This is a genomic window from Streptomyces sp. NPDC024698 (assembly GCF_055559015.1).
Genome location: NZ_JBVHLK010000002.1, coordinates 1 through 57,671, shown reverse-complemented (window position 1 = coordinate 57,671; position 57,671 = coordinate 1). Strand labels below are relative to the sequence as shown.

At 72.1% G+C, this 57,671-nt stretch carries 46 protein-coding genes and 2 pseudogenes (1 of these 48 running past the window's edge); 24 read left to right on the top strand and 24 right to left on the bottom strand.

Annotated elements, in window-relative coordinates:
• A protein-coding gene (locus ACZ4AA_RS04685; RefSeq protein WP_467595314.1) for a Clp protease N-terminal domain-containing protein crosses the window boundary here: on the top strand, nt 1-29 show its 3' portion. It extends 541 nt beyond the left edge of the window; the window shows 29 of its 570 coding nt (coding positions 542-570); its start codon lies beyond the left edge, outside the window; its stop codon occupies nt 27-29.
• Nucleotides 30-237: 208 nt separating this feature from the next.
• On the opposite strand, the gene ACZ4AA_RS04680 is transcribed toward ACZ4AA_RS04685, so the two are convergent.
• Together ACZ4AA_RS04680 and ACZ4AA_RS04675 are read right to left on the bottom strand one after the other, a co-directional pair.
• Nucleotides 238-1,317, bottom strand: a complete 1,080-nt coding sequence (locus tag ACZ4AA_RS04680) for a PadR family transcriptional regulator (protein WP_467595311.1) — start codon at nt 1,315-1,317, stop codon at nt 238-240.
• 1 nt (nt 1,318) lies between these two features.
• Nucleotides 1,319-2,314: a DUF4097 family beta strand repeat-containing protein gene (locus ACZ4AA_RS04675; RefSeq protein WP_467595308.1), complete on the bottom strand. Its 996-nt coding sequence runs from the start codon at nt 2,312-2,314 to the stop codon at nt 1,319-1,321.
• A gap of 163 nt (nt 2,315-2,477) precedes the next feature.
• On the opposite strand from ACZ4AA_RS04675, the gene ACZ4AA_RS04670 reads away from it, so the two are divergent.
• Nucleotides 2,478-3,311 carry a hypothetical protein gene (locus ACZ4AA_RS04670; RefSeq protein ID WP_467595305.1) on the top strand — a complete coding sequence of 278 codons (834 nt, stop codon included), beginning with the start codon at nt 2,478-2,480 and terminating at the stop codon, nt 3,309-3,311.
• A gap of 77 nt (nt 3,312-3,388) precedes the next feature.
• Here the strand turns inward: ACZ4AA_RS04670 and ACZ4AA_RS04665 are convergent, their stop codons facing one another.
• Nucleotides 3,389-3,574, bottom strand: coding sequence for a DUF6104 family protein (locus tag ACZ4AA_RS04665; protein ID WP_007266501.1), 186 nt, complete (start codon nt 3,572-3,574; stop codon nt 3,389-3,391).
• 152 nt (nt 3,575-3,726) lie between these two features.
• Here ACZ4AA_RS04665 and ACZ4AA_RS04660 point away from each other — a divergent pair, with 152 nt between their 5' ends.
• The 8 genes from ACZ4AA_RS04660 (at nt 3,727) to fxsT (ending at nt 17,359) form a co-directional block, all read left to right on the top strand.
• Nucleotides 3,727-4,308 (top strand): CU044_2847 family protein, encoded by a 582-nt coding sequence (locus ACZ4AA_RS04660; protein WP_467595301.1) that lies wholly within the window; start codon nt 3,727-3,729, stop codon nt 4,306-4,308.
• Nucleotides 4,305-6,428: a VMAP-C domain-containing protein gene (locus tag ACZ4AA_RS04655; protein ID WP_467595299.1), complete on the top strand. Its 2,124-nt coding sequence runs from the start codon at nt 4,305-4,307 to the stop codon at nt 6,426-6,428. Before ACZ4AA_RS04660 ends, ACZ4AA_RS04655 begins: the two co-directional genes overlap by 4 nt.
• A 157-nt stretch (nt 6,429-6,585) precedes the next feature.
• The gene (locus tag ACZ4AA_RS04650; RefSeq protein WP_467595296.1) at nt 6,586-7,614 is read left to right on the top strand and encodes an AAA family ATPase; all 1,029 of its coding nucleotides are present in this window, start codon (nt 6,586-6,588) and stop codon (nt 7,612-7,614) included.
• A 7-nt stretch (nt 7,615-7,621) separates the two neighbouring features.
• Entirely contained in the window at nt 7,622-10,933 is a 3,312-nt protein-coding gene (locus ACZ4AA_RS04645; protein ID WP_467595293.1) for an SAV_2336 N-terminal domain-related protein, read from the top strand.
• Between the two features lie 53 nt (nt 10,934-10,986).
• Nucleotides 10,987-11,205 (top strand): FxSxx-COOH cyclophane-containing RiPP peptide, encoded by a 219-nt coding sequence (gene fxsA, locus ACZ4AA_RS04640; protein ID WP_467595288.1) that lies wholly within the window; start codon nt 10,987-10,989, stop codon nt 11,203-11,205.
• A 286-nt stretch (nt 11,206-11,491) separates the two neighbouring features.
• Nucleotides 11,492-12,667 (top strand): FxsB family cyclophane-forming radical SAM/SPASM peptide maturase, encoded by a 1,176-nt coding sequence (locus ACZ4AA_RS04635; RefSeq protein WP_467597028.1) that lies wholly within the window; start codon nt 11,492-11,494, stop codon nt 12,665-12,667.
• Nucleotides 12,667-14,148: an aKG-HExxH-type peptide beta-hydroxylase gene (locus ACZ4AA_RS04630; RefSeq protein WP_467597025.1), complete on the top strand. Its 1,482-nt coding sequence runs from the start codon at nt 12,667-12,669 to the stop codon at nt 14,146-14,148. The genes ACZ4AA_RS04635 and ACZ4AA_RS04630 overlap by 1 nt, the downstream gene beginning before the upstream one ends.
• Nucleotides 14,149-14,347: 199 nt before the next feature.
• On the top strand, nt 14,348-17,359 hold the full coding sequence (gene fxsT, locus ACZ4AA_RS04625) for an FxSxx-COOH system tetratricopeptide repeat protein (RefSeq protein ID WP_467595285.1): 3,012 nt from the start codon (nt 14,348-14,350) through the stop codon (nt 17,357-17,359).
• A 111-nt stretch (nt 17,360-17,470) separates the two neighbouring features.
• Here the strand turns inward: fxsT and ACZ4AA_RS04620 are convergent, their stop codons facing one another.
• The 4 genes from ACZ4AA_RS04620 to ACZ4AA_RS04605 all read right to left on the bottom strand — a co-directional run bounded on the left by ACZ4AA_RS04620 (nt 17,471) and on the right by ACZ4AA_RS04605 (nt 24,300).
• Complete coding sequence (locus ACZ4AA_RS04620) at nt 17,471-21,268, bottom strand: multifunctional oxoglutarate decarboxylase/oxoglutarate dehydrogenase thiamine pyrophosphate-binding subunit/dihydrolipoyllysine-residue succinyltransferase subunit (protein WP_467595282.1); 3,798 nt, start codon at nt 21,266-21,268, stop codon at nt 17,471-17,473.
• Nucleotides 21,269-21,549: 281 nt separating this feature from the next.
• Nucleotides 21,550-22,710, bottom strand: coding sequence for a HAMP domain-containing sensor histidine kinase (locus tag ACZ4AA_RS04615; RefSeq protein ID WP_467595279.1), 1,161 nt, complete (start codon nt 22,708-22,710; stop codon nt 21,550-21,552).
• 61 nt (nt 22,711-22,771) lie between these two features.
• Nucleotides 22,772-23,509 carry a response regulator transcription factor gene (locus ACZ4AA_RS04610; protein ID WP_339131445.1) on the bottom strand — a complete coding sequence of 246 codons (738 nt, stop codon included), beginning with the start codon at nt 23,507-23,509 and terminating at the stop codon, nt 22,772-22,774.
• 113 nt (nt 23,510-23,622) lie between these two features.
• The gene (locus ACZ4AA_RS04605) at nt 23,623-24,300 is read right to left on the bottom strand and encodes a spermine/spermidine synthase domain-containing protein (RefSeq protein ID WP_467597022.1); all 678 of its coding nucleotides are present in this window, start codon (nt 24,298-24,300) and stop codon (nt 23,623-23,625) included.
• A gap of 411 nt (nt 24,301-24,711) precedes the next feature.
• Between ACZ4AA_RS04605 and ACZ4AA_RS04600 the strand changes: the two genes are divergently transcribed.
• Nucleotides 24,712-25,560: a rhomboid-like protein gene (locus tag ACZ4AA_RS04600; RefSeq protein WP_467595276.1), complete on the top strand. Its 849-nt coding sequence runs from the start codon at nt 24,712-24,714 to the stop codon at nt 25,558-25,560.
• Nucleotides 25,561-25,759: 199 nt separating this feature from the next.
• Here ACZ4AA_RS04600 and ACZ4AA_RS04595 read toward each other — a convergent pair whose 3' ends face one another.
• Nucleotides 25,760-26,038, bottom strand: coding sequence for a hypothetical protein (locus ACZ4AA_RS04595; RefSeq protein WP_467595272.1), 279 nt, complete (start codon nt 26,036-26,038; stop codon nt 25,760-25,762).
• 130 nt (nt 26,039-26,168) lie between these two features.
• On the opposite strand from ACZ4AA_RS04595, the gene ACZ4AA_RS04590 reads away from it, so the two are divergent.
• Nucleotides 26,169-26,696 carry a GNAT family N-acetyltransferase gene (locus ACZ4AA_RS04590; protein WP_467595269.1) on the top strand — a complete coding sequence of 176 codons (528 nt, stop codon included), beginning with the start codon at nt 26,169-26,171 and terminating at the stop codon, nt 26,694-26,696.
• Between the two features lie 116 nt (nt 26,697-26,812).
• The gene (gene lon, locus ACZ4AA_RS04585) at nt 26,813-29,248 is read left to right on the top strand and encodes an endopeptidase La (RefSeq protein WP_467595266.1); all 2,436 of its coding nucleotides are present in this window, start codon (nt 26,813-26,815) and stop codon (nt 29,246-29,248) included.
• A 108-nt stretch (nt 29,249-29,356) separates the two neighbouring features.
• On the opposite strand, the gene ACZ4AA_RS04580 is transcribed toward lon, so the two are convergent.
• Complete coding sequence (locus ACZ4AA_RS04580; protein WP_467595263.1) at nt 29,357-30,175, bottom strand: lysozyme; 819 nt, start codon at nt 30,173-30,175, stop codon at nt 29,357-29,359.
• A gap of 298 nt (nt 30,176-30,473) precedes the next feature.
• On the opposite strand from ACZ4AA_RS04580, the gene ACZ4AA_RS04575 reads away from it, so the two are divergent.
• Nucleotides 30,474-30,992 carry a MarR family winged helix-turn-helix transcriptional regulator gene (locus tag ACZ4AA_RS04575; RefSeq protein ID WP_467595259.1) on the top strand — a complete coding sequence of 173 codons (519 nt, stop codon included), beginning with the start codon at nt 30,474-30,476 and terminating at the stop codon, nt 30,990-30,992.
• A 202-nt stretch (nt 30,993-31,194) separates the two neighbouring features.
• Here the strand turns inward: ACZ4AA_RS04575 and ACZ4AA_RS04570 are convergent, their stop codons facing one another.
• On the bottom strand, nt 31,195-31,983 hold the full coding sequence (locus ACZ4AA_RS04570; RefSeq protein WP_467595256.1) for a protein phosphatase 2C domain-containing protein: 789 nt from the start codon (nt 31,981-31,983) through the stop codon (nt 31,195-31,197).
• Nucleotides 31,984-32,352: 369 nt separating this feature from the next.
• Between ACZ4AA_RS04570 and ACZ4AA_RS04565 the strand changes: the two genes are divergently transcribed.
• The 5 genes from ACZ4AA_RS04565 to ACZ4AA_RS04545 are packed head-to-tail and all read left to right on the top strand — an operon-like array spanning nt 32,353 to nt 38,439.
• Complete coding sequence (locus ACZ4AA_RS04565; RefSeq protein WP_467595251.1) at nt 32,353-35,595, top strand: sensor histidine kinase; 3,243 nt, start codon at nt 32,353-32,355, stop codon at nt 35,593-35,595.
• On the top strand, nt 35,592-36,092 hold the full coding sequence (locus ACZ4AA_RS04560; RefSeq protein WP_467595246.1) for a roadblock/LC7 domain-containing protein: 501 nt from the start codon (nt 35,592-35,594) through the stop codon (nt 36,090-36,092). Before ACZ4AA_RS04565 ends, ACZ4AA_RS04560 begins: the two co-directional genes overlap by 4 nt.
• Nucleotides 36,092-36,502: a DUF742 domain-containing protein gene (locus ACZ4AA_RS04555; protein WP_467595244.1), complete on the top strand. Its 411-nt coding sequence runs from the start codon at nt 36,092-36,094 to the stop codon at nt 36,500-36,502. The genes ACZ4AA_RS04560 and ACZ4AA_RS04555 overlap by 1 nt, the downstream gene beginning before the upstream one ends.
• Complete coding sequence (locus tag ACZ4AA_RS04550; protein ID WP_467595241.1) at nt 36,483-37,145, top strand: GTP-binding protein; 663 nt, start codon at nt 36,483-36,485, stop codon at nt 37,143-37,145. The genes ACZ4AA_RS04555 and ACZ4AA_RS04550 overlap by 20 nt, the downstream gene beginning before the upstream one ends.
• 31 nt (nt 37,146-37,176) lie before the next feature.
• Complete coding sequence (locus ACZ4AA_RS04545) at nt 37,177-38,439, top strand: styrene monooxygenase/indole monooxygenase family protein (protein WP_467595238.1); 1,263 nt, start codon at nt 37,177-37,179, stop codon at nt 38,437-38,439.
• Here the strand turns inward: ACZ4AA_RS04545 and ACZ4AA_RS04540 are convergent.
• The 4 genes from ACZ4AA_RS04540 to ACZ4AA_RS04525 all read right to left on the bottom strand — a co-directional run bounded on the left by ACZ4AA_RS04540 (nt 38,403) and on the right by ACZ4AA_RS04525 (nt 41,793).
• The gene (locus tag ACZ4AA_RS04540) at nt 38,403-39,548 is read right to left on the bottom strand and encodes a C40 family peptidase (protein ID WP_467595235.1); all 1,146 of its coding nucleotides are present in this window, start codon (nt 39,546-39,548) and stop codon (nt 38,403-38,405) included. The genes ACZ4AA_RS04545 and ACZ4AA_RS04540 overlap by 37 nt on opposite strands.
• Before the next feature lie 109 nt (nt 39,549-39,657).
• Complete coding sequence (locus ACZ4AA_RS04535; protein ID WP_467595232.1) at nt 39,658-39,978, bottom strand: hypothetical protein; 321 nt, start codon at nt 39,976-39,978, stop codon at nt 39,658-39,660.
• 10 nt (nt 39,979-39,988) lie between these two features.
• A complete protein-coding gene (locus ACZ4AA_RS04530) occupies nt 39,989-40,714 on the bottom strand; it encodes a TetR/AcrR family transcriptional regulator (protein ID WP_467595227.1) in 726 nt (241 codons plus the stop codon).
• Between the two features lie 149 nt (nt 40,715-40,863).
• The gene (locus tag ACZ4AA_RS04525) at nt 40,864-41,793 is read right to left on the bottom strand and encodes an AurF N-oxygenase family protein (protein WP_467595224.1); all 930 of its coding nucleotides are present in this window, start codon (nt 41,791-41,793) and stop codon (nt 40,864-40,866) included.
• A gap of 140 nt (nt 41,794-41,933) precedes the next feature.
• Between ACZ4AA_RS04525 and ACZ4AA_RS04520 the strand changes: the two genes are divergently transcribed.
• Nucleotides 41,934-43,046 carry a ferritin-like domain-containing protein gene (locus tag ACZ4AA_RS04520; protein ID WP_467595220.1) on the top strand — a complete coding sequence of 371 codons (1,113 nt, stop codon included), beginning with the start codon at nt 41,934-41,936 and terminating at the stop codon, nt 43,044-43,046.
• Nucleotides 43,047-43,123: 77 nt separating this feature from the next.
• On the opposite strand, the gene ACZ4AA_RS04515 is transcribed toward ACZ4AA_RS04520, so the two are convergent.
• The 6 genes from ACZ4AA_RS04515 to ACZ4AA_RS04490 form a co-directional block, all read right to left on the bottom strand.
• Nucleotides 43,124-44,581, bottom strand: a complete 1,458-nt coding sequence (locus tag ACZ4AA_RS04515; protein WP_467595217.1) for a penicillin-binding transpeptidase domain-containing protein — start codon at nt 44,579-44,581, stop codon at nt 43,124-43,126.
• A complete protein-coding gene (locus ACZ4AA_RS04510; RefSeq protein WP_467595214.1) occupies nt 44,578-45,954 on the bottom strand; it encodes an FtsW/RodA/SpoVE family cell cycle protein in 1,377 nt (458 codons plus the stop codon). Before ACZ4AA_RS04510 ends, ACZ4AA_RS04515 begins: the two co-directional genes overlap by 4 nt.
• A 58-nt stretch (nt 45,955-46,012) precedes the next feature.
• A complete protein-coding gene (locus ACZ4AA_RS04505) occupies nt 46,013-46,690 on the bottom strand; it encodes an SH3 domain-containing protein (protein ID WP_467595211.1) in 678 nt (225 codons plus the stop codon).
• A 71-nt stretch (nt 46,691-46,761) separates the two neighbouring features.
• Nucleotides 46,762-48,045, bottom strand: a complete 1,284-nt coding sequence (locus ACZ4AA_RS04500) for an ATP-binding protein (RefSeq protein WP_467595207.1) — start codon at nt 48,043-48,045, stop codon at nt 46,762-46,764.
• Nucleotides 48,042-49,061, bottom strand: a complete 1,020-nt coding sequence (locus tag ACZ4AA_RS04495; protein ID WP_467595203.1) for a hypothetical protein — start codon at nt 49,059-49,061, stop codon at nt 48,042-48,044. Before ACZ4AA_RS04495 ends, ACZ4AA_RS04500 begins: the two co-directional genes overlap by 4 nt.
• 289 nt (nt 49,062-49,350) lie before the next feature.
• The gene (locus ACZ4AA_RS04490) at nt 49,351-49,857 is read right to left on the bottom strand and encodes a protein-tyrosine phosphatase family protein (RefSeq protein ID WP_467595200.1); all 507 of its coding nucleotides are present in this window, start codon (nt 49,855-49,857) and stop codon (nt 49,351-49,353) included.
• Between the two features lie 99 nt (nt 49,858-49,956).
• On the opposite strand from ACZ4AA_RS04490, the gene ACZ4AA_RS04485 reads away from it, so the two are divergent.
• On the top strand, nt 49,957-50,760 hold the full coding sequence (locus ACZ4AA_RS04485) for a nuclease-related domain-containing protein (RefSeq protein WP_467595196.1): 804 nt from the start codon (nt 49,957-49,959) through the stop codon (nt 50,758-50,760).
• Between the two features lie 126 nt (nt 50,761-50,886).
• Here ACZ4AA_RS04485 and ligD read toward each other — a convergent pair whose 3' ends face one another.
• Nucleotides 50,887-51,768, bottom strand: a complete 882-nt coding sequence (gene ligD / locus ACZ4AA_RS04480) for a non-homologous end-joining DNA ligase (RefSeq protein ID WP_467595193.1) — start codon at nt 51,766-51,768, stop codon at nt 50,887-50,889.
• Between the two features lie 62 nt (nt 51,769-51,830).
• On the opposite strand from ligD, the gene ku reads away from it, so the two are divergent.
• Nucleotides 51,831-52,940, top strand: coding sequence for a non-homologous end joining protein Ku (gene ku, locus ACZ4AA_RS04475; protein ID WP_467595189.1), 1,110 nt, complete (start codon nt 51,831-51,833; stop codon nt 52,938-52,940).
• Between the two features lie 39 nt (nt 52,941-52,979).
• Here the strand turns inward: ku and ACZ4AA_RS04470 are convergent, their stop codons facing one another.
• From ACZ4AA_RS04470 to ACZ4AA_RS04460, 3 genes and pseudogenes are all read right to left on the bottom strand, one after another.
• On the bottom strand, nt 52,980-53,462 hold the full coding sequence (locus ACZ4AA_RS04470) for a hypothetical protein (RefSeq protein ID WP_467595185.1): 483 nt from the start codon (nt 53,460-53,462) through the stop codon (nt 52,980-52,982).
• 366 nt (nt 53,463-53,828) lie between these two features.
• Nucleotides 53,829-54,440 (bottom strand): hypothetical protein, encoded by a 612-nt coding sequence (locus ACZ4AA_RS04465; RefSeq protein WP_467595182.1) that lies wholly within the window; start codon nt 54,438-54,440, stop codon nt 53,829-53,831.
• Nucleotides 54,441-54,802: 362 nt separating this feature from the next.
• Nucleotides 54,803-55,288, bottom strand: a pseudogene (locus tag ACZ4AA_RS04460) (IS5 family transposase); the annotation flags it as partial.
• A gap of 116 nt (nt 55,289-55,404) precedes the next feature.
• Between ACZ4AA_RS04460 and ACZ4AA_RS04455 the strand changes: the two are divergent.
• Nucleotides 55,405-56,015 (top strand): annotated as a pseudogene (locus ACZ4AA_RS04455) (IS5 family transposase); the annotation flags it as partial.
• Nucleotides 56,016-56,086: 71 nt separating this feature from the next.
• A complete protein-coding gene (locus tag ACZ4AA_RS04450; protein WP_467595179.1) occupies nt 56,087-57,517 on the top strand; it encodes a M48 family metallopeptidase in 1,431 nt (476 codons plus the stop codon).
• The last annotated feature ends 154 nt before the right edge of the window (nt 57,518-57,671 follow it).

Genomic DNA, 57,671 nt, shown 5'->3' with positions numbered 1-57,671 from the left:
GCGAGGACGGAGTGGCGAAGGCGGGCTGAGTCGGGCCGGGCCGCGTGAGTCGGACCGGGCCGGGATATGCGCCGGGGCGCGCCGAGTCGGGCCGGGGCACCCCGAGGCGGACCCGCGACCGGCGGCTGCACGAGCGGGCCGACGCGAGTCGCTGAACACCGAACACCGGGCGGGGCGGGGCCACGTAGGTGCCCCGCTCCGCCAGGGAGTGCCGGTGAGTTCGCGGGCGCCGGGGTGTTACGGCCGTCCGCTGCGCAGAGTTGAGGCGATGTGGGCCGCCGCGGCCGACAAGTGGCGGCGGATGTCGCGGAGTTGGTCCTCGTCGACGCCGTGGTCGCGGGACGCGTCGCGGATGTCGTCGCGGAAGCGGTCCAGCAGCCGGTCGAGATCGCGGGCGGGGTTGTCCGTGGGGCCCTCGTGGGCCCAGGACGGTTCGTACTCGGCGGGGAAATCCTCCGGGGTGGACGAGAACTCCGGCTCCGCGGGTGCCCCGGAGGGTGCCCGGCCGAAGCCGAACTCCTTGCCGAAGTCCTTCCCCAGGTCCTTGCCGAAGTTCTTCCCGAAGTCGCCGAACTCCTTGGCCAGTTCGGTCAGTCCCTCGCGCACGCCCGTCGGCCAGTCCCCGCGCGCGAAGTGGTCCTGGACCTGGTCCTGGACGCGCTTGGCCATGCGCTGCATCTCCTCCTGAGCCTGCGCGCGCGCCTTCTCCTGCGCCTCCTTGGCCTGGCGGCGGGCCCGCTGCGCCTCGTCACGGGCGCGCCGGCTCTCGTCCTTCGCGCGGCGGGCCTGCTCCTTCCACTCGTGGCGGACGCGCCGCATCTCCTCCTTCGCCGCCCGCCACGACTCCCTGTCCTGGAAGTCGTCGGGGCCACCGGACGCGCCCACGGGAGCGCCGTCCCGCTTCGGCCCGGCGCCGCCCGAGGTGCCGTTGCGTGCCTCGGTGGCGGCCGCCAGCATCTCGCGGCGCAGGTCACCGGCCGCGCCCCGGACGTCCGCGCGGATCTCCGCCGCGAGCTCGGCCACCGACTCGCGGATCTCCAGCTCCAGATCGGCCAGTTCGCCGCTGCGGTCGGCCAGTTCGGCGCGGCCCGCGTCGGTGATCGCGTACACCTTGCGGCCGCCTTCGGAGGTGTGCGTGACGAGCCCCTCGGCCTCCAGCTTGGCCAGCCGGGGGTAGACGGTGCCCGCCGAGGGTGCGTACAGGCCCTGGAAGCGCTCCTCCAGGAGACGGATCACCTCGTATCCGTGACGCGGGGCCTCGTCCAGCAGCTTGAGGAGATACAGACGCAGTCGGCCGTGGGCGAAGACGGGGGCCATGTCAGAGCACCTTCTTGTCGGTCGCGGAGCCGGCCGGCCGGTCCTCGGCGGTGTCCGCGGTCGTGCCGGGGCTGTCCGGGCCGGCAGGGCTGTCCGGACCGTTCGGGTCGGCAGGGCTGTCCGGGCTGTCCGGGGCGGACGAAGGGGTCGTGTCCCGGGGGCCGGGAACGTCCTCGTAGGGCTCGTCCTCCGTCGGGGGCCTGCGCAGCAGGGCGATGGAGCCCGAGACGGTCATCGCCTTCAGCCTGCCGTTGCCCGCGCCGAGACGGCCGGTGATCTTCTTGGCGCCCCACTGGCCGTTGACCCGCAGGTCCTCGAAGGCGCTGGAGACGCTGCCGCTCGCGGTGTTGGCCTCCACCTCGGCGTCCGCGGGGTGGGGGAGCCGGATGGCGATCTCGCCCGAGACGTTCGACAGCCGGACGTCGGTGGGTGAGCCCGTGGTGTCGAGGTCCACGATCATCGAGCCGCTCACCGACTCGGCCCGCACCGAGGAGCCCGATCCCTCGACGACGGTCAGGTCGCCGGAGACCGAGTTGAAGTGGAGGTCGCCCGTGACCGCCTGGGCCTCCAGATTCCCCGAGACGGTCTCCACCCGCACAGGACCTGAGACGCGGACGAGCGTGGTGTCGCCGGTGACGCCCTTCACCTGGACCCGGCCGTCCGTCCCCGAGACCACGGCGGCGGCGCCGACCACGCCCACCTCGACGTGGGTGCCCGCCGGGACGGCCAGGGACACGACGGCCGCACGGCGCCAGCCCTTGCGGTCGAGCCACTTGAGGAAGCCCTTCCAGGGAAGGTCCTCATAGGCGACCGTGAGCGTGCCGCCCTCGTGTTTCACCTGGAGCGGGGGGCCGTCCAGCTCGGACACCTCCAGCCGGGCGGAACCTTCGTCGGTCCCCACGACGTTCACTGTTCCGTTGACGATGCGTACGTGCAGCGTCTGCACGGGGCCGTCGAAGGCGAGTTTCTTCGGCTCTGTCACGGACCACTCGGACATGGTGCAGACCTCCTCGACCGGACCGGACCCTGCGCGAGCCCGAACTCGACGCGCCATATCGCGTCTTCCGTATTCACGATATATCGCGGATACGGAAAGTCAAGACACCCGTTCTGGGGATCATGAAGGCGTCGAAGTGGGCAATTCGCCCTAAAGTGGGGCTATGTCGACTGCCTCCGGCGCGTCCCGGGACGACCGTCCGGCCCCCGGTGCCCTGCTGCTGTGCCGGGCCCGTCCCGAGTCGGTCGGCCCCGCCGCCCAGCTGCTGCGCGAGCGGATGCTGCTCACGGGGGCGGGACCCGACTGGAGTCTGCTGGTCCCCGAGGGCACGCCCTGGCAGCAGGGCGCGGAACCCGTCGACCGCGTGCTCACCGGCTGGGCCGCGGCGCTCGCCGTCGGCGCGCCCTGGCCCGTCCTCGCGCTCTGGTGGGACACCGACCGGAGCGGCTTCACCCTGGCCTCGGGGTTCCGCCGCACCGTGGGCTACGAATGGCTGGCGAACGGCACCCCGGTCGGCGAGGACGAGGCGATGCGCACCTTCGCCTCCCGTCTGGGCCTCGACCCGGTGCTCGACATGCAGACGCTGGAACCGCTGACACAGCCCGACCCGGCGGCCGACGCTCACGCGCGGGTGAGCGGGCTGCTCGCCGTCCTCACGCGCGCGGGGGTGCTTCTCCCCGCCGGGGTCGAACCCGGGGAGCCGGCGGACCGGCTCCTCGACGTGGTCCGGGTCAGGCCCGACGCCGAGCAGATCGAGTGGACCGGCTGGCGAGCGGCCGTGGGGGCCGAGCTCGACGTCGTGGAGAGCGGCGGTCTCGGGCCCTGGCTGCGCGGCCCGCGGGCCCGCAACCTCTCCGCGGTGCAGCTGGCCGTCGGCCTTCCGCTCACCGCCTGGGGGATCCGGCGCCACAGCGGAGGCTGGATCGTCGCCGGAGCGCTCCTGACGCTCCGCGGCGCCCTCGGTCTGGCCTACGACCATCTGCGCGCCTACGACTGAACGTCTCCGCGCGGGGTGCGGCGCCCGGGTTCCCGCCCTGGCCCGCGGCGCCTGGGCTCCCGCCCTGGCCTGCGGTCCTACTCGTCGTCCTCGTCCTCGTCGTCCAGCCGGGCCAGCCAGGTCGCCAGCCGCTCCACCGGCACCTCGAAGTCCGGGTTCAGGTCGACGAACGTACGCAACTGCTCGGCGAGCCACTCGAAGGTGACCTCTTCCTCGCCGCGCCGCTTCTCAAGTTCCTCGATGCCGCGGTCGGTGAAGTACATGGATGGTGCTCCGTGGGTGAAAGGGAAGTGGAACGCTGGGAAAAGGATAGGCGGGGGCAGGGGCCCACGAAGGGCCCCTGTCGTGCCCGGGCCCCCGCGGCTAGCCTGCAAGGTCGGCTCAACCACGGGGGCGTGGGGGAACGGGGGATGCCATGAGCGACGCGGTGACGCGCATCGCACGGATCGAGATGCCCGACGGGACACCGGTGTGGGCCCGGATCTCGGGCGCGGACGAACTGGAGGACCCCGGCGGCGAGCTGTCCCTGACGGACGTCGGCTTCGCGGAGCGGGTGGAGGCCCAGGTCGAGAGCCTCCAGTCCCTGATCACCGGTGTCGCCCGCTCACTCGCCGCCCCGCTGCGCGCGGTGCGGCCCGACGAGGTCGGCGTCGAGTTCGGCATCGAGCTCACGGCGAAGGCCGGCAAGGTGGTCGGGCTGCTCGCGGACGGCGAGGCCAAGGCGGCCATCACGGTGACCCTCACCTGGAAGGGCGGCCCACCGGACCTGACACCGGCCGGAGCCCCGGAACCGACCGCGGCTCCCGAACCGGCCCCGGATGGACCACCCCCTCACGCGGCCCCGCACATGGCCGCGAACCCGCACGCCTCCCCGGCCCAGCTCCGACTGACCCAGCCCGAACCGGCCCCGCACCCACCCGCCCCGCACGCGGGCGCGTCCCCCGGCGCCCCGGCGCACGGTGGTGCCGCCGACCCCTCCGGCGGGGGCCGGGCATGACGGACGGGCACGCCCCGGGCGCACCGGGCGGCCCCGGGAACGCTCACCGTGCGCTGCGTGATCTGGTCATGGCCGCCACCGTGCGCATCCATCGCGCGGGCCCCGGGTATGCCCTGGACGAACCCGGCACGTTCCTCGGGAGCGGCTTCTTCATCGCTCCGAACTGGGTTCTGACCTGCGCACATGTGGTCCGGAGCGGGGAGGGGAACGAGGTGAGGGTGGTGTACGAGACAGGACCGGGCCGCGGCACGTCCGCCGTCACCGGCGAGGTCGCCACGGTCCTTCCGGACCGCGCCGGGCTCCCTGCGCGCGGCACCTGGCCGTCCCCCGACCTCGCCCTGGTACGGCTGCGCGAACCGGTGGACCACGACTGCGCCTACGTCACCGAACGCCCGGCCGCCTACTACGAGGAGTCGGTCGTCCTGTACTCCGGCTGGTCCGTGGTCGGCGGGCAGCTGCGCCGGCTCAGCGGCACCTGCACGGTCCAGGGCACGCTCGGCGGCTGGTCCGACGACGAGCAGATCCGCCTCGGCGGCGACGTGCTGCCGCCCGGCGTCTCGGGAGGACCGGTCGTCGACCCCGTACGCGGTGAGGTCGTCGGCGTCCTGAAGTCGCGCACGGACCGGGGGCTGGGCGGCACCTGCACGGGCGTGGAGCAGTTACGGGCCCTGCCGGTGCCGGCCGAGAAGCCGGCCGCCGAGCACGACGACCCGTACCACGCCGTCTTCCACGCCCACGACCGCTACCACCGCGACCGGCAGCGCCACCCGGACACCGACCGCGGCACCTGGGCCGACGTCCAGAACCAGCTCGGCGCCCGGCCCGGCCGGGCGATCAGCCCCGAGGAGCGGACCCAGTTGCTCGGCCGGCTCGCCGACCTGCCGCCGCCGGTCAGCACCCGTGCCCTGCTCGGTGTGCTCGAATCCCTGCTGGGCGACCGGGCGGCGATCCCGCATCCGGCCCCGCGCGGCTGGCGCGACGGGCTCGGGGCGCTCTACGAGAGCTCGCGCCAGGACGCGGCCCTCGATCTCGTCCTCGACTACGCCATGCGGGCGATGTCCGCCGAACGCCCCTTCGTCACCCCGGGCACCCGGGCCGCCGAACGGGCGCTGTGGGAGTGGGTGCGGCAGACCGCCGAGGGCCGTCCGGGCCCCGCCTACCGGCGCCGTCTCGGCCAACAGTGGATCGAGCGGCTCCAGTTGACGCCCCGCGGACCCGCGGCGGCGGAAGCAGAGGCGGCGCACGCCGCTGCACGCAGCGCCGACCGTGCGCCCCGCCTGTTCGTCCTGCTCGAACTGGAGCAGCTGGGCTGGGAGCCGGGCCGCTGCGACTGGCACGTCTCGGTGGGCCGGCCTGGCGGAGAGGTGGTCCGGCTGCGCGACGGCGAGCGCACCCCGCTGGAGGAACTGCCGGCCGTGCTCGCCCCGCACCTGACGGAGGCGTTCCGCCGGTGCGACGAACCCGGGCGGCCCGCCGACCTCCAGGTGGCGCTGCCCCATCTGCTGCTCGGACTCGACGTCGACGCCTGGCGGCTGGGGCCGGGCGAGGCACCGATCGGCGCCCAACGGCCCGTCGTCGTGCGCTGCGCCGACCGGGAACGGCTGCCCGAGCCGGACGGCACCGCCGCCCCGGCCGCCGCGCCGCTTCCCGCCGACGAGGAGCAGAGCGAGCGCGAGGCACGCTGGCGGTGGATCCACGCGCACGGCGCGCAGGCCGAAGTCCTCGACTGCGAGGACGGGTTGCGGGTACCCGTACCGGCCGCGGAGTCGCTGCGCGGCCTGCCGCACAAGACGATCCCGGTGCTCTGCCGCTACGGCGACCACCGCTTCGAGGACGACCCGGTCGCCATCGTCCGCATCGTGCACGGCGGATATGGCGTCGCGCTGTGGCGGCGCTGGCGCGGGCAGTCCGACGCGGTCTGCGGAGAGTTCCACCGAAGAGCCGGTGACACCGTCGCGGGCGCGGGCGGCGCCGACCGTCTGCCCGACCTCGTGCACGCGCTTCGGGCCGGACTGGACGAGGGCCGGCCCGAGACGTACTGGGCCCACGGGATCGCCCTGTTCTACGACGATCCGCGCCGGCCCCTGCCGGGGACCGGAGACCTGCTGGAGGCGCCATGACCGCAACGGAGGACTCCCTGTCGCGCGATGTCCGAAGCAGGCCGAAGTGGGCTGCCGCGAGCCCCTCTTGGGACCTTACGGGGTCCTTCGCGGATCGATACGGTGAGGCGACGATCGACGGCCGCCGGTGTGGACGAGTGACGACGAGGACTGGGCAATGACCGATTCCAGCGAGTGGCTCATCTACCGAGGCGCAGGCGAACCCCACGACGGCCTCGACCGGCTTCCGGCCCCGCCGCCGTGGCGCGACTTCGCGAGCCGGCACGCCGCCGGGACCGGCGGCGACGGCTCCGAGGACCGCAGGCTGGGCGCGCACCGGCATCTGGCCGAACTGCACCGGCCGGGCGCCGAGGAACTCGAAATGATCAACGCGGCGCTCTATCTGCGTCGGCCCCTGCTGGTCACCGGCAGCCCCGGCGCGGGCAAGAGCACGCTCGCGCACTCGGTGGCGTACGAACTCGGCCTCGGCAACGTCCTGCGCTGGCCGATCGTCAGCCGGTCCACCCTCCAGGACGGGCTCTACCACTACGACGCGATCGCCCGGCTCCAGGACGTGCAGCTCTCCGCGCCGCACGGAAGCGACCCGGCCGCTCCCGGCGCCCCCGGTTCCGTCGAGGGCATCGGCAGCTACATCCGGCTCGGCCCGCTCGGCACCGCGCTGCTGCCCTCCGAGACCCCCCGCGTGCTGCTCATCGACGAGCTGGACAAGAGCGACATCGACCTGCCCAACGATCTGCTGAACGTCCTGGAGGAGGGCGAGTTCGCGATCCCGGAGCTGGAGCGCGTCGCCGACCGCCTGCCCGGCGGCGAGGCCGCCGTGCTCACCGCCGACGGCACCAAGGCGCGGGTGCGCGACGGCCGGGTGCGCTGCCACACCTTCCCCTTCGTGGTGCTCACCAGCAACGGCGAGCGCGACTTCCCCGCCCCGCTGATGCGCCGCTGCATCCATCTGGAACTGGGCCGCCCGGACCACAAGCGGCTCGCCACCTTCGTACGCGCCCACCTGGGCGACGAGGCGGCGCGCGCCGGGGACGATCTGATCACCCACTTCCTGGAGCGCTCGCGCAGCGAACTCGTCGCCGCCGACCAGCTGCTGAACGCCATCTACCTCACCGACGCGGCGGCCCCGCCCAGTCGCGACCGGCTCGCCGACCTGCTCATCCAGCGACTCGACCGTCCGAGGTGACGCGCTGATGCCCGGCGGCGACCCGATCGCCGAACTCATCGCCCGGATACGGCAGACCGGGCTCGACCCCGATGCCCGGCAACTGGCCGACGCGCTGTGGCTGGCGCGCTGGTCGCGCCCGACGGACCCGGCCGCGGGCGAGCAGATGACCCCGCCGCCCGCTCGCGGGACGGCTGCCGAGGACCCCGGCGTCGTCCGCCCGGAGGCGCGCGCGGACGAACGGCCGCCGCCCGGCGACGGACCGGGACCCGTCTGGCCGGACACGGAGACGGAACGCCGCGTGGCGCTGTACCCGGTGCCGCGCGACGGCGCGCCGCGCGGATACGGGCAGGGCCGCTCGGCAGTGCTGCCGGTCGGCGTACCGGCCGCGCCCGCGTTCCCCTCCCCCCTCGAACTCCAGCGCGCCTTACGCCCGTTGCAGGGCTACCGCACCGCCGCGCCACCCCTGCGCAGTGTCCTGGACGAGACCCGGACCGCCGAACGGACCGCCCGCGCGGGCGGACTGGTCCTCCCGGTGTTCCGCGGGGTGACCCGCGCCGACGCCGCGCTCCAGCTCGTCCTGGACGCCTCCTCGTCCATGCGGGTGTGGGACCGCATGTTCGCCGAACTGGAACAGGTCTTCGGCCGCCTGGGCGCCTTCCGGGACATCCAGGTCAGCCACCTTCACCAGGGCCCGGACGGTGAGCCCGCCGTCAGCCGCAGTCCCGAGCCCGGCGCGGCCCCCCTGCACTCCGCCGACCGGCTCAGCGACCCCACGGGCCGCCGCGTCACCCTCCTCGTCAGCGACTGCGCCGGCCCCCTGTGGCACAGCGGCCACGCCCACCGGCTTCTGCACCGCCTGTCAGGACTCGGCCCCGCCGCCGTGCTCCAGCCGTTGCCGCAGCGCATGTGGAATCGCACCCGGCTCCCCGTGTCGTACGGCGAACTGACCCGCGGCGAGGCCCTCGCGGGCGCGGCCACACTGAAGGTCCGGCTGCCCGCCGGCACCCCGCCGGAGGCACGCGGCGGCGCGCTCCCGATACCCGTCCTGCCGCCCGAGCCCATCGCGCTCGGCGCCTGGGCGCGCCTGCTGTCCGGAGCGGGCGCGGGACCCGTGGCCGGCGCCGTCGGCTGGGTGCGCGGACACCACGAGCCCGCCCGGAGCACCCGGCCGGGACGCCGTATGTCCGGACTGGAACTGGTCAGCCGGTTCCGCTCCAACGCCTCCAAGACCGCCGGGCGGCTCGCCGGCTATCTCGCCGCCGCCCCGCTCAGCCTCCCCGTGATGCAGCTCGTCCAGCGCACCATGCTCCCCGACTCCGGACCCTCCGAACTGGCCGAAGTCCTGCTCAGCGGCCTCCTCTCCCGTGCCAGGACCGAGGAGTACGGCGCCGACGGCACCCAGTGGTACGCGTTCGCGCCCGGCGCGCAGGAAGCCCTGCTGTCCCCGCTGGGGCTCGACGAGGCGATGCTCGTGCTCAAGCACTGCTCCGAGTACATCGAGCAGCGCTTCGGCAAGGGCGGCCCCAACTTCCCCGCCCTGGCCCTCGCACAGCTCGGCGAGGGCGGTTCGGGACCGCCCCTCTCGCCCGGCGCCGGATACCCGGGCGAGAACGGCGACAACGGCGGCGCCACCCTCGTACCCCAGCCCTTCGCCGAGGTCGCCGCACGGGTGCTGGAGCGGTTCATGCCCCTGCCCGAACAGTTCGCCGGCCACGCGCCGGCCCGGGGCCCCGACGACCCGCCCGGCCGGCGGCGCACCCACCCCGCGGTGCTCCGGGCCCGCGCACTCGCCGACCGGTTCGCCGGCGAGGGCATGGTGCAGGACCTCATCGACGCCGTACAGCTGCTGCGCGGCGCGACCGAACACGAGACGCCTCCCGGCGCCGACCCGGAGCTCTGGGCCGAGTACGCCAACTGCGTCCTGCTGCTGTGGGAGGTGCAGGGCGGCGCCGACCTGCTGCGCGAGGCGGAGGCCGCCGCCGAACGCGCCGTCGCGCACCCACGGGCCCTGCGCGAGCGGGCCGTCCTGGCCCGGGTCCTGCACGCCGCCGCCACCGACCGCAGGCGGCGCGGCGACCGGCGCGGAGCGCTCGACCTGCTGCAACGCGCCGACCGCGAGTACGCGGTGGCCTGCGCCGCACCCGACCTGGACGCCGCCGAGGCCCTGCGGCTCACCCTGGAACGGGTCCGGGCCCTGGAGGCGCAGTGGCGCCTCGGCGGCGACAGCGCGCTCCTCCAGGGCGCGGTCGGCATGCTGGAGGCGTTCGCCGACGCCTGGCCCGACCGGGGGAGCCGCCCCTCCGGTCTCCCGCTCGCCCACGGCCGCGTCCTGCTGCGGCTGTCGGGCGCCACGGCCGACCACGAACAGGCCAGGCTGTACGCGCAGCAGGGCGCGCGCTCCCTGCGCGCCGCCCTGGAGAGCGGCCCCGGGAACGCGCCCGCCGAAGCCGCCGAGTCCTCACGCGTCCGCATCCTCATCGACCTCGTCGACGCGCTCCTCAGATCGGGCGGCGCACTGGACGACGCCCGGGCCCATGTCGACGAGGCACTCGCCCTGACCCGCGAACAGGGGCTGCGCTCGGCCCTGTCGGTCCGCGCCGGACGCATCCACCTCGCCCGGTACGCCGATTCGGGCGACCCGCGCGAACTCCAGGACGCCGCCGCGCGGTTCGAGCAGGCCTCCCGCGGAGTGCCCCGGGACGCCCCCGCGCACGCGGACGTCCTCGCCGAATGGGGCGAGGCCCTGCTGCGGCACGCCGTGCTCGACGGCGGACGCGCCCCGGGCGAATCGCTGTACCGGGCCATCCGGGTACTGCGCGACTGCCGTACGGAGACACCCGCGGGCAGCCCTGAACTCGCGCACCGGCTGCTGCTGCTGGGCCGCGCGCTGATGCTGCGCCACCGCGCCCGCGGCGACCGGGTCGATCTGCGCGAGGCCGAGCACCTCCTCGGCCTCGCGGCCCTTGAGGACGGCCCGCCGCTCACCACCGCCCGCTGCTGGCTGGAGCTCGGACAGGCCCAGTTCGAGGCCTACCAGAGCCTCGGCCGCAAGGCACGGCTCGACGAGGCCATCGACGCCTTCCGTGCCGCGGCCGAGTCGGCGCGCGAGGCCGAGGAGGAGGCCGAGACCGAGCGAACGCGTCAGGAAGCCGTGGAACTGGCCGCTCGGGCACAGCACTGGCGGGGTATGTCCTACGAAGCGGCGGCGCGCCCGCGTGCCGCGCGCGAGGCCTACCGGGCCGCGCGGACCGAGTGGTCAAGGCTGCCGGACGGCGTCGCGAGCGCGGGCGAGCCGACGGCCCGGCAGACGGCGCAGCGGCTGGCCGAGCTGGAGTGAGAACGCCCGCCGGCGGCCGCCGGGGCGGAGTCAGGGAAGCCGAGGGAGCAGACATGGGCGCACGCGACGACGCAGGCAACGGCGCACAGGACCGCGACGCGCCGGCGAGCGCAGCGGATCCGGCGGACCTCCCCGTCCCCGATCCGCTGGACCTGGACCTCGGGCAACTGCGGACGGTCAGGCACCCGGTCCTGGATGAGGTACTGGCCGATCTGCGGGCGCGTTCCGGTGAACCGGGCGAGATCCTGTGGGGGTTCAACAACGCCTTCTGACGCGTGATCCGGCCCGCCGTGCGGCTGAACCGGACAACTTCGGACGCCCGGTGTTTGTCGCCGGGGCGGGGCCGGGAATGCCGTCCGGTACGGGCAGGGGGCCGGGGCGCGGTTCGTGGCGCGGGATCGTGCGGCCGTACACCATGGGGGTGCCGGAGTGTCTCACGAGGCGACCTCCCCGGCACCGACGCCCGTCCCCACGGCCTCGGCCGCGCACCCCGGACGGCCCGCGCGCGAGGGTCCCGCACCCGAACCGCCTTTTCCCTTCCGGCAGTTCATCGTCAAGATGCACGGCCGCTGCAACCTCGCCTGCCGTTACTGCTACCTCTACGAAGGCCCCGACCGCACCTGGCGCACCCGCCCCGCGGCCGCCCCTCCCGGCGTCCTGGAGCGCACCGCGACCAGGATCGGGGAACACGCCCGGGCCCACGGCATGACGGCCGTGTCCCTGGTCCTGCACGGTGGCGAACCCCTGCTGGCCGGTGTGGACACCCTCGCCCGGTTCACCGGCCTCGTACGCGACCGGGTCCCGGACGGCTGCGCCGTGCACGCCACCGTCCAGACCAACGCCACCCTGCTCACCGAGCACCGGCTCGACGTCCTCGCCCGGCACTCCGTCCGCGTCGGCATCAGCCTCGACGGCGGACTGCCCGGGCACAACACGGCGCGCACCGACCGCGCCGGACGCCCGTCCTGGCCCGCCGCCGCCCGCGGCGCCCGGCTGATCGCCGAACGCCGGCCGGAGGCGTACGCCGGGATCCTCACCGTCGTCGACCCCACCACGGACCCCGTCGAGCTGTACGAGTCGCTGCTCGCGCTGCGGCCACCGGCCCTCGACCTGCTCCTCCCGCACGGCAACTGGTCCGCTCCACCCCCGCACAGCGAAGGCCGGGGAACCCCGTACGGCGACTGGCTGTGCGCCGTCTTCGACCGCTGGTGGCGGGCCGGGCGGCGCGAGACGCGGGTACGACTCTTCGAGGAGTGCCTCGCCCTGCTCCTCGGGCTGCCCGCCGCCACCGAGTCGCTCGGCCTCGCGCCCTTCGACGCCGTCGTCGTGGAGACCGACGGCTCCATCGAACAGGTCGACTCCCTCAAGTCCTGCTACGAGGGGGCGGCCAGGACCGGCCTCGACGTCTTCCGGAACAGTTTCGACCAGGCCCTGCGCCACCCGGGCGTCGCCGCCCGGCAGACGGGCGCCGCCTCGCTGGCCCCGTGCTGCCGGGCCTGCCCCCTGCTCCCCGTGTGCGGCGGCGGACACTACGCGCATCGATACCGGGCCGGACACGGCTTCGCCAACCCCTCCGTCTACTGCGCCGACCTCCAGACCTTCATCCGGCATGTCGCGCGAAGGCTGACGGCGGCCGTGCAGCCCGCCGCCACCGCCCCGGTCGGCCCGGTCGCCGCCCCCGCAACCGCCGTACCCCGGCCCGCCCCCGCCGTCCTCGAAGGAGACGTCCCGTGATCCTGCCCGCGGTCCCGGAACGGGCCGTGGACGAACTGGGCCGCACCGAAGGCGGCCCCGAGACCCTCGGGCTTCTCGTCCGCGGCCAGCACACCCGACGGCTGCTTCTGCTCCGCGCGGTCCTCGACGCCGCCGAGTCGGCCGGCCCGGACATCTGTCCCGCCGCCACGCTGACCCGGCTGCGCGAGGACTGGGCCCTGCTGGAGGAGGCCGAACGGCTGGAGCCGTACGGGCGGGCGGTCCCCTCCCCGGATCCCGACGCGGACGCGGCCCACGGGAACCCGTCGCCGCCGTCGCCGGTCCGGGCCCTGATCCTCCACCCGTTCATCGGCCCCTGGGCCGGCGAGGCCCTGCGCGCGCTCGGGCCGGGGGCGGGCCCTCCCTCCGGTCGGGACACCCGCGAACCGGCCCGCGCCCTCGCGTACTTCGGGACCCTCGCGGCCGTCGCCGCCGCCCGCGCCGGGGTGCCCTACACGCTGCGGCTGACGGCCCACGACGGCGTGCTGACCCTGCCCTCGCTCGGCGCGCTGCGCACCGGCGGTTCCGGGCGGGGCGGGGCGGAGGTGGCCGTCGTGCACCGGCGCGGGCGGCTGACGCTCCGCAGGCCCGGCGAGGCCGACACGGTCGTCCACCTCCAGAGCGAAGCAGGCGCCTGGTCGGAGGCGGCGGCCTGGACATCCGCGTACACGCTGCCCGGACTGGTGCCGGGCAGCGCCCCCGTACCGCTGGACGACCTCGACCCGTACCGGACCGCCCGCGGCGGACCCCGCCCCCACACCCTGAGCGGACCCGCCGACCTCGACGAAGCGGGCCGCAAACACTGGCTGCACACCTGGTCGGGCACCGCCGCCGCACTCGCCGCGGGCGGCGCGGGCCGGCTCGCGGAATCGGTGACCCTGCTGCGCTGCCTGGTCCCGCTGGCCACCCCTCCCGGTTCGGGTCCCGACGGAGTCGGCGGCAGTTGCAGCGGCACCCGACGTGAGGCCTTCGGCGCGGTGCTCAGCAGCGCGCCCGCGACGGCGACCGTGCTCGCCGCCACCCTCGTCCACGAGATCCAGCACACCAAACTCGCTGCGCTCGGCGACCTCGTGACGCTCCATCACGCGAGCCCCGTGGCACGTCACTTCGCACCCTGGCGCCCCGATCCCCGCCCCTACGACGGCCTGTTGCAGGGTGCCTACTCCCACCTCGCGCTCGCGGACTTCTTCCAGCGCGCCGCGCTCGCCGCCACGCTTCCCGCCCGCCGGGACGCCGCCTGGGAACGGCACGCGCGCTGTCAGGCACAGGTCGGCGCCGTCCTGCCGGCCCTCGTCGGATCGCGTGATCTCACCGTGCGCGGACGCCGGTTCGTCGACCGCATGGTCGAGGTGTACGAACGCCTCGCCGAACAGCCGCCGCCCCGCGGACACGCGGCACGCGCCACCGCGTACGTACAGGCCGCCCGAACCCTGTGGCACCGGCGCCACGCCTCCGGCGAATGAACCGCACACCACCGGGAGACGACGCGATTGAGCCATCCTCGCCGAAAGCCCCGGGTTGCCGGACGCGGGCCGGACCGTGCGCCAAGATCGACGCTGAACACCTTGCAGAAGGAACCGTGGAGCAAGCGACCGGTGTGCGTCGGCGCCCTATCGCCGACCCTCGCGGCGGTTCTAAAATCACGCGCGGGGAGGCCGCTGCATGTCTGGAGCTCGTACGCCGGTCGGGCCAGCCGAGAGGGGGCCCGCGAAGCAGACCGTCACCATCAGCTTCGCCGGTTTCAACCGGGCCTGGGCGGCCTGGATCGGGGACCGGCTGGAACGGCGTGGCCACCGCGTCGTGTACCAGCGCTGGGACTCCCCGGCCGAGGTGCCCCTCGTCGACCTGCTGCGCGACCTGACCCTGGCCAAGGGCCGCATCCTGATCGTCGTCAGCGAGTGGTACTTCCAGCTCGGCCCGCGCACCCACGAGGAGTGGAACGCCGCGCTGCGCGAGGTCGTCGCACCCGACCCGTCCCGCTTCGCCGCCGTCTCCGTCACCAACAGCACGGTGCCGACGGCCACCACCGTGCTCGGCGCGGTCGACCTGAACAACATGGGTGCCGACGAAGCCGAGCGCCGCGTCCTGGAGCGCCTCGACCTGCCCGCCGAGCCCCTGCCCGAATCCGTCGAGGGAGCCCGGCGCGGCCCCCGCTTCCCGGCCGCCATGCCCGAGGTCTGGGGCGGCGTACCGCGCCGCAACACCCGCTTCACCGGCCGCGAGCCGCTCCTGAACGACGCCTACCACCTGCTCCAGGGCGCCGAGGCCGGCGCGGGCGTGGTCACCCTGCACGGCATGTCAGGCGTCGGCAAGACCCAGCTCGCCGCCGAGTACGTCTACCGGTTCGGCTCCGAGTACGACGTCGTGTGGTGGGTCAACGCCGAGAAGCGCGTCACCTACCGGCGCCGACTGGCCGAACTGGCACCGCAGTTGGGGCTGTCCACCGGAGCCGAGTACGGCGAACGGCTGCGTGCCGTACGCGACTCGCTGCGCCGGGGCGACCCGTACTCCCGCTGGCTGCTGATCCTGGACGGCGCGGACGAGCCGGACCAGATCTACGACCTCGTCCCCACCGGACCCGGCCACGTCCTGATCACCTCCCGCAACCCCGAGTGGAGCGAGCACAACAGCAGACTGCTGGAGGTGCCGGTCTACGCCCGTGACGAGTCCGTGGCCTTCATCCGCCGCCGCGCGCCCCGGCTGAGCGAACCCGAGGCCGACCAACTCGCCGAGGCCTTGGAGGACTTGCCTCTCCTGCTGGACCAGACCGCCGGCTGGCTCAACGACTCCGACCTGTCCGTCCAGGAGTACATCGCCCTGCTCGACGGAGGCATCGACCAGGACGTCGTCAAGGTCTCCGCCGACTTCCCGGTCGCCTTCCAGACCGCCTGGTCGATACTGTTGAACAAACTCCGCGACACCGTCCCGGAGTCCGTCGACCTGCTCCGCCTGTGCACCTTCTTCGCGCCCGGGTTCATCCCCGTACGCCTGCTCAAGGAGATGCCGCACGACCAACTGCCCGAACAGATCGCCGGTCTGCTCAACGACCCGCTGCTGTGGAACAAGGCGATCAACCAGCTCCGCCAGTACTCCGTCGTCCGCCTGGAGTCCCACGAGGCGGCCGGCGACGAGGCCGCGTCCTCCGGCGAGTCCCTGTACCTGCACCGCATGGTCCACCAGATCGTCCACAAGGACATGCCCGACGCGGACCGCCGCGAGTTCATCGACGTGGTCCGCCGCGCCCTGGCCGCGGCCGACCCCCGCCGCCCCACGGACACCCGGCTGTGGCCCGGCTACGCGGAGATCGTCCCGCATCTGAAGTACGCGGACGTCCTGAAGAGCAAGGACACCGCCGTACAGATGCTCGTCTTCAACTGCCTCCGCTACATGTACATTTCGGGCGAGTACCAGTCGGGCATCCGGCTCGGGGAACGCGCCATGGAGGCCTGGCGGCCCCTGCTGGGCGAGAACCACCCGCGCGTCTGGGAGCTGACGCACCACTACGCCAACCTGCTGCGCGCCGTCGGCGACTACCAGCACACCGAGGCCATCGAGCGCGCCGCCGTCGAGCACCTGCGCGCGGAACGCGGCCCCCAGGACCTGGAACACCTCCGCGCCGCCACCGGTCTCGCCGCCGACCTGCGCGGCCTCGCCCGCTACCACGAGGCACTGGAACTCTCCCAGTGGATCTTCACCGCCTACAGCGACCTCCTCGGCGACGCCGACTCCCGCACCCTGGGCGCCCAGAACAACCTCGCGGTGTCCCTGCGGCTGCTCGGCCGTTTCGAGGAGGCCCTGGAGATCGACCGGCGCACCATGGAGTCGCGCAGGCTCCTGCTGCGCGGCCGGCACCCGTGGACCCTCTCCTCCCAGATCCACTACGCCGTCGACCTGCGCTACCTCGGGCGCTACACCGAGGCCGAGTCCATCCAGACGGAGAGCGTGCGCGAACACCGCATCGTCATGGGGGCGGACAACCCGCAGACCCTGGACGCCGAACACAACCTGGCCCTGTGCCAGTACCGCGGCGGCGACCGCCGGGCCGCCGGCGCGCTGTTCGCCCGCGTCCTGGAGCGCTGCGAACGCGTCCTGGGCGAAACCCACCCGCAGACCCTGCGGTTCGCCGCCAACACGAGCTGCTTCGTCCGCGAACACGGCGACATCGACCAGGCGCGGGAGATCGGCGAGTCCGTCGTCGCCCGCTACGAGGTGATGCTCGCCGAGGGGCACCCCTACATCGCCGGAGTCCGCGCCAACCACGCCCTGGTCCTGCGGAGCGTCGGCGAACGCGATCACGCGCACGCCGCCATCGACGAGGCACTGGCCGACATGACCGTGGCGGTCGGCGAGAACCACCCCTGGACACTCGGCTGCGCCATCAACGCCGCCGCCCTGCGCAACCTCATCGGCGACCCCGAGTCGGCCGCGGCGCTCACGCAGGACACGGTGGTCCGCGCCACCGAGGCCCTCGGCCGCACCCACCCGCTGACCCTCTCGGCCCGGATCGCCCACGCGGCCGATCTGCGCGGGCTGCGGGACCGCCAGCAGGCGGAGAAGGTCGAGCAGGCGGCCCTCGACGACCTGGCCGCCACCCTCGGCCCCCAGCACGTCCACACCATCTCCGCCCGCTCCCGCAACCGGCCCTTCTGGGACTTCGAACCGCAGGAGACGTGAGGTCCGTGCCGGAGGCCCCCGCTCCCGGCACCGCCCGGAACACCGAAGGGGCCTGGCCCCGAGTCCGTCCGGACTCGGGGCCAGGCCCCTTCGTACTGCCGTGCCGGAGGCCTAGGCCTCGAACACCTCACGCACCAGCTGCTCCTGCTCCGCCTGGTGCCGCTTCGCGGAACCGACGGCGGGGGAGGAGGAGTGCGGACGCGAGATGCGGCGCAGGCGCTCGGCGCCCGGGACGTCCGCGCCGACCGCGAGGTCCAGGTGGTCGATCAGGTTGAGCGCGATGAACGGCCAGGCACCCTGGTTCGCCGGCTCCTCCTGGGCCCACAGGTACTTCTCGGCGTTCGGGTACTTGGCGATCTCCGCCTGGAGCTCGGCACCCGGCAGCGGGTACAGACGCTCGATACGGATGATCGCCGTGTCCGTGGAGCCGCGCTTCTTCCGCTCGGCCTCCAGGTCGTAGTACAGCTTGCCGGCGCAGAACACGACCCTGCGCACGGCGGACGCCTCGACCGTGTCGTCACCGATGACCGGGCGGAACTGGCCCGTCGTGAACTCCTCCGCCTTCGACGCGGCGGCCTTGAGGCGCAGCATCGACTTCGGGGTGAAGACCACCAGCGGCTTGTGGTGCGGGTTGTGCACCTGCCACCGCAGGAGGTGGAAGTAGTTCGACGGGGACGTCGGCTGGGCGACCGTCATGTTGTTCTGCGCGCACAGCTGGAGGAAGCGCTCGATCCGGGCCGAGGAGTGGTCCGGGCCCTGGCCCTCGTAGCCGTGCGGGAGCAGCAGGGTGACGCCGGACGTCTGGCCCCACTTCTGCTCGGCGGCCGAGATGTACTCGTCGACGACCGTCTGGGCGCCGTTGACGAAGTCGCCGAACTGCGCCTCCCACATCACCAGCGCGTCCGGGCGGGCCAGCGAGTAGCCGTACTCGAAGCCCATGACCGCGTACTCGGAGAGCAGCGAGTCGTAGACGTTCAGGCGGGCCTGCTCGTCCGAGAGGTACTGGAGCGGGGTGTAGTCCTCGCCCGTGACCCGGTCGATCAGCACCGCGTGGCGCTGGCCGAAGGTGCCGCGGCGCGAGTCCTGGCCGGACAGCCGGACCGGCGTGCCCTCCAGGAGCAGCGAACCGATGGCGAGGGTCTCGCCCATGCCCCAGTCGATCGTGCCGTCCTCGATCATCGCCGCGCGGCGCTGGAGCTGCGGGAGCAGTCGCGGGTGCACGGTGACGTTGTCGGGGATGTTGACCTGGGACTCGGCGATCCGCTTCACGACCTCCTGGGAGACCGCGGTGGACACGGCGACCGGGAACTCGGCCTGGACGTCCGGGACGTGGGCCTCGGGCGCCTGCGCGACGGCCTCGCGGACCTCGGTGAAGACCTTCTCCAGCTGGCCCTGGAAGTCCTGGAGCGCCTGCTCGGCCTCTTCGAGGGTGATGTCGCCGCGGCCGATGAGGGACTCGGTGTAGAGCTTGCGCACCGAGCGCTTCTTGTCGATCAGGTCGTACATCAGCGGCTGCGTGAACGCCGGGTTGTCGGACTCGTTGTGTCCGCGGCGGCGGTAGCAGATGAGGTCGATCACGACGTCCTTGTTGAACGCCTGACGGAACTCGAAGGCCAGACGCGCGACGCGGACGACGGCCTCGGGGTCGTCGCCGTTCACGTGGAAGATCGGCGCCTCGATCATGCGGGCCACGTCGGTGGCGTACATGGAGGAGCGCGACGACTCCGGGGCGGCGGTGAAGCCGACCTGGTTGTTGATGACGATGTGGACCGTGCCGCCCGTGCGGTAGCCGCGCAGCTGCGACATGTTGAGCGTCTCGGCGACCACACCCTGGCCGGCGAAGGCCGCGTCACCGTGCAGGGCGACGGGCAGGACGGTGAAGTCCGTGCCGCCCTTGTTGATGATGTCCTGGCGGGCGCGGACGATGCCCTCGATGACCGGGTCGACCGTCTCCAGGTGGGACGGGTTGGCGGCCAGCGAGACCTTGATCTGCTCGCCGTCCAGGCCGGTGAAGGTGCCGTGGGCGCCCAGGTGGTACTTCACGTCGCCGGAGCCGTGCATCGACTTCGGGTCGAGGTTGCCCTCGAACTCGCGGAAGATCTGCGCGTACGACTTGCCGACGATGTTGGCGAGGACGTTCAGGCGGCCGCGGTGGGCCATGCCGATGACGACCTCGTCCAGGCGGGACTCCGCGGCGCTGTCGATGACGGCGTCCAGGAGCGGGATGACGGACTCGCCGCCCTCCAGGGAGAAGCGCTTCTGGCCGACGTACTTCGTCTGGAGGAAGGTCTCGAAGGCCTCGGCGGAGTTCAGCCGGCGCAGGATGCGCAGCTGCTCCTCGCGCTCCGGCTTGGAGTGCGGGCGCTCGATGCGGTCCTGGATCCACTTGCGCTGCTTCGGGTCCTGGATGTGCATGAACTCGATGCCGGTGGTGCGGCAGTACGAATCGCGCAGCACGCCGAGGATGTCGCGCAGCTTCATCAGCGACTTGCCGGAGAAGCCGCCGACCGCGAACTCGCGCTCCAGGTCCCACAGGGTGAGGCCGTGCTCGGTGATGTCCAGGTCGGGGTGCTTGCGCTGCTTGTACTCCAGCGGGTCGGTGTCGGCCATGACGTGGCCGCGGACCCGGTAGGAGTGGATCAGCTCGAAGACACGGGCGGCCTTGGTGACGTCGTCGTCGTGGCTGGCGTCGATGTCCTTGAGCCAGCGGACCGGCTCGTAGGGGATCCGCAGCGACTCGAAGATCTCGTCGTAGAAGCCGGTCTCGCCGAGCAGGTAGTTCGCGACGATGCGCAGGAACTCGCCGGAGGCGGCGCCCTGGATGACCCGGTGGTCGTAGGTCGACGTGAGCGTCATGACCTTCGCGATGCCGAGCTTGTTCAGGGTGTCCTGGGAGGTGCCCTGGAACTCCGCCGGGTAGTCCATCGAGCCGACGCCCATGATGACCGACTGTCCGGGCATCAGACGCGGGACCGAGTGGACGGTGCCGAGGCCGCCGGGGTTGGTCAGGGAGACCGTGACACCGGTGAAGTCGTCCATCGTCAGCTTGCCGTCACGGGCGCGGCGGACGATGTCCTCATAGGCCTGCCAGAACTCGAAGAAGTTCAGCGTCTCGGCCTTCTTGATGCCCGCGACGACCAGCTGGCGGTCGCCGTTGGGCTTCACCAGGTCGATGGCGAGGCCGAAGTTGACGTGCGGAGGCTTGACGAGGGTGGGCTTCCCGTCCTTCTCCACGAAGTGCCAGTTCATCGACGGCATGGCCTTGATGGCCTGCACCATCGCGTACCCGATGAGGTGGGTGAAGGAGATCTTCCCGCCCCGGGCGCGCTTCAGGTGGTTGTTGATGACGATGCGGTTGTCGAAGAGCAGCTTCACCGGGACCGCGCGCACGGACGTGGCCGTGGGCAGCTCCAGGGAGGCGTTCATGTTCTTCGCGACGGCACCGGCGGGACCGCGCAGGGTCACGTACTCGGGACCCTCGGGCGCCTCCGTGACCGGGGCGGCCTTCGGCTTCGCGGCGGCCGGAGCGGCAGCGGCGGGAGCCGGGGCGGCGGCAGCGGGCTTCGGAGCCGCGGGAGCGGCGGCCGGAGCGGGCGCGGGCGCGGCCGGGGCCTGGGGAGGAGCCTGGCGCGCCGCGGGCGGCGCGGGAGCGGCCGGAGCGGCCGGGGTGGTGGTCCCTGCGGCCCCCGCGGCCGCAGTACCCGCCGGAGCCGAGGTGGCGGGCGCCCCGGGCTTGTAATCGGCGAAGAAGTCCCACCAGGCTCGGTCTACCGAATTCGGGTCCTGGAGGTACTGCTGATAGATCTCATCGACGAGCCACTCGTTGGCACCGAAGGCGGCCGCGGGGTTCTTCCCGGCGGCTTGGTCATCGGTCGAGATACTCGAGTTACTGGGGGACTGTGGCGACACGGCGCTAACCGCCCTCTTCCGCTTCGCAAGGTGATGGACAGCGGGAATAAAGGCTACGCCTCCCTGGCCGAGAAGGTCAGGCCGGGCCCGTCCAACGTCGCGTAAGTCACATCGGAAACCGTGTTTCGCCCATGGAAATGGCGGGAAACAAGCGAGGTTCCGCTTCGAAACGGGTACGTCGGTTGGGGGTCGCGGTGTCCCTCACGCGGCCCTGTGCCTGATCACACGTGTACGCCGGCGGCGACAACGATGGATCTTGCGGCTCCGGTTCGAACTTTACGTCAACTTGGGAGAGAAGGGAGGGCCGGAAGGATGACCTGGATCCGGCAGCCCCGCTGAGATTCGGCCACACCGATCCGTCCGCCGTGCAGATCCACCGCCCAGCGGGCGATCGCGAGCCCGAGACCCGTGCCGCCGTCGCTGCCCGGACCGTGCGGCGCGGGCACCCCGCCGCGGTTGAACCGCTCGAAGACGCGGTGCCATTCCGACTTCGGAATCCCGGGGCCCTCGTCCAGGACCTCCAGGGCCAGCGACTCGGGATGGTCGCCCCGCCGCGCCCGTACCGTCACCCGACCGTGCGGCGGACTGTGCTTGACCGCGTTGTCGATGAGATTCGCCACGACCTGGTGGATCCGCTCCGGGTCCGCGTGCGCGGTCAGCTCCGGCGGGGACACGTCGAGGTGCAGATGGACGTCCTTGCGGGTGTGGCCGCCGCCGGAACCCGACGCCAGGTCGGCGCGCGCGGAGGCGACCATGTTGGCCTCCTTCAGCACCCCGGACAGATACGGCCACACCTCGAAGCGCCGTCTGCGCAGCGGTACGACGCCGTTGTCCAGCCGGGACAGGTCGAGAAGGGTCTCCACCAGCCGGCCGAGGCGCTCCGTCTGCTTCAGCGCGGTGCGCATCGTCTCGGGGTCGGCCTCCGAGACGCCGTCCACGACGTTCTCCAGGACCGCGCGCAGCCCCGCGATCGGGGTGCGCAGCTCGTGCGAGACATTCGCCACGAGCTCCTTGCGCTGCCGGTCCTGGGCCTCCAGCTCGTCGGCCATGAGGTTGATCGTCTGGGCCAGGTCGCCCAGCTCGTCCCGCCGGTCGTCGCGCACCCGGCGGGTGTAGTCGCCGTGCCAGATCGAGCGGGCCACCGCGTTCATCTCGTCCAGCGGAGCGGTGAGCGAGTGCGCCACGAACTGCGTGATCAGCAGGGTGGCGATCATCGAGAAGACCGTGATGAAGCGGAGCTCCGTCTTGGTGTGCACCGCGATCATCGACAGACCGGTCGTGATGAGCACGGAGATGACGACCAGCGCGCCCAGCTTGGTCTTGATCGAGAAGGGGCGCACCTCGCCCCAGGAGCCCGAACTCCGGCGCTCCAGGGGCGCGCGATCGCCGAGCCCGCGTCCCCGCTCGCCAAGTCCGCGTCCCCGCTCTCCGAGTCCGCTCATCACATCAGCCCCTCACGGGTCCCGGTCGCACGGGTCCCGACGTCTCCTGCCAAGGCCCGGCTCAGGGAGTCGGGGTCTCCAGCGCGTAGCCGACGCCGTGCACGGTACGGATCCGCTCGGCACCGATCTTGCGGCGCAGCGCCTTGATGTGGCTGTCGACCGTCCGGGTGCCGGAGGCGTCCGCCCAGTCCCACACCTCGGCGAGCAGCTGCTCGCGCGACAGTACGGCACGAGGGGTGTTCGCCAGGCAGACGAGCAGATCGAACTCGGTCGGCGTGAGGTGCACGTCCTCGCTGCGGACCCGCACCCGGCGCTGCGCGTGGTCGACCTCCAGCTCGCCGAGCCGCAGGATGCCGCTGCGCGGGGTGGAGGCCGCGACGACGGCGCGCTCGACCCTGCGGAGCAGGACGTGCACCCGGGCGGCCAGCTCGCGCATCGAGAACGGCTTGGTCATGTAGTCGTCGGCGCCGACCCCGAGCCCGACCAGCATGTCGGTCTCGTCGTCACGCGCGGTGAGCATCAGCACCGGCACCGGGCGGGCGGCCTGCACACGGCGGCAGACCTCCAGCCCGTCGAAGCCGGGCAGCATGATGTCGAGGATCAGCAGATCGGGCTGCCAGGCCTCGGCGGTGTCGACGGCCGCGGGGCCGTCACCCGCGGTTTGCACGAGGAACCCCTCGGCTCGCAGACGGGCCGCGATGGCGTCGACGATCGTGGGGTCGTCCTCGACGACCAGGACACGGCGTTGAGCGCCCGGGGTCGCCGCCGTGCCGTTCTGGGAGGTGTGTGTCTGCTCCATCGCCCGCCCCTGAAGTGTGCTTTCCGGAATCCGTGGGGTGATCCCATGACTGCGCTTGACGCTTGAATGATCCGCGTCAGGCAAGCAGGGTACGGGCAGTGGGTGCGGCTCGGCTATCCAGGCCTCACCGCGAGATGCACCACGTCGGGAACGCCCCGGGCAACGGGGATCACTTCGGTACGGATCCGCCGGAATCCGGCATTCCGCAAGGTTCCTTCAAATTCCGGAGAGGGCTCGGCCGACCATACGGCGAGAACGCCTCCGGGCCTCAACGCCTTTGCGCAGCTTGCCAGTCCGGACGTTCCGTACAGGCTCGTGTTGCCCTCGGTGACCGTCCAGCCGGGGCCGTTGTCGATGTCGAGACACAGGGCGTCGAACGTGTCGGAGATCTCATTGACGTACGCGACGAGGTCCCTCTCGACGATCTCGGTCCGCGGGTCGGCGAGCGCCGCGGCCGAGAGCGCGGCGAGGGGGCCGCCGCGGTGCCAGTCGATGATCGCTCGTTCGCGCTCGACAACGGTGATGCGTCCCCAGCGTCGATCGGCCGCCGCGTGCGCCAGCGAGAACCCGACGCCGAGCCCGCCGATCAGCACGCTCGGCTCCGGGCGCCCGTCCAGGGCGTCGTACGCCGCGTCCATGAGCAGCCGCTCGGAACGCCCGTCGGAGGTGTCCATCAGGAAGCAGCCGTTGGCGATGATCTGGAGCAGGGCGCCGTGACGCCGCAGCACCACCTCGCCGTACGGGCCCTGGCGGCGGTCGATGACCTCGGGGGTCTCGTACGAGGCTGTCATGGCCGCCATCCTGGCACTCCCGCCCGTGCCGGTCGTGGGAATCGCGGGTTGCGGCGGCGCCGGGCGCGGCCGGCCAGGTTGGGCGGCCCCTGGGGTGACGGCGGAGCCCTCCGGGTTGACGAGGAGGCGGCTCCGGAGTCCCGGCCCCTTTGTTGAGGACTTCCTGAGAATCCCCGCCCGCGGGGCGCCGGTGATGGACAGCGACGGGAGGAGACGCGAAGGGTGGGGGGTGACGGAAGGAGCGCCGTGGATCTGAGCATCACCGACCGGACGGGCACACTCCCCGGCGACGCCTCCCCATCCCCTGCCGAAACCTCCCCATCCCTCGATGAAGCCTCCCCATCTATAGGACAGGTTTCGGGGGATGCTGACGGGGCAGCCGCATCTCCTGACGGGGCCCACCCGTCATCCTTGAACCAGCTCCCCGCGATGCCTCCGCAGCGGGAGGGCTCCACCTCGCCCGCGGTCCCGCCCGAGGCGCCCGCCACCACCAGGTCGGAGGACGCTTCCGGTCCTGCGGTCACGGGGGCCGCGTCGCGGTCGAGCGAACCGGCGGCCACCGCCGACGGCCGGTGGGTCGTGCGGCTCGTGCCCACCCCGCGGGGTACGCCTTTCACGTTCGGGTACGCGGCCGTGCTCGCCCTCACCTCGTACGTCGCCGACCACGCGCACCCCGCGTTCGTCCGCGCCCTGCACCAGGCGTCCAGCACGGACGTCGCCCACCTCGTACGGCACCCCGTGCTCGTGCTGCTCGCCAGCGCGCTCTGGATCGTCGGAGGGATCGCCTCGCCGTACGCGGCCGGTTTCCTGCTCGTGCTGACCGCGCTGGAGCGCCGCACCGGCGCCGCCCGCGCGGCCGGCGTCTTCCTGCTCGGGCACGTGGTGGCCACGCTCGTCACCGAGCTGCCGGTCGGAGCGGCCGTGCTGGCGGGCGCCCTGCCGGTCGGCTCCACGCACCGGCTCGACTACGGCATCAGCTTCGGCGTCGCCGCGAGCGCCGGCTCACTCGCGGGACTCCTCTCTCCCTGGCTGCGCTGGCCGCTGCTGATCGGCTTCGGGGCGGTCCTCGCCCAGGACCTGATCCTTCTCACCGACCCCGTGACGGACGCGGGCCATCTCGTCGCCCTGTCGATCGGCGTCGCGACCTGGCCCCTCGTACGACGACGGCACCGCCACCGGCTGTCGCCGCCGGGCGGCAGCCTGCCCGGCCGAGAGAACCGAGGCGAGGCGAAGCCGGTGGACAATCAGCGATCGGCTTGACCCGTCCGGGTGACGGCGACCGTGGCACCCCGCCGGGAGACGCGACCGCACACGCGCACGCGACCGCACACGACGAGTCCGCCCAGGACAAGACCGCACGCCACCCACCGCGACGGCGCGGCGCACGCGTGATCACCCCAGGGGCCCGGCCGCCCGACCGGCCCCGGGGTGCAGCGCGGGAGGCCGTCCCCGCGAGGTGCTAGCGGGTCGGCGTGCCGTTCTGGGCGTCGGCCGCGGACTGCCAGGCCTGGAGGCCCGCCATGGAGGCGTCCTTGGCCCGTCGCCAGTGCAGGGCCGCCTGCTGGGACGGGGGCACGTCCATGGCCCGGACCATGCGCCGGCCCGCGGCGAGCAGGGCGCCCGCCGCGATGACCATGCCGGTGCACGCCACCGCGGTGCCGGCCACGGTGAGCACGGCACCGGCCGTGACGAGCCGGGTGTCGATGTCGATCTTGCGCTGGGGGAGGTGATGGTTCATGTCCCCACCATCCGAGTCCTCCGGCCACCCCGCATCCCGGAGGCTTCGGATCTCCGTACCCCGGGGGCCGGTGGCCTGATCGTTCCGCGGCTCTTGACCGCCGCCGGGGCCCGCTGATCGGGTGACCGGCATGACAGAGCTCGGACCCGTCACCTGGCCACCCGCCCCGATCAGGACCGAGAGGCTCGTGCTCCGCGCGCCCGAAGCGCGGGACCGGCCGGCGTTCATCGACCTGCTCGCCTCCCCTGAGGCGCACACCTATCTCGGCGGCCCCCGCCCGCGCGAGGAGCTGGAGCGCGTGACGCCGGAGGTGCCCGAGCGATGGCCCGGGAGTTTCGTCGTCGAACTCGACGGGGCGATGATCGGCCAGATCCTGCTCAGGAGAGCACCGGGACACGGCCGCCCGGCTGCCGCGGGGAAGGCCGATCTCGGCTACTTGTTCCTGCCGCGGGCCTGGGGACACGGATACGCGGCCGAGGCGTGCGCGGCGGTGCTCGGCTGGTTCGACGGCGTGCTTCCCGGTGAGCCGGTGGTGCTCCACACCCAGACCGCCAACACCGGCTCCATGCGCCTCGCAGCGAAGCTGGGCTTCACCGAGGTGGAGCGGTTCCGGGCCTGGGACGCCGAGCAGTGGCTCGGCCTCCGGGCGAACCCCTGAGCCGGAATCCCCCGCCCCGCAAAGCGATCGCTCAGAGCGAACAGGTCCCGGGGAACATTGCGGAGCTCCTGTGCATTGAGTCGACATAGCTCAACTTGAATGCCGAAGGGGAGATCATGGCTTCGACGTCCGCATCACTCACTCTGCCCGTGCTGCCGCTCGACGACGAGGTCGTGCTGCCCGGAATGGTGGTTCCGCTCGACCTGAACGACACGGATGTGCGCGCCGCGGTGGAGGCCGCTCAGGCCGCCGCCCGTTCAACACCCGGAAAGCCTCAGGTACTCCTGGTGCCGCGGATCGACGGGACCTACGCGAGCACCGGCGTGCTCGGCACCGTCGAGCAGGTCGGCCGACTGGCCGACGGCGACCCGGGCGCGCTGATCCGCGGGCGCGGGCGCGTGAAGGTGGGCGCGGGGACCACCGGTCCCGGTGCCGCCCTGTGGGTCGAGGGCACCCGGGTCGAGGAGACCGTGCCCGACCCCCTGCCCGGCCGGGTCACCGACCTGGTGAAGGAGTACAAGGCCCTGGCCACCAGCTGGCTGCGCAAGCGCGCCGCCTGGCAGGTCGTGGACAGGGTGCAGCAGATCGACGACGTCTCCGCCCTTGCCGACAATTCCGGTTACTCACCGTTCCTGTCCATCGAGCAGAAGGTCGAGCTGCTGGAGACCGCCGACCCGGTGGCCCGGCTCAAGCTCGCCACCGAGCAGCTCCGCGAACACCTCGCCGAGCAGGATGTCGCCGAGTCCATCGCCAAGGACGTCCAGGAGGGCGTCGACAAGCAGCAGCGCGAGTTCCTGCTGCGCCGCCAGCTCGAAGCCGTACGCAAGGAGCTGCGCGACCTCAAGGGAGAGGACGGCGAGGACGAGTCCGACGACTACCGCGCCCGTGTGGAGGCCGCCGACCTCCCGGAGAACGTCCGCGAGGCGGCGCTCAAGGAGGTCGAGAAGCTGGAGCGGTCCAGTGACCAGTCGCCCGAGGGCAGCTGGATCAGGACCTGGCTCGACACCGTCCTGGAGCTGCCGTGGAACGAGCGGACCGAGGACGCGTACGACATCCGGGGCGCCCAGACCGTGCTCGACGCCGAGCACGCCGGTCTTGAGGACGTGAAGGAGCGCATCACCGAGTACCTGGCCGTGCGCAAGCGGCGCTCGGACCGCGGTCTGGGAGTCGTCGGCGGGCGCCGCGGCGGCGCCGTGCTCGCGCTCGTCGGCCCGCCCGGCGTCGGCAAGACCTCGCTCGGCGAGTCCGTCGCGCACGCCATGGGCCGCAAGTTCGTCCGCGTCGCCCTCGGCGGCGTCCGGGACGAGGCCGAGATCCGCGGACACCGCCGTACGTACGTCGGCGCGCTGCCCGGCCGGATCGTGCGCGCCGTCAAGGAGGCCGGGTCGATGAACCCGGTGGTCCTGCTCGACGAGATCGACAAGGTCGGCTCCGACTTCCGGGGCGACCCGGCGGCGGCGCTGCTCGAAGTCCTCGACCCGGCGCAGAACCACACCTTCCGCGATCACTACCTGGAGGTCGAACTCGACCTCTCCGACGTGGTGTTCCTCGCCACGGCCAACGTCCTCGAAGCCATCCCGGAGGCCCTGCTCGACCGTATGGAGCTGGTCCGCCTCGACGGCTACACCGAGGACGAGAAGGTCGTCATCGCCCGGGACCACCTGCTGCCGCGCCAGCTGGAGCGGGCCGGTCTGAAGAAGGACGAGGTCGTCCTCGACGAGAGCGCGCTGCGCAGGCTCGCCGGGGAGTACACCAGGGAAGCGGGCGTACGGAACCTGGAGCGGGGCATCGCCCGGCTGCTGCGCAAGGTCGCGGCCCAGCACGAACTGGGCGAGCGGAAGCTGCCGTTCACGGTGAGGGACGCCGACCTGCGCGGGCTCATCGGGCGCCCGCACCACGTGCCCGAGTCCGCGCAGGACCCCGCCGAGCGGCGCACGGCGGTCCCCGGTGTCGCCACGGGCCTCGCGGTCACCGGCGCGGGCGGGGACGTCCTCTACGTGGAGGCGTCGCTGGCCGACCCGGAGACGGGCGCGGCCGGTCTGACCCTCACCGGTCAGCTCGGCGACGTGATGAAGGAGTCGGCGCAGATCGCGCTCTCCTTCCTGCGCTCGCACGGCGCGGAGCTCGAACTCCCCGTCGGCGACCTGAAGGACCGGGGCGCGCACATCCACTTCCCGGCGGGCGCGGTCCCCAAGGACGGCCCGAGCGCGGGCGTCACGATGACGACCGCCCTGGCGTCGCTGCTGTCCGGGCGGCTGGTCCGCACCGATGTGGCCATGACCGGTGAGGTGTCGCTGACCGGCCGTGTCCTGCCGATCGGCGGGGTGAAGCAGAAGCTGCTCGCCGCGCACCGGGCGGGTGTCACGACGGTGATCATCCCCAAGCGCAACGAGGCCGATCTGGACGACGTTCCGGCCGAGGTCCTGGAGAAGCTCGACGTCCACGCCGTCACGGACGTCCGTCAGGTCCTGGAGCTGGCACTGGCGCCGGCGACGAACGGCGCGGTGCCGGAGGTTCCGGTAGCCGCGATGGGGGCAGCTCCCAGGCTTTGAGCACTGGGGGAGGAGGTTGCCGGAAGGGGAGGCCCGGGTCCCGTGAGGGAGGCCCGGGCCTTCGCCGTACGACACGGCCATCCGCCTCCGCCGTACGACCCCTGCGCGTCAGCCGTTGGCGAGTGCCTGGACGCGGTCCAGGGCGCCGTTGAACTTGTCGTGGTCACCGACCGTCGGGCCGGACGACGTGTACTGCCACATCGTGTAGTAGCCCCAGCCCGCCGGGAGCGTCCCGGGATCGGAGGCGTAGCGCGCGATCCACAGCGGGCTGGACGCGGCGAAGCCGGCGTAGTCGCCGGTGCACTGGGTCCACCAGCTCGCGGCCGTGTAGATCACCGCGTCACGGCCGGTGCGCGCCTTGTACTGGGAGAGGAAGCTGCCGATCCAGCTCACCATCGCGCTCTGCGTCTTGCCGTAGCAGGCGGCCCCGTACGGGTTCCACTCGATGTCGAGGGTCCCGGGCAGTGTCCTGCCGTCCCCCGACCAGCCGCCGCCGTGGTCGACGAAGTAGTTGGCCTGGGTGGCACCGGTCGTGGTGTCCGGGGTCGCGAAGTGGTACGACCCGCGGATCATGCCGACGCCGTAGGCGCCGTTGTACTGCTGCGCGAAGTACGGGTTCGTGTAGTACGTGCCCTCGGTCGCCTTGGTGAAGGCCCATCTGACCCCGCTGCTCCACAGCGTCGACCAGGCGACGTTCCCTTGGTAGCCGGCGACGTCCACCCCCTCCGTCTGGGTGGCGTCACCGGTGGACGGCGTACCGCCCTGGCCGTCGTGGGCGACGACCCCCATGCCCATCCGGGCGGAACCCCGCGCGGGGACGTCGGCGGCGGAGGAGGGGAGGGTGGTCAGGAGGGAGAAGGCGGCGAGCAGGGTTCCGGCCGCGAGAACGCGCAGGCGGCGGGCCGTTCCGGATCTGTGCACGGGCATGTGCGTGCCTCCGAAGGGCGAGGGAGCTCCGGGAGCCCGGGGGAGCCCGAAGAGCTCGGTGGGGGGAGCGCGGGCACACGTGCCGCACAGGGGGATCAGGCCGTCCTCGGCCCGGGGGTGGCGTGCGCATGCCGGCGTATAAGTGTCCGATAAAGAAGCTACGCACGGAGGCGACGACGTGGGAAGAGGGGCCGGAGTCTGCCGTTGGTCTACGCCTGCGAAATACTGGCGGAGCTGCGGCGACGGCGAGTTCCGGCAGAAACTTTCAGGATCGGGAAACCGGGTCAGGGGTGCTGACGTGCACGAGGGCGGAAACGACGGCGGACGTCCGGTCGAATCCGGCGTGTCGGGAAATGGTGTGGACCGGCCCGCGGTGTCCGGTGGCGGGGAGCGCGAGTTCCTCTCCCTGGAACGCGAGTTGACGGTCTTCCTGCGCCGCGCCCGTGCCAGCCAGGGGGAGATGGCCCGCGAGGTCCATCCCGACCTGGAGTCCGCCGCGTACGGACTCCTCGTACGGCTGGAGGAGTGCGGCCGCCAGCGTGCCACCGAACTCGCCGCCTACATCGGCGTCGGCAAGGCCACGATGTCCCGGCAGCTGCGGGCCCTGGAGGAGCTGGGACTGGTCGCGCGCGAGCCCGACCCCGCCGACGGCCGCGCCTGGCTGGTCCACCTCACCGAGGAGGGCCGCGGCCGCGTCTCCAGCGTCCGCGAGGCCCGCCGGGCCCGCTATGTCCGCCAGCTCGCCCACTGGGACCAGAACGAGGTCGCCGAACTGGCCCGCCTGCTGAACCAGCTGAACCGCGGCATGGAGAAGTAGCCCCGCCCGGCAGCGGCATGGGGAAGCAACCCGGGCCCGGCTGCGACAGGGGGAAGCCACCCCGGCCCGGCCGCGGCGCGGGGAAGCAACCCTGACCCGGCCGCGACATGGGGAAGCATCCCCGGCCCGGCCGCGGCGCGGAGGAGCGCTCCGCCCGGCCGCGGTCCGGCCTCTCTCGCGGTGCTCGCGGCCCGTGCCGTCCTCACAGCTCCACGAACACCACCGTCGCGTCGTCGTGCGCCTTGCCCCGGCGGGCCCCCGGCTGTTCCCGCGCTTCGAGGCGCTCCAGGTGCCGTACGCGATCGACGAGCGAGGCGGAGCCCTCGTCGCGCACGAGGGCGAACAGCTCCCCCCAGTCACCCGCGCCGAACCTCTCCACCCAACGGGCGGCGCCGTCGGTGAGGGCGGTCAGCGCGCGGATGGAGGCCAGGGGGAGCGTGCCCGTCACCGCGCGCGAGGCCACCGACGGATCCGCGGCCGCCGTGAAGAAGCCGCCCTCCTTGTTGCGGACGGTCGCGTCGGCGATCGCGTCCGAGGCGAGAGCGGCGCGCGGGACCAGGGAGAGACGGTCGTCCAGCAGGACGGTCACCTCACCGGAGGGCGACTCCACCAGCAGGGCCGAGTCCGAGAGGATCAGGTACTCGACCTGCGACGCTGACCACCGCGCGAGGACCACGGTTGCCTGGGGCGTGCGCGGGTGAGAAAGGTCACAGGTGCCGGCGTGTGCGTCGGCGACGCGGCGGATCGCCCGCGAGAGGACCTCCGTCAACGGCAAATCCCCCTGCGAAACGGACAGTTCGGTCAGTGCTCCGCCGAGCCGTGCGGAGAACCAGGGGACGGGATGCAGACAGCCGTAGTCACCCCGGGGTGGGGTCACCCCGTCCAGTACGACCAGTGAACCGCCCTGTCCTGAAGCGGGAAGCCCGAGCGATGCGAAGTCCTCATTGGGGCGGTCCGGGTCTCCGGGCTCCGACACGAGTTCAGTGCGCATTCCGCCAGTCTGCACGAGCTCTTCACGCGGGCACCCGAACACCGCCCGGGGACGCCCGACGTGCGGTCCAGCAGCGGCGGCGCCAGGTTTGGCATGGAATGATCGAGTCCGGCAAAACGTGGCGGCGCATACTGCCAAAGCCCGTCCCCGACGTCCAACCGGCCCGCCGTGCGGGCCCGTCACGGGCGCCCTGGAGACTTGCCCGCCAACTCCCCTCCGATGTTCACTCCTTCGGGTGGCGGGTCAGATGATGCGGGACCACTGCCCACCGGCACTGGGAGGGTCGGGAGCCGTACCGGGCGTACGCCCCGATTGACGGGACGTCACCCGGGCCCCAGATGGGTAAACGAGTCAGGAATGCGAGCACCGGTGCAGAAGACGCGGCCGAGGCGCACAGGCAAGAAGACGGCCTCCAACTCCACGGAGGGTGGCGCCGTCGGCGACGCCGCCGACTCCACGGGCCGGGGCAGGACCGCCCATGTACGCAACCGGCTGATCGTGGCCGTGGCGGTCGTCGCGGCCGCCATCGCCGGAGCCGGCACGCCCATGGTGCTGTCCGCCTCACAGCAACTGAACGACTCCCAGAATCTGGTGACGCTGGCCCAGCGCACCCAGCAGGCGCTGACCCTCGCGCACGCGCTGGCCGACGAGCGCGACGAGGTCACCACCTACGTCGCCGCCGGCCGGCCCAAGGCCAAGGCGCCCTCCGAGCAGCGCAGCGCCCTGGTCGACCGTCAGGTCGACGAGCTGCGCGCGGACACCGACGCCCCCGCCACCCTGATCCACGACCTCGACGGCATCCCGACGCTCAGGCGCGAGGCGCTCACCGGGAAGAGCTCCGCCCTGGAGGCGCACCAGGCGTACTCCGGGGCCATCGCCGAACTCCACGCCCTCGCCGAGGACCTGGCCGACCGGATGCCGCCGCGCGCGGGCTCCGGGGCGCACTCCCTCGCCGAGCTGGACACCGCCGTCCAGCAGTCCGCCGCCGCCCGCGGACTGCTCCTCGCGGCCCTCGGCATCCCGCACACCACCCAGAGCGTCTACAACCCGCTCACGGGCCTGTCGACCACCACGAACATCTCCACGGCCGCCGACACCAAGCAGCGCGACGCGCTGAGCGCCGCGGCCCAGCAGGCGCGCGTGCGCTCCGACGCGGCCGTCGCGGACTTCCGCGAGACCGCGCCCAAGCAGGCCGTGAACGTCTACGACTCCACGGTCACCGGCCCCGACGTCGGCTCCGCGGACAAGTACCTGGAGAACCTCACCGCGCAGCCGAACCTCTCCGACTCCGCGCTCGGCACCGGCGTCAAGAAGCTCGACGCCGCCCTGTCCGCCCGGATCGACCTGATGCGCGGCGCCGAGGCCTCCCTCAACGACCACCGCACCAAGGACCTGGAGAAGCTGCGGGACGACGACGTCACCGCGCTGGAGCTCCGCGTCACCCTCCTCGGCGTCCTGATGCTCGTCGCGGCCGGCATGACGATGGGCATGGCCCGCTCCCTCACCCGGCCGCTCGCCGTCCTGCGCCTCGGCTCCGCCCGGCTCGCCGCCGACCCGGCGTCCGGGGACCCGGTCAAGTTCACGGGCCGCAACGACGAGTTCGCCCAGGTCGTCCGCTCCGTCAACGCGCTGCACGCGCACACCGTCGCCCTGCACGAGCGGATCGCCACCCTCGAAGGCGACCGCAAGCACCTCATCGGCCAGCGTCAGCAGATGGCCGACGAGCGCGACCGGCTGCGCAGCGAACTCGCCGAGTCGGCGGCCCACCTGGAGCAGGTGCGCGGCACCATCCACAGCACCTTCGTGAACCTCGCGCTGCGCACCCTCGGCCTGGTCGAGCGCCAGCTCGGTGTCATCGAGGGCCTGGAGGAGCGCGAGCAGGACCCGGACCGCCTCTCCACCCTCTTCAAGCTCGACCACTTCGCCACCGTCATGCGGCGGCACAGCGAGAACCTCCTCGTCCTCGCGGGCGCCGAACACGTCCAGCACCACGCGGGCGCGGTCCCGCTCGTCGACGTCGCCCGCGCCTCGGTCAGCGAGATCGAGCGCTACGAGCGGGTGCGGATCGCCGTGCTGCCCCCGCACGCGCACATCGCCGGGTTCGCCGCCGACGACATCAGTCACCTGGTGGCCGAACTCCTGGAGAACGCCACCTCGTTCTCGCCGCCCGACGTGCCCGTCGAGGTCTCCGGCTGGCTGCTGGAGAGCGGTGACGTGATGCTGTCCGTGCAGGACGAGGGCATCGGCATGACCGACGACCGTATGAGGCACCTCAACGCCCGCCTCTCCGAGTTCGACCCGGAGGACACGTACGACCAGGAGAGCGGCGAGGGACTCGGGCTCGGCCTGTACGTCGTGGCCCGGCTCGCCCACCGGCACGGCGTACGGGTGAAGCTGCGCGAGCAGAAGCAGGGCGGGGTGGCCGCCGTGGTCGTCCTCCCCAAGGCCCTGCTCGCCGCCGCTCCGTCGTCCTCGGTCCCCGCCTCCGTCCGGCTGGCCGGCGGAGCCCCCTCGGTGACCCTGCCCGGTGCCGACGCCGAGGCCAACTCCAATGTGCTGCGCGGCCGTTCGATCCTGCGTGCCTCGCTCCCGGTCCCGGCCGCCGACGAGGACCCGCTGATCGCGGCGGCCGAGGCGACCGTACGGGAGAGCGCCGCCGAACCCGAGACGGCGCCCGAGCCGGCGTCGGCCGCCGCGTCCGGGCCCGCCTCCCCGAGCCCGGTCATCCCGGCGCCCCGCGAGCCCGAGCCCGAGGTCACGTCCGAGACGACGATGGAGCTCCTGCTCCCGGAACTGGCCCCCGAGGCCCCCGCCTCCCACGCCACGGCCTCCACGGCACCGCACGCCCCCGCCCCGGCCGCGACCCACGAGCCGTTCGGCGTCACCGACGGGACACCCGCCCCCGCGGCGGTCGCGACGACCTCGCACACGGACGGAACGGCCCCCGGCGTGACCGCGGCCGCCTCCCGGCCCGGCGAACCGGCCGCGTGGCGCGCGTCGCGAGCGGACGCACCCGCGCAGACGCCCACCGGGGCACCCACGGGAGGGGCCGCCGAGGCACCCGCCGACGGGCCCGCGACCGCGAATTCCCCGGAAGCCGCCGACCCGGAAGCCGCAGACCCGTACGCCACCGGCTCGGAAGCCGCCGACCCGTACGCCACCGACCCGGAAGCCACCGACCCGTACGCCGGCGACCCGGAAGCCACCGACCCGTACGCCGGCGACCCGGAAGCCGCCGACCCGTACGCCATCGGTCAGGACGACCACGAGCGGGTCCCCGACGAACACCCCAGGCTCACGGACAAGGGCCTGCCCAAGCGCACGCCGAAGATCTCCGCCCCCGCCGCCGCCCCGCGGCCCCGCGTGGGCGGCGTGGACGCCGACGCACTGCGCCGCAGGCTCGGCGGGTTCCACCGGGGTGCGATCGACGGCCGCCGCGACGTGGAGGCCGAGATCGCCGAACGGACGGGCGAGACCCCCACGCCCGAAGGACAGACCCCGTCGGTCCCCACACCCGCACACGCGCCCGCAGGACCCGCGTCCACCGCGCGTCGGCACGGCGCACAGGACGCGGAAGCATCGGGGGGCCCAGTCGAGGAGGCAAGCAGTTGACCGCGACCAGTACCTTCGGCCTGAGCAGCGAAGCACGTAACCTGCACTGGCTGCTGACCAATCTCGTCGAGGAGGTGCCCGGCCTCCAGTCGGTCGCGGTCGTCTCCTCCGACGGCCTGCTCCTGCTCTCCTCCGACCCCGGCCGCAACGCCGAGGCGAGGACGGCCGACAGCGCCAGGCCGAAGGGCCCCAAGGGTTCCGCCGCCGACCTGGCCACCATCGTCTCCGGCATCGGCAGCCTCACCCTCGGTGCCGCCAAGCTGATGGACAACGGAGGCGTCAAGCAGACGATGGTCGCGATGGACGAGGGCAGCCTCTTCGTCATGGCCATCAGCGACGGCTCGCTGCTCGGAGTGCACGGCTCCGCGGACTGCGACATGAGCGTGGTGGCGTACCACATGGCGCTCTTCGTCGGCCGGGCCGGACACGTGCTGACCCCCGAGCTGCGCATCGAGCTCCGAAAATCCCTTGAGGCCGACCCGTCCGGGAGCGCCTGATGACCACGTCGAACGGCGTCAGGAAGCTCCCGGTCCGCGGCGGCGGACGCAAGCCCGCCCGCGTACGCCCCTATTCGCTCACCGGCGGACGGACGCGCTTCGGCCACGTCCTGCTGGTGGAGACGTTCGTGGCCGCGCTGGACGCCCCCGAGGTGCGCAAGGAGCTGACCAACGGCTCGCTCACCACCCGGGTCATGCCCGAGATGCGGGCCATCGTCGAACTCTGCCGCCGCATGCGTACGGTGGCCGAGATCGCCGCTCTTCTCAGGATGCCGCTCGGAGTGGTCCGCGTGCTCTTGAGCGATCTGGCGGATCAGGGAAAGATCCGCGTGTACGGAACAGGCCACGGCCCGGGACAGCCCGACCGTGCCCTGCTGGAAAGGGTGCTGAGTGGACTCCGTCGTCTCTGACGCCGAAGCCGGCGTCGTCCCCGACGCCGAATCAGGCGTCGCTCCCCTCCTCGACGAGGAGGAGAACCTTCAGGCCTGGCAGACGGACCGCACGCGCGCGCCGATCGCCACGAAGATCGTCGTGGCCGGCGGCTTCGGCGTCGGCAAGACCACGCTCGTCACCGCCGTCTCGGAGATCACGCCCCTCCAGACGGAGGCGCTGATGACCCGGGCCAGCGAGGAGACCGACGACCTCACGGGGACGCCGGACAAACTGACCACGACCGTGGCCATGGACTTCGGGCGCATCACGCTCGACGACGACCTGGTGCTCTACCTCTTCGGTACGCCGGGGCAGCAGCGGTTCTGGTTCATGTGGGACGACCTCGTGCGCGGTGCGATCGGCGCGGTGGTCCTCGCCGACACGCGCCGCCTCTCGGACTGCTTCCCGGCACTCGACTACTTCGAGAGCTGCGGACTGCCGTACGTCGTCGCCGTCAACCACTTCGACGGCAGCGACGTGTTCGAGCCGGAGGATGTGCGTGAAGCCCTCACGGTTCCTCCGCACATACCTGTCATGATCATGGACGCGCGCCGCCGTATCTCGGTCGTCGAGACCCTGCTCGCGCTCGTCGGCCACGCGCTCGAAGTCAGCCCCGAATAGGGACGCCCGAAGACTGGGAGAAACACCCCGCATGCGGAAGATACTCGTCGTCGGAGCCGGCCAGTCCGGACTCCAGCTCGCCCTCGGCCTCCAGTCGCACGGGTACGAGGTCACCCTGATGTCGAACCGGACGGCGGACGAGATCCGCTCCGGCCGGGTCATGTCGACGCAGTGCATGTTCGACACGGCCCTCCAGCACGAGCGTGATCTCCAGCTGAACTTCTGGGAGTCCCAGGCCCCGAAGATCGAGGGTCTCGGGGTCTCCGTCGCGGTCCCCGGCTCCTTCGACCCGGGTCCCTCGCAGCGCGCCATCGACTGGGTCGGCAGGCTCGACGGCTACGCCCAGTCGGTCGACCAGCGGGTCAAGATGGCCGGCTGGATGGAGACGTTCGCGCAGCGCGGCGGCCAGTTGGTCATCCATGGTGCCGCGGTCTCCGACCTGGACTACTTCTCCCGCGCGTACGACCTGGTGCTCGTCTCGGCGGGCAAGGGCGAACTCGTCTCGATGTTCGGCCGTGACGCCGACCGTTCCCCGTACACCGAGCCGCAGCGCGCCCTCGCGGTGTCCTACGTGCACGGCCTGGGCCCGCGCCCCGAGCACCCCGAGTACGACGCGGTCCGCTGCAACCTGGTCCCCGGCGTCGGCGAGCTCTTCATCATGCCGACGCTCACGACCTCGGGACGCGCCGACATCCTGTTCTGGGAGGGCATACCGGGTGGCCCGCTCGACGTCTTCAACGGCGTCAAGGACCCCTCCGAGCACCTCGCCCTGACCCTGGAACTCATGGAGCGGTTCACGCCCTGGGAGTACGCGCGCGCGACCAACGTCGAACTCACCGACGCGGGCGCCACGTTGTCCGGGCGCTACGCCCCCACCGTCCGCAACCCGATCGGCCGTCTCCCCGGCGGCGGACTGGTCCTCGGTGTCGCCGACGTCGTCGTGGCCAACGACCCGATCACCGGCCAGGGTTCCAACTCGGCCTCCAAGTGCGCCGCCGCCTACCTCGCCTCGATCGTCGAACAGGGTGACAAGCCCTTCGACGAGGAGTGGATGCAGGCGACCTTCGACCGCTACTGGGACACCGCGCAGCACGTCACCAAGTGGACCAACGCGATGCTGGGCGTCCCGCCGGAGCACGTGCTCAACCTGATCGGCGCGGCGGGCCAACTCCCGCCCGTGGCCGACCGGTTCGCCAACGGCTTCGACAACCCGGCCGACTTCGAGAACTTCTTCTTCGACCCCGGGAAGACGAACGCCTACCTGGCCTCGGTCACCGGGGCGGCGGAGGCGTAGCCCTCGTCGGATCCATCCCTGGCACCCTCGGGGAGCTTCGGCGGCGTGTACTGCCGCAGGGGCTCCCCGTCGGGGTCCGGGCGTACGGCGCCGAGCAGCGGGTTCGCCGCGATGGGGGAGACCTTGATCCGCGCTCCGGGCCGCGGCGCCTGTACCACCATCCCGTCGCCGAGGTAGAGGGCGACATGCGTGGCCTCGGGGAAGTAGACCACCAGGTCACCGGGGCGCAGCCTGTCCAGCGGGACGCGCGGCAGCTCGGCCCACTGCTCCTGGCTGGTGCGCGGGATGGGCCGGCCGGCCCGCTCCCAGGCCTGGGAGGTCAGCCCCGAGCAATCGTAGGCCTTCGGCCCCTCGGCGCCCCACTCGTACGGCTTCCCGATCTGGTCGACGGCGTAGCGCAGCGCCTCGTCGCCCTGCCGAGTCGGCGGACGCACACTGCTGAGCGCACCGGACGCCATGATCTTCTTCTGAGCCGTGGCCGTTCCCGACCGCTCCGCCCGGTCCAGTCCGGCGATCTGGTCCGCGCTCAGCGAGGCGAGCAGCTTCTGGACGTCGTCCAGCCGCTCGCGGACCTCGTCCCGCTCCCTCTTCTGCCGCGCGGCCAGCGAGAGCTGTCCGTCCAGGGCCTTGCGGGCCGCGCGCGCGAGTCCGTCGGTCCGCTTCTCGCCGCCCGCCAGGCGCCGTACGGTCGCGGCCCGCTCCAGTGACAACTGCCCGATCAGGTGCCCCTGGTCGAGGGCGTGCTGCGGATCCCGGGCCAGCAGCAGCCGTACGTACGTGGAGATCTCGTCCCCGCTCTGGTACTGCTGCCGGGCCAGCCGGCCGGCGGCGCCCCGGCTGTCCTCCAGCGACAGGCGCGACCTGGCGAGGCGGGCGTCGAGCCGGGCCACCTCGGCGCGCTGCTTCCTCAGCTTCTCGTCGGTCCCGTTGTACGTCTCGGTGGCGCGCTCGGCGTCCCGGTAGAGCCGCTGAAGATCCGTCAGCAACGAGGCGACGGACCGCTCGGAACCCTGCCCGGGCTCCGGGACGGCCGTCGCGGGAGCCGAGGGGAGCAGTGCCCCGACCGCCAGGGCCCCCGTACAGGCCAGTCGCAGAAGCCTTCCTGACACGCCATCACCTCCGGTGCGGGGGCGGCCCGTCCACCACCCGTCTCGCACCGGCAGGATCGGACCGCCGCGGCCCGGCCGCGCGCCGGGCGACCGCTTCGGCCCAAGAACCTCACTCGTCGGCGTTGTTCTCCGGCGTGGCGCCGCCCCCGCCCGCGCCCTTGCGGGTCCCGGGGGACCAGGGCAGCTTGAACCGGCGCCCCGACACGTCGCCCTCGGGGTCGTACTCGTACTTCCACCCCTGGTGGAGCCCGAGCCGCTTGCTCGTCGCGGCCTGGACGCGCCGGTAGACCAGCACGGTGGCCGGACCGCCGTCGACGCCGGGTACGGGGATCCGGTACGTCTTCGGCGGGTGACCGGTGATCCCGATCAGCACGGGCAGGACGCGCCCGTCCAGGGGGCCGCCCACAAAGGGGGTGTCTTCGCTCTTCACCCGACCAGTGTCACAGCAGGTGGGCCGCATCCCCGACAACGGGCAGCACCCGGCCGACCAGCGCCCCCACGATGCCCTCCGGGCTCTCCATCGCGAGCGCGGCCCGCACCACCGCAGCGGCCTGCTCGTCGCGCCCCGCGCTCGCCACGAGCGCCGCCACGAACTGCTCGACGAGCCAGTCCCGCAACTCGTCGAGCGGCGGTTCCTTGTCCTCGTCCAGCCAGATCAGCGAGGCGGCCTCCACGGCCGTGATCCACATCCGCACGGTCATCCGCAGCCGGGGCCCGGGATCCCTCACCGCCAGATGAACCAGAATGTGCTCCGCCGCCGCCCGGCGGACCCCGTCCACGATCGCCGTGGTCCGCGAGGTCTCGATGACGCTCCCGCCGTGGAGCAGGGCGCTGAATCCGGCGTCGTGCTGGTCCACGAACGCGAGATACCGGTCGAGGGCCCGGGCGAGCCGCTCGCTCAGCGGCCCCTCGGCCGGCTCCGCGAAGCACTGCTCCAGCTCCTCCGCGGCGGACCGCAGCGCGGCCTCGTACAACTGCTGCTTGCCGCCGGGGAAGTACCGGTACACGAGCGGCCGTGACACCCCGGCGCTCTCCGCCACATCGTCGAGCGAGACGTCCTCGGGCACCCGCTGGGCGAACAGCGACAGCGCCGCTTCGAGCAACTGACTGCGCCGTTCCTCGACACTGAGCCGACGGTAAGCGGGGGTGGAAGCCTGCGAGGTCATGCCGGGCAGCGTAACCGCCCACCCACCCGCCCCCCTCGTACGAAGGGAACGCCCCACCCGCCCTACCTCCCGAAACCCGTGAGGGCCGCCCCTGTGTGCCACCGGCGCGGCCCCCCGGAACCTTGGCGCCCCGGACCCGGTCCGGCCCCTCAGGCCAGCAACCCCGACGCCTTCCAGAGCCGCCGCCCGGCCCCCCGCAGCACCCCGATCTCGTCCAGGAAGTCCGTCAGCTTCCTGGCGCCGGTCTGCATCACATCCCGCCGGTGCCCACTGGCCTTCACCTGCGCCACGGCCTCCCGCCGGTCGAGCCCGACGTTCGTGTAGACCTCGGGATTGACGAACGCCACCGAGAACACGCGCGCGAACTCGCCCGAGGTGATCCGCGTGAACTCCTGCGACCACCGCGGAGCGGTCAGCATCTGCCGTCGCAACTCCTCCCGCGCGTACCGAACATGCCGCGCCTCCTCCACCACATGGATCCGCGTGACCCCCCTGACCAGGGTCTGCACCCGCTCGTCGGGGAACGTCAGCCGCTGCATCCAGTCGAGGATCTCCTCACCGAGCAGGGTCGCCGTGAACGATCCCGGGGTGGTCGAGATCGTCTTGAAGACCCGCCCCAGATGCAGATGCGCCCGGCTGACCGGGTAGTGCGGCGTACCCCCGCGGGTGATCAGCCGCGCGAACATCTTCGAGTGACGGCACTCGTCCTCGATCTCGGTCAGCGCGTACCGGACGTGGGCACTCGTCGCCGCCTTGTCGTAGATGTGCCGCACCAGCAGCTGCATCAGGATGATCTCGAACCAGATGCCCAGCGAGGCCAGCGCGGCCGACTCGTGCTGCGACAGCGCGATCCGCTGCTCCACGCCCATCTTCCGCCACAGCGGTGTGTCGTACAGCGACACCAGCTCGGGCGGCCAGAACCACTTGCCCTCCTCGAAGGGCGCGTCCCAGTCGAGCTCCTTGTCGGGGTCGAAGGAGTGCTTGGCCGAGGAGTCGAGGAGGCGCTCGGCCACCTGCTCCCGGTCCTTGAGCAGACCGAGCGCGTCACGGAGCACATCGGCTTCGGGCACCGTCGTCATGGCTGTTCCCACCTCGTCGTACGGGATCACTTCAGGAGTTACCGGCGGTCACAACTTATGAGACTGCTTGTCAGCAAGCTCGTCAATCCCCTGTGCCGGACTTGTTGACGGCGCGTCTACTCCGTGTGAGCCTGCGAAGTATGCCGACGCATGAGCTGTACGCCGCGGACTCGGGAGATCCCCACTGGCAGGTACCGGCCTCGGGAGCCGCCCGCTTCAGCTGGGAGTACGACGACGGTCGTGACCGGCTGCTCGCCCTCTACCAGAAGGGCAAGGACAAGCAGTGGGACGGACGCAAACGCATCGACTGGAGTCTGGAGGTCGACCCCGAGGACCCGCTCGGCACTCCCGACGAGGCGATGACCCTGTACGGCACCCCGTACTGGGCGAAGATGACCGACCGGGACAAGGGTGAACTCCGCAAGCACTACACCGCCTGGCAGTTCAGCCAGTTCCTGCACGGCGAGCAGGGCGCGATGGTCTGCGCGGCGCGGATCGTGGAGTCGGTCCCCGACCTCGACGCCAAGTTCTACTCGGCCACCCAGACCATGGACGAGGCCCGGCACGCCGAGGTCTACTCCCGCTTCCTGCACGAGAAGATCGGGATGCTCTACCCGATCAACGACAGCCTCCGGTCCCTGCTCGGCGACACCCTCCGCGACGCGCGGTGGGACATGCCCTACCTGGGCATGCAGGTCCTGATCGAGGGCCTGGCCCTGGCCGCGTTCGGGCTGATCAGGGACACCACCGACAAGCCGCTGCCGAAGCAGATCCTGTCCTACGTGATGCAGGACGAGGCCCGCCACGTCGCCTTCGGCCGGATGGCCCTGCGCGACTACTACCGCCGGCTCTCCGACGCCGAACTGCGCGAGCGCGAGGAATTCGTCATCGAGGGCTGCTACTTGATGCGGGACAGGCTGCGCGGGGTCGAGGTCCTGGAGAACTTCGGCATCCCGAAGGCGGAGGCCGAGGAGTTCAGCGAGAACTCCGAATTCCTGCACCTGTTCCGCCAGTTGCTCTTCAGCCGCATCGTCCCCTGCGTCAAGGACATCGGCCTGTGGGGCGAACGCCTCCAGCGCGCCTACGTCGACATGGGCGTCTTCGACATGGGCAACACCAACCTGGACCTGCTGATGACCCAGGACGAGGACCTGGCCGAACAACTGGACGCGGAACGCTTCGCGGCGGAGGAGCACGACCGCGCGACGGAGATCGAGACCACGATCCAGGAGGGCCGCGGAACCCTGGGATGATCCCGTTCCCTGCGGCCCGACCGCCTTCACAGCGGCGGGACTTCGGGGCCCGATGCCCGATGTCGCCCGGCGGCCTCCTACGAATCCAGCACCGCCTCCATCACCGCCCGCGCGATCGGCCCCGCGAACCCCCCGCCGGTGACGTCCGCCCGGTCCGCCGCCGCGTCCTCCACCACCACCGCCACGGCGACGGCGGGCTGCGTGGAGTCGTCGGCGCGCGCCCAGGAGATGAACCAGGCGTACGGGGTACCGGAGTTGCCGATCCCGTGCTGGGCGGTGCCGGTCTTCCCGCCGACGGTGGCACCGGGGATCGCGGCGACGGTTCCGGTGCCCTTCTCGACCACGTCGGTCATCAGCTCACGCATGCGCTGCGCCGTCGACGCGCTCATCGCCTGGTGCAGGATCCGCGGACCGGTCGTGCTCAGCGTCCCGCCACCGCGCGTGGTCGTCCGCTCCACCAGATACGGGGTCCTGACCGAACCGTCGCCCGCGACGGCCGCCGCGATCATCGCCATCTGGAGGGGCGTCGCCCGGGTGTCGAACTGCCCGATCGAGGACAGCCCCAACTGCGCCCTGTCGAGCCGCAGATCGAAGTTGCTGGGCGCCACCGCGAAGGGGACGCGCAGCTTGCGGTCGTTGAAACCGAAGTCCGCCGCCGCCCGCGTCATGCCGTCGAGCCCGACGTCCACGCCGAGCTTCGCGAACACCGTGTTGCACGACCAGGTGAAGGCGTACCGCAGGGAGGCGTCCTCACAGCCCTCCACCTCGTTCGTGAGCCTCGTCGTGGTGCCGGGCAGCCGGTACGGGTCCGGGGACCGGGTCGGCGCGTCCACGTCGTCCACGACGCCCGAGTCGAGCGCCGCCGCGGCGGTCAGCACCTTGAACGTCGACCCCGGCGGATACGTCTGCCGGATCGCCCGGTTGAGCATCGGCTTGTCGTCCTGCCCGTTCAGCCGCGCCCACGCCCCGGACGCGGCCGGCCCCGTCCCGGACAGCAGCCCGGGATCGTACGACGGGGTGGAGACCAGCGCCAGGATCCGGCCGGTGGACGGCTCGATCGCCGCGACCGCCCCCCGGCGCGAACCGAGCCCCTCGAAGGCGGCCCGCTGCGCCGCCGCGTCGAGCGTGGTGACGACCCTGCCGCCGGCGCCACGGGCCCGGGTGAGGCCGTTCAGCAGGGGCAGCGGGGTGAGCATCGGGTCGGTGCCGGACAGGACGCCGTCCTCCGTGCCCTCCAGCAGGGTGGACCCGTACAGCTGTGAGGCGAAGCCGGTGACGGACGCGTACAACGGGCCGTCCAGGTAGGTGCGTTCGTAGCGGAACTGCCCGCCCGTGTCCCGGGAGCCGGTGACCGTCCGGCCGTCGACGACGATGTCCCCGCGCGGCTGCCCGTAACGGGCGATCGCCGGACGGCGGTTGGCGGGATTGCTGTCGTACGACGGCGCCTGGACGACCTGGACGCGGGCGGCGTTGACGAGGAGAGCCACGAACAGCACGGCGCACAGCCCGACGGCCCGGCGGATGTACTTGGTCATGGTGCCGGTGTCCCGTCGTACTGACCGCGGGCGCAGTCGCTGATCCGGATCAGCAGGGCCACGATGATCCAGTTGGTGACGACCGAGGAGCCGCCCTGGGCGAGGAACGGCATCGCCATGCCGGTCAGCGGGATCAGGCCGGTCACGCCTCCCGCGATGACGAAGACCTGGAGTGCCACGATCGAGGCGAGGCCGACCGCGAGCAGCCGCCCGAAGGGGTCGCGCAGCGCGAGGCCCGCGCGGTAGCCGCGTTCGACGAGGAGGGCGTAGAGGACGAAGACGGCGAGCAGGCCCGCGAGCCCGAGTTCCTCGCCCGCGGTCGCCAGGATGAAGTCGGACTTGGCGGCGAAGCCGATGAGGACCGAATGACCGAGCCCGAGCCCGGTACCGAGCATCCCTCCGGCGGCGAACGCGAAGAGGGACTGGGCGAGTTGGTTGGGACCCTGGCCCGCGGTGATCGAGGCGAAGGGGTCCATCCAGTCCTGGACCCGGCTGTGCACATGCGGTTCCAGACGCCCCACGGCGACCGCGCCGAGGCAGGCGAGCAGCAGCCCGACCGCGACCCATCCGGTGCGGCCGGTGGCGACGTAGAGCAGGATCACGAACAGACCGAAGAAGAGCAGCGAGGTCCCGAGGTCCCGCTCCAGGACCAGGACGAGGACGCTGAGCAGCCAGATCGCCACGATCGGGCCGAGGACGCGGCCGGTGGGCAGCTGGAGCCGCCGGAACCGCCAGATCTGCCGGCCGCTGTAGGCGAGCGCGTTGCGGTTGGCGGCGAGATAGCCGGCGAAGAAGACGGCGAGCAGGACCTTCGCGAACTCGCCCGGCTGGATGGAGAATCCGGCGATCCTGATCCAGATCCGGGCGCCGTTCACCGCCGGGAAGAAGATCGGCAGGACGAGCAGGGCGAGCGCGCCGACCACCGAGACATAGGTGTAGCGCTGGAGGACCCGGTGGTCGCGCAGACAGAACACCACGACGATGAACAACGCCACGCCGAGCGTCGACCAGATGAGCTGGATGGGGGCCGCCCGGTCGTGCGGGGTCTCCAGGTCGAGCCGGTAGATCAGCACCAGACCCAGCCCGTTGAGGAGCACGGCGATGGGCAGCAGCAGCGGATCGGCGTCCGGGGCCCGCAGGCGCACGGCGACATGGGCGAGGAGCGCGAGCACGCCGAGCCCGGCGCCGTAACCGGCGGCGCCGGGCGGAACGCTGCCGTGCCTGGCGAGACCGACGGCGCAGTAGCCGTACACGCAGAGCAGGACGGCGACGACGATGAGGGCGAGCTCGATGCCACGGCGCCTGGGCAGGCGTTCGGCGGGAGGGGCCGGGTCCACCGCCACGGCCGTTCCGGACATTCCGGGCAGGGTCATGTCCGGAACGTAGCAAGCGGGCGACCTGATGTCCCGTTATGCGACGACGAAACGGGCCTCAGCACCAGCGGGGGGACGGACCGATGTTGTCGATGTAGCGGGCGGCTCCCCAGGCCCAGGTGCCGTCGGTGAGGAGGTACCAGAGCGGGTTGCCGCCGACGTTCTCTCCCGGGGTCTTGCAGAAGATGGAGACGATCTCACCCTGCCGGGCGACCCGGATCAGCTGGCTGCCGCGGGTCGGGGAGCTGCGCAGGGCCAGTCCGCCGCGGGCGGTGATCCGGCCCTGGTACAGGCGCGGGTTGTTCTGGTTGCCCTGGCCGTTCCCGTCACCCCTTCCGTTCCCGTTCCCGTCACCTCGGCCGTTGCCGTTGCCGTTGCCGTTGCCGTTGCCGTTCGCCGGTTCGCGGCCCGTGCCGCCACCGCCGTTGTTCCACGAGTGACCGGTGCCGTCGCCACCGTTGGTCCAGTTCTGGTTGCCCCCACCGCCGCCGCCGTTGTTCCACGAGTGGCCGCCGCTTCCGGTGCCCTGCTCCCGGCCGTCGCCGCCCCCGCCGCCGCCACCGTTGTTCCACTGGTGACCACCGGTGCCGCTGCTCGACTGGTGGTTGTCACCGCTTCCGTTGCCGTTGCCATTGCCGTCACCGTCGGCGAGGGCGGGAGTGGTACCGGCGAGGGCGACGAGGCTGCCGGCGGCGAGGGCCATACCGATTCGGGTGTACGTGGACCGCAGGGACATGGAGGGCTCCTCCAGGAAGGGGGTGAAGCTGACTTATCGCCACATTAGGATCGGGAGCCGGGGACCGCAGTTCACACTCCGCCATCGGAGCCGCCGGGCTCCCGCCGTCCGTCCTGAGGGAGTGTCAGCGTCGCCACCGCGCCGCCGTCCGGCGCGTCGCCGAACTCCAGCCGCGCACCCAGGACCTCCGCCTGGCCGAGAGCGATCGTCAGACCGAGCCCATGACCCGTCGCACCGCCCTCGGTACGGAAGCGCTGCGGACCGTGCTCCAGGAGGTAGCCGGGGTAACCGTCCCCGTGGTCCCGTACGGTGACGACCGGGCCGTCCAGGGTCAGCACCACCGGCCCCCTCCCGTGCTTGTGGGCGTTCGCCACCAGGTTCCCGAGCACCCGCTCCAGCCGCCGCCGGTCCGTCTCGACCCGCACCCCCCGCACCACCCGGACCTCGGTGTCGGTCCCCGACGCGCGCACCACCCGTTCGGCCAGGGGCACCAACGGCTCCGAGTCCAGCTCCAGACGCTCGGTACGGGCGTCCAGCCGGGAGATCTCCAGCAGGTCCTCGGTGAGGGTGCGCAGCGTGGCCACCCGGTCGCGCACCAGCTCCGTGGGCCGCCCCGGCGGGAGCAGTTCGGCCGCCGCGTGCAGCCCGGTCAGCGGAGTACGCAGCTCGTGCGCCACGTCCGCCGTGAACCGCTGCTCGCTCAGCAGTTTGCCCTGCAACGACGACGCCATCGTGTCGAGCGCGCCCGCGACCGCCGCCACCTCGTCCTGCGGCCGCGACGGGTCCTGGGCCCGCGGGTCGTTGACGCGCGCGTCCAGGTCACCCGCGCTGATCCGCCGCGCCACCCGCGCCGTCGCGTGCAGCCGGCGCGTCACCCGGGTCACCGCGAACACCCCCACCAGCAGGGTCACGCCGATCGCCAGGACCGACGACCACACGATCGCCCGGTCCAGGGCGTCGATGGCGTGCGCGCCCTGGGCGTAGTCGAACTGGACAGCCAGCGCGCGTCCTCCGCCGGCCGGCCCGGCCGCCCACATCGTGGGGTGGGCGTCGTGCTCGCCGACCATCGTGCCCCGCTTGCCGTCCGTGGCCAGCTCCCGCAGCCGCGGGGGCAGCCCGGGAGGGTCGACGCCCGCGTCAGGCGGCAGCCGGTCGCCCGCCTCGTAGGCCGCGGTGACGTCGGCGAGCCGGGCGAGCGCGCGGTCGCGTGCCTCGCCGACGGTCTGGTCGGTCACCGAGACGTGCACGAGGGCGCCGAGGAGGGTCACCAGACAGCAGCACATCACCGCGATGAACGCGGCCGCCTTCCAGGTGAGGGTGGCGGTCCAGTGCGGCAGACGCAGCGGCCGTCTCATGAGCTGCCCGCGGACGGGGGGAAGACGGTGTCGGGTGCCTGGGGGAGCGCGGAGGGGGGCCCGGTGGGGGAGGCGGCCGTGGGGGAGGACCCCGAGGGGGACGCCTGGCGCGCGGAGGGGGATCGCCCGGGGGTGGGTGATCCCGCGCGCGTCGGCGGTCCGACCCGCAGGATCTCGTCGCGGGTCGCCAGCATCGCGTTCTGGTGCGGGTCCCAGGACCAGACCGTACGGAACTCGTACCCCGGCAGGGTCGAGGGCGAGCGGATGATCACATCGCGGCCCGCCAGCTCCACGCTGACCACGCTGTCCGCCGTCCCCATGACCTGCACCAGCCGGTGATCAAGGAACGTGTACACGCGTACCGCCAGCTGGTGGGCGGGAAACCGGATGCCGAGCACCATGTCGGCCTTGCCGTCGCCGGTGAGATCGCGGTAGTACGCCCGCAGGACCGGGCACGACCTGCCCGGCGCGCCCGGCCGCCCGCAGTCCCGGAGCTGCCGGGCCGTCTCCGCGTACGCCGCGTGCGGCCCGCTGTACTCGTCCGGATGGGCCGCGACCTCGGCCCGTACGACCGCGACCGGGTCCAGGGCGCGGATGTCGTCGCCGGGTGCCGTGACTCCCTCGACCGTCTCGGTGTCCGCCTCGCCGTAGTCGACCGCCGGCGTGGAGGCGGGCGGCAGCTGCGGCCACAGCCTGGTCGGGCCGACCGCGGCGGGGGTGGCACCGGCGGCGTGCAGTTCCCCGGAGTCACCGCAGCCCGCCAGGGCCACGACCAGAAGGGCGGCGAGCGTCGCGGCGCGGGCGGTGACGGTGGCGCGGTGGACGGTGCGGCCGGCGCCGGGAGGTCCCTCGGGTTCGGCGGGAGGGCGGGGTTCGGCGGTGCGGCCGGGTGCGTCGGTACGGACGGGTCCGTCATCGCGGTGGCTTCCGTCCGTGCGGTGGCTTCCGTCCGTGCGGCGGCTCCCCTCCGTACGGTGGCTGCCGTCGGGCCCTCGCGCGAGGCGGCTGTGGATCACTGCGCTCCCGTGTCCGGGCCGCCCCGTCCGCGGGCGCCGGAGCGCCGCCACCGCACGAGACCGGCGAGGTGAAGGATGTGCCGTCCGCGGGGTGACCGCCGGGGCCGGACACCCCGGGCTGCCGCGCACGACCCGGGACGGCCGGCCGCCCCGTACCCCTCATTCACGCAGAGATCCCCTGTGCTCGCACGGACGGCCACGGCACCCGGCCCCTCGCTCCGTCCGGTCCACCTCACCCCTCTCCCCACCGCGCAAGCCCGGGGCCTTCGCCTCCCACCCTCCTGTTCCGCTACTCCGCGAGCTCTTCGAGGAGCCGGGCCGTGGGGAGCCCGGCCCGCAGATACTCCACGAACAGCTCGTTGTGCAGCGCCCAGGGCGAGCGCCGGGCCCGGATCAGCCGTATCGCGTCGTCGGTGGTGTGCCCCGCGAGGACGAGCGCGTGCGCCACGACCAGCCCCGAGCGGTTGTACCCGTGATAGCAGCGGACGAGCACCCTGCGCCCGTCCTCCAGCGCGTCGTCGGCGGCCCGCGCGAGCCGCATGACCCCGGTCAGCTGCGTACCGTCCAGCGGCCCGTCCGGTATCGGCCACACATGATGCTCGACCCCCGGATCGGGACCGTGCCCCGGCTGCCGCAGCAGCGTCAGGACCAGGTCGAACTCGTCGTGTACGACGGCTGTTTGCGGAGGTCCCGAACGTCCCGCGAACTCGTGCCCGCCCATCCACAGGCCGGGCACGATCTCACTCCACGGGCTGTCCGGGACGGGAACGTCCGGATACCTTCTGCGAGTTCGCAACAGCGCCTCCCACCCAACTGCCCCAACTCCTGCCAAAGGTAACCGGGTTCTTGCCCACGGAGCACCCTGCCTGTTCCCATGGTCATGGGGTGATGGTGCATGAACGGACTGCGCGTCGTACCGGCCCGGCGGCACGGACAGGAGCGCCTGTACGTCTGCGAGAGGGACGGCAGAAGCGTCGCCTGGTACGACCGTGACACGGCCAGGGTCAACCTGCTCAGCGAGGACCGGCGCGAGGACGTGCTCGTCGTTCTGGGCCCCTTCCTGACCGGCCCGGTGACGGTCGGACCGCCGCCCGTCCCGACCCCGGCCGAACTGGCACGCCTGGCCCTCCACCCAGACGACGACCTCGCCCCGAACCGGCCCGGCGAGGCCCTGATGATCGGCCTCGACCGGGACCCGGGCCCAGCGCACCGGCTGCGCCCCGACCCGCGCCGCCGCGCGCTCACCGCCGAGCAGACCGTCGGCGCGGCCCTCGACGAGCTGGAGGGAGGCGGCTGGCACACCCTGCACTCGGTCCCGCTCCCCGGCGGTGACCGCATCCACCATCTGCTGATCGGCCCCGCCGGCCTCTTCTGCGTACACGCCCTGTACGCCCACAAGCAGCGCGTCCTGGTCGACGGCCCGATGGTCGCCGTCGGCCGCCGCGAGGCACGCCCCCTGCTCCGCCGGGTCCGCGCCGACGCCGACCGCGCCTCCCACGCCCTGACCGCCGAGGTCCGCGCCGTCCTCGCCGTCGTCGGCCCAGCCCGCCTGGACACGTCGGCGCCCGCGCGCGAGGTCCGCGTCCTGAGGGACACCGACCTGGCGGGCCTGGCCCGGTTCGGCGGCGTGCTCAAGCCGGCGGACGTGGAGGCCCTGCACGCGACGGCCCGCGACCGGCGCACCTGGCTGAGGGTCTGAGGGGGGCTGGGGGGGGGAGGCTGAGGGGGGACCGGCTCAGCCTCCCCTCAGATCCTCAGCCCCCTCAGAGCCCCAGGCCCCCTCAGGTCCACAGACCCTCAGCCGCCCGGTCGGCGGGCTCCCGGCTCACGGCAGCCGCCCGGCGCGCTCCGGGTCGAACAGTGGGGCCAGGAGGTCACCGAAGTCCTGCACCCGGGGAGCGATGTCCGGTGCCTGGAAGGCCAGTTGGGCGGGTGACTGGCATCCCTCGACCTCCTCCCACGTCACGGGCGCGGACACGGCCGGCTCCGCCCGGGCCCGTAGCGTGTAGGGGGTGGCGGTCGTCTTGCGGCCGGCGTTCTGGCTCCAGTCGACGAACACCTTTCCCGGCCGCAGGCTCCGCGTCATCCGGTGCACGACCCGCCGGGGCAGCGCCTTCTCCGCCTCCACGGCCAGCTCCTTCGCGTACGCGCTGACGTCGGCGGACGGAGCCGGCGCGACGGCGGCCAGCAGATGCAGCCCCTTCGACCCGGACGACTTCGCGTACGCCTCGATCCCGTCGGCGGCCAGCCGCTCGCGCAGCCACAACGCCACCTCGCAGCACTCCACGACCGTCGCCGGCGCTCCTGGATCGAGGTCGAGGACGATCCGGTCGGCGATCCCGGGCGTGCCGATCGTCCACTGGGGCGTGTGGAACTCCGTCACGAGGTTCGCCGCCCACACGAGCGAGGCCAGATCCTGGACGAGAACCATGCGCGCGGGCCCCTCGGTGCGCGGGACCTCAGCGGTGGTGACCCAGGCGGGTGTACCCGGCGGAACGTTCTTGGTGAAGAAGACCTGGCCGTCCGGCCCGTCCGGATAGCGCAGGAAGGAGACCGGCCGGTCCCGCAGATGGGGGAGGAGCACGTCCGCCACCGTGGCGTAGTAGTGCAGCACCTCGCCCTTGGTGAAGCCGGTGGCCGGGTGGAGGACCTTGTCGAGATTGGTGAGCGCGAGCCTTCTGCCCTCCACCTCCGTGATCGGCGTCATACGATGACAATCCCACGAAAACGGCACAAAACTCGCTCAAAGTGATCGGAAGGGTGCTGCACGTGCGATCCATATGGAACGGCGCCATCTCCTTCGGCCTGGTGAGCATCCCCATCAAGGTCGTGAACGCCACGGAGAGCCACGCGATCTCCTTCCGCCAGATCCACCTCGACGACGGCGGCCGCATCCGCTACCGCAAGGTCTGCGAACTGGAGGACAGCGAGGTCTCGACCGCCGAGATCGGCAAGGCCTACGAGGACGCCGACGGGACCCTGATCCCGATCACGGACGAGGACCTCGCCTCGCTGCCCATCCCGACCGCCCGGACGATCGAGATCGTGGCCTTCGTCCCGGCCGACCGCATCGACCCGCTCCAGATGGACACGGCGTACTACCTGGCCGCGAACGGCGTCCCGGCCGCCAAGCCGTACGTCCTGCTGCGCGAGGCACTCAAACGCAGCCAGAAGGTCGCCGTGGCGAAGTTCGCGCTGCGCGGCCGGGAGCGCCTCGGCATGCTGCGCGTCGTCGGCGACGTGATCGCCATGCACGGCCTGCTCTGGCCGGACGAGATCCGTGCCGCCGACGAGGTCGCCCCGGACGCCGCCGTCACGGTCCGCGACAAGGAACTCGACCTGGCCGACGCCCTGATGGACACCCTCGGCGAGGTCGACCTCGAAGACCTGCACGACGACTACCGCGAGGCCGTGGAGGAAATGGTCACCGCCAAGGCGGAGGGCCATGAGGCACCCGCGGCCCCCTCCGGGGAGAAGGCCGGCGGCAAGGTGCTCGACCTGATGGCGGCGCTGGAGAAGAGCGTGCGCGCGGCCAAGGAGTCGCGGGGCGAGGAGGCCGGGGAGGACGCCGAGGTCACCCCGCTGGCGCCCGGCAAGTCCACCGCCCGGGGGTCGACCCGTACGGCACCCAAGGAGGTCGGCGGCAAGAAGTCGACGTCCGCGGCGAAGAGGACGGCGGCCAGGAAGACGACGGCGAGGAAGTCGACGGCGAAGTCGGCGCCGGAGTCGGAGCCGGCCTCGGGCACGACCGCCGCCGCGAAACGGTCCGGCGGCACGGCGTCCTCCCGTACGGCGGCCAAGAAGACCACGGCGAAGAAGACCGCGACGAAGAAGACGGCCGCGAAGAAGGCGGCACCGCGCAAGCGGGCGTCGGCCTGAGGACCGGGACGTGAAGCCCTCGGCCCGAGGACCGCTCCGTCACCACCCGGGCAGATGAACGAGGACACCGCACACCAGGAGAAGCGAGGCGACCTGGGCGATCGCCCAGGAAAGCCGGTAGCTGAGCGTCCGTTGATTACGGACCTCCAGCAGCCGGGGGAAGATGTCGTCCGGGTGCTCCAGGTCGTAGGTGTCGGTCCAGTGCACCGAGACGACCATCAGGCTGAGCGCCCCGGACAGACCGCTGGCGACAAGTGCCGCGACCAGAAGCGCCGTTGAACCGGCACCCCCGGGAAGAACGGTCAGTACGACGGAGGCGGCCGCGACCAGGAAGCCGTCATAGGCGAGCAGCACCTGAGCCTTGGAGTCCAGCACGCTCAGACAGTCGTACAGGTACTCGTGGGCGTACATGTCCTTCGGCTCCGGCTGAAGCCGTTTGAGCGCCTCCAAGTGGGCCCGGGACTGCGGCCCTTGGAAGATCCCTTGCCGCAGCCAGGACCGCATCCCGCCTCGTCTCTCCACACGTCACCACGTCACCTCGACCGAGGATGCCCCCGGAGCCCGCCGACGCACTCACCCGTGCACGGACCTGCGGCAGCTTTACGACGGCGACGGTAGAAGGCGCTCCTACAAGACGCTGACCACGGGACCCGCGCGAGCCCGCCTGCTGAACTCCCTTGCCATCAAGGGTCAATGACACCTCTGCGGACTGGACGGCTGACAAGAGGTGGCGAATCGCCGGATCGAAGACCTGCTGGGCGAGCGCGAAGGCCGATTGACGTGACGCAGGGACGAGGGGCGAGGGGCGAGGGGCGAAAGGTCTGCGATGGCCTCATGGCCGAGGGGCACCGCAAACCTCGACGCCTACGCCTACACCTACACCTACGCCTACTGCGAGTTGTATGCCTTGATGCTCACTGCCGGGCCGTCGGAGTTGCGGGCCACCGCGGCAGCCGCCTCCCCGGTCACGTGTACGACTGCGGTGCCATGGGCCGGCACGCGCGTCAGGCCACCGATCGCGGTGACCTCGACGGCTTGCTGGGTGACGCCCTTGGGCGGCTGGTCCCAACGGACGTAAGCGACCCGTACGGAGACGGGGATGTTGTCCTCGTTGGTCAGCCTGACCGCCGAGAAGCGCTCGAACCTGGTGATCTCGCGCCCGTGGCTGTCCAGCGCCTGCGTCGTCACCTCGTGCCTGCCGGCCGGAACGGAGGCGATCGTCGTGCTCCGCACCGTCACGCGGACATCTGCCACGTCATGCCTGCCCGTACCGGAAAACCGCAGGATGTCCAGGCTCGCCCCGTACGGAATCACCAGTTCCCCCCGGTCGCTCCCGTATATCGTGCTCACCTTCACGTGGCGCAACACGTGATGGTGCTTGTCCAGCGCCTTGAACGACAGCACCGGGATCACGGAGGCGGGCAAGTCGTTCGTGAGATGCAGAACCTGATTCATGGTCTCGTCCACGCCGGAGTCGCCCACGTAGTGGAACGACAGCATCGTGGACGCCGAGTCCTTCGCGTCCGAATGCTCAGAGCTGCTCACGCCAGAGGGCTCAGAGCTCCGCACGCCTCGGGCCTTCCCCGCATCTGCGACCGGCCCGCAAGCAGACAGGAGCACCCCGCCCGCAGCCATCGCCACACCCGCGGCGGCCAATCTTCGCCGGCCCACCTTCATGACCAGCCCCCTCCCTGTAGATCACCGTCGGCGAGACGCTATACGACGGCGGCTCCCTGGCCTGGTCTTTTCGGCTGACCTACAGGCGCCGCGAGCGAAGGCAGCGCGGTTTCGAGGGGACAGCCCATTAGCGCGTAGAGACGGCCGAATGACAGGCAACGACACCTTAGGCGCTGTTTCTCGGATCATGTGCGGAGCCAGATGATGAGTGCGGCGAGGGTGACGGTGCCGAGGTAGGTGTAGGCCCGTTTCTCGTAGCGTGTAGCGACAGCACGGAAGCCTTTCAGCCGGTTGATCGCTTGCTCGACGGTGTTGCGTTTCTTGTAGTGCTCGCGGTCGAACCCGGTGGGCCGGCCCCCGCGAGAACCGCGGGCATAGCGGTGTCTGCGCTGGTCGAGCCGTTCGGGGATGGTGTGCGATATGCCGCGTCGTCGCAGCTAGCGGCGGTTTTCGCGGGATGTGTAGGCCTTATCGGCCAGCACGTGGTCGGGCCGGGTGCGAGGTCGGCCCACTTTGCTGCGGGGCACCGACAGCTGCTCCAGGACGGGCCGGAGTTGGGGGCCGTCTCCGTAGTGTCCGGGCGTCAGGAGGATGGCGAGGGGCCGGCATCGTCCGTCGGCTGCGAGGTGGATCTTGGTGGTGAAGCCGCCGCGGGAGCGTCCCAGACACTCGCCGATCTGACCACCTCCTCCAGCCGGACGACCAGTTTCCGAAGCACCGGATCGACCTGGTTCGTCCGCGAACGGACCCCCTTTTGAGGAACGATGGCGGGTGGCGCCTTGCGTGCACGGCCTGGCGGCGTCTGCGGGACTGGACCGAGGCCGGGGTCTGGCCGCAGCTGCACGAGGTGCTGCTGGCCGAGCTGCGGGCCGCGGGCCTGCTGGACATGGACGACGCCGCGATCGACGGCTCGCACGTCCGGGCGCTCAAAGGGGGGCTCACACCGGACCTTCGCCGGTCGACCGGGCCCGGCCCGGCAGCAAACACCACCTGATCGTCGACCGGCACGGCACTCCCTTGGCCGTCTCGCTGACCAGCGGAAATCGTCACGACGTCACTCAGCTGATGCCCCTGTTGGACGCGATACCCCGCATCCGCGGGATGCGCGGACGGCCACGTCACCGGCCGGGCCGGCTCTTCGCCGACCGCGGCTACGACTACGACAAGTACCGCCGCATGCTCCGGGCCCGCGGCATCACACCGAAGATCGCCCGCAAAGGCACCGCCCACGGATCCGGACTCGGCAAGACCCGCTGGGTCGTCGAGCGGACCTTCGCCTGGCTCCACCAGTTCAAACGACTCCGGATCCGCTATGAGATACGGGCCGACCTCCACCTCGCACTGCTCCAACTCGCCTGCAGCATCATCTGCTTGAGACGACTCCGAACCTCATTCTGAAACCATCAGTAAACGCTTGGTCGTTCGGAACGTGCCACAGCCGTGCCACATCGTGCGGTGCGGAGTGGGCTGTGCTGAAGACGTTGCTGCCAGGCATCCGGCGCCGGATGCCTGCGCGGCTGTGCCGGGACGACACCTCGCAAAGGTCGCGCAAAGGCTGGAACACCGCCTGCTGTGCTGCGGCTGCCGACGAGCCAGAATCGATCTCCATGGACATCGATGCCGACTCCATCTGCCCGCAGTGTCACGCGGCCCTGCTGGCCCCGGACCCCCGGTTCAGTGCCTGGTGCCCGGCCTGTGACTGGAACCTCGACCCGCGCAGTGACAGCACGTGGCAGTACCAGTCGGGACGCATGACCCGTCAGAATCGCGTCCTCGAACGTGTCCTGGCGAGCGGAACACGGACGACACCGTGGGATGCCGCGCTCGTGGGCGCATTGGCACTGGCAACGGCAGTCAACCTCGTCACCGTCGCGCTCGCCGGCATCGGTGTGTGGTGGCTGGTGGTCGGCACCTGGCCGGAACGGGTCCTGGGTGCCATTGGCATCGTCCTCGCCCTGGTGCTTCGCCCGCGAGCGCGAAAGCTGCCTAGACACATCTTGGATCCTGCCGCCGGGCCTGCCCTGTACGCGGTGACGCAGCGGATCACCACCGAACTCGGCGTCCGCCCGGTGGATACGATCGCCGTCGATGCACGCTACGGCTCACACTGCCTGACGGTGGGAGCACGGCGTCGGCGCGTCCTCATACTGGGCCTGCCACTCTGGGAGACCCTTCCCCCGGACCAGAGGCTCGCCCTGCTCGCCCATACCCTCGGCCGGGCCTCTACGGGAGGAGCGCACCGTGCCTGGATCCGCCTGGCTTTGGACGCGCTCACCACGTGGGCGGACCTGATCAGACCTGCCCCGGAGCTGGACAGGGCACGGCAGGAGATAGTAGACGCGAACGCGTTCACCGCCGGGGGCACCGCTACCATCCGCCAGAACACCAACGCCACCGTGGGCCAGGCGCTCGCCCAGCCCCTGCAGAACCTGCTGGCCCAAAGCATGCTCATGCTCCACGAGCTCCTGAGTCGGCTCAACGACCGTTCCGGTGGGCTGGCTGAATACCGGGCCGTCGAAATCGCCGCCCGCATCGCATCCCCCGACGCGGTCGACGGACTGCTCAGGTCTCTGCTGCTGGCCCGAACCGCCCGCTTGGCCCTTGAACGTGCAGTGGTGCGCGGGGGCGATATCTGGGAGCAAGTAGGCACATCTTTGGCGACTCTCCCCGACATAGAACGCCGGCGTCACCTCCGCCTGTCCCAACTGCGCGGAGACGGCCACGACGGCTCCCCTCCCGGTTACCTTCGCATCCGGTACGTCGACAGTCTCTCCTTCCTCCACCCTGCGATCTCGCTCGGCAGGCAGGACGCCAGGGCCATCGAAGCCGAACTCCTCCCCCTGAAGACCGCTGTCACCAACGAGCTCGCCCCGACCCCGACCCGGCCCGGCTCCCGCTGACAAAAACGACGGCACATCGAGACCGCCGACTTGTTGGGAAAAGACGTCAGGTCGAGTCCCGTCGAGTGTGTCTGAAAGATCGTGTAAGTCCGTGATGTGACAGCCTGGCCCGGGGCTCGGCCTCGGGCTCTTGGGCCGGGCGGATCGGACGAGT

Coding starts and splice junctions, on each gene's coding strand:
- ACZ4AA_RS04680 (WP_467595311.1), bottom strand. CDS start 1,317: ATGGCCCCCGTCTTCGCCCACGGCCGACTGCGTCTGTATCTCCTCAAG.
- ACZ4AA_RS04675 (WP_467595308.1), bottom strand. CDS start 2,314: ATGTCCGAGTGGTCCGTGACAGAGCCGAAGAAACTCGCCTTCGACGGC.
- ACZ4AA_RS04670 (WP_467595305.1), top strand. CDS start 2,478: ATGTCGACTGCCTCCGGCGCGTCCCGGGACGACCGTCCGGCCCCCGGT.
- ACZ4AA_RS04665 (WP_007266501.1), bottom strand. CDS start 3,574: ATGTACTTCACCGACCGCGGCATCGAGGAACTTGAGAAGCGGCGCGGC.
- ACZ4AA_RS04660 (WP_467595301.1), top strand. CDS start 3,727: ATGAGCGACGCGGTGACGCGCATCGCACGGATCGAGATGCCCGACGGG.
- ACZ4AA_RS04655 (WP_467595299.1), top strand. CDS start 4,305: ATGACGGACGGGCACGCCCCGGGCGCACCGGGCGGCCCCGGGAACGCT.
- ACZ4AA_RS04650 (WP_467595296.1), top strand. CDS start 6,586: ATGACCGATTCCAGCGAGTGGCTCATCTACCGAGGCGCAGGCGAACCC.
- ACZ4AA_RS04645 (WP_467595293.1), top strand. CDS start 7,622: ATGCCCGGCGGCGACCCGATCGCCGAACTCATCGCCCGGATACGGCAG.
- fxsA (WP_467595288.1), top strand. CDS start 10,987: ATGGGCGCACGCGACGACGCAGGCAACGGCGCACAGGACCGCGACGCG.
- ACZ4AA_RS04635 (WP_467597028.1), top strand. CDS start 11,492: ATGCACGGCCGCTGCAACCTCGCCTGCCGTTACTGCTACCTCTACGAA.
- fxsT (WP_467595285.1), top strand. CDS start 14,348: ATGTCTGGAGCTCGTACGCCGGTCGGGCCAGCCGAGAGGGGGCCCGCG.
- ACZ4AA_RS04615 (WP_467595279.1), bottom strand. CDS start 22,710: ATGAGCGGACTCGGAGAGCGGGGACGCGGACTTGGCGAGCGGGGACGC.
- ACZ4AA_RS04610 (WP_339131445.1), bottom strand. CDS start 23,509: ATGGAGCAGACACACACCTCCCAGAACGGCACGGCGGCGACCCCGGGC.
- ACZ4AA_RS04605 (WP_467597022.1), bottom strand. CDS start 24,300: ATGACAGCCTCGTACGAGACCCCCGAGGTCATCGACCGCCGCCAGGGC.
- ACZ4AA_RS04595 (WP_467595272.1), bottom strand. CDS start 26,038: ATGAACCATCACCTCCCCCAGCGCAAGATCGACATCGACACCCGGCTC.
- ACZ4AA_RS04590 (WP_467595269.1), top strand. CDS start 26,169: ATGACAGAGCTCGGACCCGTCACCTGGCCACCCGCCCCGATCAGGACC.
- lon (WP_467595266.1), top strand. CDS start 26,813: ATGGCTTCGACGTCCGCATCACTCACTCTGCCCGTGCTGCCGCTCGAC.
- ACZ4AA_RS04580 (WP_467595263.1), bottom strand. CDS start 30,175: ATGCCCGTGCACAGATCCGGAACGGCCCGCCGCCTGCGCGTTCTCGCG.
- ACZ4AA_RS04570 (WP_467595256.1), bottom strand. CDS start 31,983: ATGCGCACTGAACTCGTGTCGGAGCCCGGAGACCCGGACCGCCCCAAT.
- ACZ4AA_RS04555 (WP_467595244.1), top strand. CDS start 36,092: ATGACCACGTCGAACGGCGTCAGGAAGCTCCCGGTCCGCGGCGGCGGA.
- ACZ4AA_RS04545 (WP_467595238.1), top strand. CDS start 37,177: ATGCGGAAGATACTCGTCGTCGGAGCCGGCCAGTCCGGACTCCAGCTC.
- ACZ4AA_RS04530 (WP_467595227.1), bottom strand. CDS start 40,714: ATGACCTCGCAGGCTTCCACCCCCGCTTACCGTCGGCTCAGTGTCGAG.
- ACZ4AA_RS04525 (WP_467595224.1), bottom strand. CDS start 41,793: ATGACGACGGTGCCCGAAGCCGATGTGCTCCGTGACGCGCTCGGTCTG.
- ACZ4AA_RS04520 (WP_467595220.1), top strand. CDS start 41,934: ATGCCGACGCATGAGCTGTACGCCGCGGACTCGGGAGATCCCCACTGG.
- ACZ4AA_RS04515 (WP_467595217.1), bottom strand. CDS start 44,581: ATGACCAAGTACATCCGCCGGGCCGTCGGGCTGTGCGCCGTGCTGTTC.
- ACZ4AA_RS04510 (WP_467595214.1), bottom strand. CDS start 45,954: ATGACCCTGCCCGGAATGTCCGGAACGGCCGTGGCGGTGGACCCGGCC.
- ACZ4AA_RS04505 (WP_467595211.1), bottom strand. CDS start 46,690: ATGTCCCTGCGGTCCACGTACACCCGAATCGGTATGGCCCTCGCCGCC.
- ACZ4AA_RS04500 (WP_467595207.1), bottom strand. CDS start 48,045: ATGAGACGGCCGCTGCGTCTGCCGCACTGGACCGCCACCCTCACCTGG.
- ACZ4AA_RS04485 (WP_467595196.1), top strand. CDS start 49,957: ATGAACGGACTGCGCGTCGTACCGGCCCGGCGGCACGGACAGGAGCGC.
- ligD (WP_467595193.1), bottom strand. CDS start 51,768: ATGACGCCGATCACGGAGGTGGAGGGCAGAAGGCTCGCGCTCACCAAT.
- ACZ4AA_RS04465 (WP_467595182.1), bottom strand. CDS start 54,440: ATGCTGTCGTTCCACTACGTGGGCGACTCCGGCGTGGACGAGACCATG.